Source organism: Microbacterium album, assembly GCF_014643695.1.
GTDB classification, from domain to species: domain Bacteria; phylum Actinomycetota; class Actinomycetes; order Actinomycetales; family Microbacteriaceae; genus Microbacterium; species Microbacterium album.
This window is the reverse complement of sequence record NZ_BMJY01000008.1, coordinates 1-56343: the sequence shown is the minus strand read 5'-3', so window position 1 is coordinate 56343 and position 56343 is coordinate 1. Positions and strand designations below refer to the sequence as shown.

Sequence of the window (56343 nt, the reverse complement as noted above, 5' to 3'; positions counted from 1 at the left end):
TCGAGCACGCGGGCCGGCAGATACGAGCATCGCCGGAACGCCTCGGTCCAGGTCCACAGCCCGTGCTCGCGCACCATCACGCGCACGGAGCGGGCGAACGTGCCGGCCGTGCGCGGATGCGTCTGGCCACCCGGCGGAAGGGGCCACTCCCGCGTGTCGACCGCCCCGCCCGGCCACTCGACGTGCATCGCGTCGGATGCCACGATGCCGTCGGGGAAGGCCAGCGAGCGGCGCAGCAGTTCGGCGTCGCGCGGGTCGCTCTCGTCGAGGAACTCGACGATCACGAGCGCCCCGGGGTCGGTCGCGCGCACGTGCCGGAGGTGGGCCTCGTCGCGGATGCGCTCCTGCGTCGCGACGAGCACCAGGTTCTCGGGCCGGAGCTCCCACGCGGACAGCGCCTCCGGAGCGAGGAACGCCGCGCCGATGCCGGTCGTGCCCGCACCGTACGGATACGCCTCGACCGTCACGGCGGCGCCGCCCTGGCGGGCGCGCTCGATCGTCGCGAGGGTGCGGTCGACGTGACGGCGGGACGTGCTGTTGACGTGGCAGTGATGCGCCGCTCCTCCGAAGTCCATCGCCGCCTGCGCCACCTCGAGGGTGCCGTCGATCGGGGTGCTCGGGTCCGACTCGACGATCTCGCGCACGTGCGTGAACGTCGGCGCCCCGGCCTGCGCCGCCAGGCGCGCGACCGCGCGGAACTCCGCGGGATCCGTGCGGGGCGCGTAGCCCATGAGCACGCCGATGCCGAGCGCACCGAGCGACAGGTCGCGCTCCAGCAGCCCCAGCCACTCGCGCAGCTGCGCGGGTGACGAGTCGCCGAGCCACGCGCGATCGCTCAGGATGTCGAGATCGCCGAACGGATCAGCGTCGGACGTCCGGCCCGACAGCACCGCCGCGCGCGCCATCATCCACGAGGCCGAGAAGCCGTAGTTCAGGGGACGCCCCTCCGCGGCCGCGCGCTGATAGGCGCGCTCGACGGGCATGAGCCCCATCTCCAGGTCCAGCGCCGTCGTGACGCCGTCCATCGCCTGCAGGCGCTGCCCCGCGATCGAGTGCACGTGGCTGTGCAGGTCGATGAAGCCGGGCCCGACGATCCGTCCGGTCACGTCGACGACCGTGGCGTCCACCGGAGCGGTGCCGCCCGCATCGCGGATCTCGACGACGGATCCGTCGCGGACGAGCACGTCGGCGATGCGGTCGGTCGCGGTGGCCGGGTCGATCACCCGGCCGCCCGCGAGCAGGACGGCCGTCACGCGGTCTGTCCGGCCGGCTCCGCCTTCTTGGGCGTCGCGCGGGCACCGAGGTGCACGTACCGCTCGCCCGTGGGCAGCGCGTAGAACGTCACGGCCATCCAGGTCTCGGTGCCCGGCGCACGGGTCGCCCACAGGTGGTCGCCCTCGATCGGGTGCAGCTCGTAGTCGGTGCCCGGGTCGTCCTCCAGCTCCGCCAGCAGGCCGAGCGGCGTCATCCGCAGCACCGGCAGGCCGCCGTCCTCGGCCGCCGGCTTGACCTCGATGCGCACGGAGGCGCGCTCGTACGTGCCGACGTGCGGGGTGATGTCGCCCTCGGCGCCGTCGACCGGCGCGAGCGGCGATGCCATCTCGACGCCCGCCAGCTCGGCGAAGATCGCGCGGTACAGGTCCATGTGCAGGTCACGGGTGTGCCCGCCGTTGGTGAGCAGACCGACCGCGAGGCCCTGCTCGGGCAGCATGCGCAGGAACGCCGCCTGCCCGATCGTGTTGCCGTCGTGGCCGATCAGGCGGTGACCGTCCCAGTCGAAGCGGATCCAGCCGATCCCCCAGGAATCCCCGAGCGTGTACGGGTCGGGCAGCTCGGCCTGCTTGGTCGCCATCTCGGCGACCGCCGCCTCCGACAGCACCCGCGTGCCGTCGGCCGCGACGCCTCCGGCCAGGTGCATCCGCGCGAACGCGAGCAGGTCGCTCACGGGGCAGGCGATGAGGCCGGCCGGGCCGAGCGGGCGCGGGAGACTCCAGACCGGGACGACCGTCGCGGTGCCGTCCTCGGCCACGTTGTGTCCCACCGCGACGGGGTGCAGGATGGCCTCCTCCGGCAGCGTCCCCGTGGCCTTCAGGCCCAGCGGCACGTAGAGGCGCTCACGCATCGCGGTGTCCCACGTCTTGCCCGTGAGCACCTCGATCACGCGCCCGGCGAGCGAGAAGCCCGCGTTGCAGTACGACCAGGTCGCCCCGATCGGGTGATTCTGCGTCTGCTCCTTCAGCAGCGCGACGTACTTCTCCAGGTTGTCGTCGCCGCGTCCCGTGTCGGTGAAGACGTCGCCGTCGATGCCGCTGGTGTGGGCGAGCAGGTGGCGCAGCGTGACCTGGCGGGCGACGTCCATGTCCGCCAGCTCGAAGTCGGGCAGCACCTCCACGATCGGGGTGTCCAGCGTGACCAGCCCCTCGTCCACGAGCTGCATCACCACCGTCGCGGTCCACACCTTCGAGATGGATCCGATCTGGAACACGGCGTCGTCCGACACGGGGATCTGGGCGGGCACGTGGAGATAGCCGTGCGAGACCGTCACCTCCTGGTCCGGCGCACCGTCCGCGCCGAGGCGGAAGATGCCCAGCTGCGCGCCGGGCACGCCGTGCTTGGCGGCGAGCTCGGCCAGGCGCGCCTTCCAGTGCGCGGCATCGATGGTCGCGGCGGGTGACGAGGTCGTGGTGTCGGTCATGACGCGCTCCTGAGGGGTTCGGGGACCGCGGCGAGCAGCTCGCGGGTGTACGGGTGTTCGGGGGACTCGAGGATCTGTGCCGTGTCGCCGTGCTCGACGATCCGCCCATCGCGCATGACCGCGACGGACGAGGCGACGTAGCGCACGACGGCGAGGTTGTGAGAGATGAAGAGCATCGACAGGCCGAGCTCGCGCTGAAGCTCGCGCACGAGGTTCAGCACCGCACCCTGCACGGACACGTCGAGGGCCGACGTGATCTCGTCGGCGACGATGACGTCGGGGCGCGAGGCGAGCGCCCGGGCGATCGCCACGCGCTGCCGCTGACCGCCCGACAGCTCGCCCGGGCGGGCGTCGGCGCGCTGGGGATCGAGGTGGACCAGCTCGAGCAGCCGCTCGATCTCGGCACGGCGCCGCGCGCGGGGCACGTCGGGCGGCAGCGCCTCGGCGATCGAGCTGCCGATGCTCATGCGCGGATCCAACGACGACTGCGGATCCTGGAACACCATCTGCACGGGGCGGCTCCGCGGGGACCGCCCCGTGTCGCTGCGCCGGGGCTTCCCGGAGCGCCGGCCGCGCGACAGCTCGACGCCGTCGATCAGGATGCGCCCGCTCGTGACCGGGGCGAGCCCGACCACGGCGCGCGCGATGGTCGACTTGCCCGATCCCGACTCGCCGACCAGTCCCACGATCTCGCCGGGCGGGACGGTGAGGCTGACGCCGTCGACCGCCACGTGGGCGTGCGCGCCGTGACCGTAGCGCACGACGAGATCCTCGATGGCGAGTTCGCTCATGCCTCTCCCTCCCGGGCGGCCGCGACGACGGGCAGCGCCGACGTCGGAACCGGAGACTCGATACGGGCCACGCGATCCGGCGTGGTCACGGGGTTCCAGCAGGCGACCCGCTGTGCGCTCTCCGCGTCGCCCACGGGAGCCAGCACCGGGTCCTCCTCGAGGCAGCGGGCCGTCGCGAAGGGGCAGCGCGCCGCGAACGCGCAACCCGCCGGCACGCGCGCCGGATCCACCGGACGGCCCGGGATGGTCGCGAGCGGCCTGTCCCGATCCGTGTTCATGTCGGGCACGGCGGCGATCAGCGCGCGCGTGTACGGGTGCTGGGCGTCCTCGGCGAGGCGGTCCGAGGCGATCTCCTCGACGATCCGACCGGCGTACATGACGACGATCCGGTCGCACACCTCCCGCACCACCGCCACGTCGTGGCTGATGAGCAGGATGGCCGCGCCGTTCTCGCGGCGCACGCGTCCGAGCAGCTCGAGCACGTGCTTCTGCACCGTGACGTCGAGGGCCGTCGTCGGCTCGTCGGCGATGACCAGCCGCGGCGTCGCCATCACGCCCATCGCGATCATGGCGCGCTGCCGCATACCGCCCGAGAACTCGTGCGGGTACTGGCGCGCGCGTCGCTCGGGATCCGTGATGCTCACCGCACCGAGCCGCTGCGTCGCGTGGGCGAGCGCCTGCTTCCACGTCATGCGCCGGCCCTCCGAGACGCCGTGGAACCGCGACACCTCGGCGAGCTGCAGGCCCATCTTCATCGTCGGGTTGAACGACGTCATCGGGTCCTGGAACACCATCGCCAGCGAGGTGCCCAGCAGGTGACGGCGCTCCGCGATCGCGGAGGGCGAGCGCGGGACCTCGGTCAGGTCGGCGCCGGCGAACCGCAGCCGGTCGGCCTCGACGCGCAGCGGGGCCTCCACGAGCTGAGCGATCGCGAGGGCCGTGAGCGACTTGCCCGAGCCCGACTCTCCGACGATGCCGACGGCCTCCTGCGCACCGACGCGCAGGTCGATCCCGCGCACGGGCGCCACCTCTCCCTGCGCGGTGGGCAGCGCCACGCGCAGGCCCCGCACGTCGAGCACGGGTTCGGCGTCCGCGGCGGCGTCGGCCGGCGCGCGTTCCGTGCGGGGCGCGAGGCTGCGGGCGCGCCGCGCGCCGACCGAGAACATCGTGGCGGGCATGGTCGACACCGAGTACACCTTCGCCAGGGCCTCGCCGGTCAGGTTGAAGGCGAGACCGGCGAGCACGACCGCGATGCCCGGCGCCAGCGCCGCGAGGGGGTTCAGGTAGATGCGGCTGAGCCCCTCCATCATCAGGCGGCCCCAGTCGTACGCTGGCGCCTGCACACCCAGCCCGAGGAAGGACAGTCCCGCGAAGGCCAGCAGCGAACCGCCGGCGGCGATCGTGCCGTTGACGATGAGCGGCTCGGCGATGTTGGGCAGCACGTGGCGCAGCAGGATGCGGAATCGGCCGAGCCCCGCGATCCGCGCCGCGGCGATGTAGTCGCGATCCATCACGCCCGCGATGAGCGTCTGGCAGAACCGCGCGAACGACGGGGCGCCCGCCAGGCCGATCGCCCACATGGCGGCGTACTCCCCCACGCCCAGCACGGTCGCGAGGAACAGCGCGAGCAGGATGCCGGGGAATGCGACGGCAATGTTGACCGCGGTCACCACGACGCGGCCGAGCGTGCGCCCCAGCAGCAACGGGGCCGCGCCGAGGATCACGCCGATGACCAGGGCGATCGCGGTCGAGCCCAGCGCGAGGATGATGGTCAGCCTCGTCGCGACGAGCGTGCGCAGCAGGAGGTCGCGCCCCAGCGCGTCGGTGCCGATCGGGTGCTCCGCCGAGGGAGCGGCGTTGATGTCGGACGTGTCCGTGATGTCCGCCGCCTCGCCCCACAGCAGCGGGGCGAGGATCGCGACGGCGAGCACCGCCGCGAGCATGAGCGCAGCCGCCAGCCCCAGCGGGGTCCGCAGGATCCTGAGCGCGCGCATCAGCGGCCTCCGCCGGTCTCGTCGAGGATCGTGGACCGGGGATCCAGGATCGCGAGGATCACGTCCACGATCGTGTTGGCGAGCAGCACGCCCACCCCGTACACCAGCACGATGCCCTGCACGAGCTGGTAGTCCTTGCCGAGGATCGAGCCGGCCACCGTCGAACCGATGCCCGGCCAGGCGAACACGTTCTCGACGAGGACGGTGCCGGCCACCATGGATCCGAGCAGCAGGCCTCCGAGCGTGAGCGAGGCCGTGACGGCGTTGGGAAGCGCGTGGCGCAGCACGACGCGCGCGTGCGTGAGGCGCTTCGACCGCGCTGTGCGCACGTAGTCGGCTTCGAGGGCCGCCAGCAGCTCGACCCGGACGATGCGGGACAGGATCGCCGCGGGCCCCACGGCGAGCGCGAGCACCGGCAGCACATAGGAGTCCGGTCCGCCGGCGCCCGCGACGGGGAACAGTCGCAGGGTCACGCCGAAGATCCACACGAGCGCGACGCCGAGCAGGAAGTCGGGGATGGTCCCGAGCACGACGCTCGACGACGCGAAGCCGAGCTCGAGGCCGCGCCGCCGACCGCGCCGCGTGGCCACGGCGATGAGCGCGCCGACGGGGATCGCGATCAGCACGGCGGCCACGAAACCCGCGACGCCCAGCGCGAGCGTCGCCGGCAGCCGGTCGCCGATGACGTCCGCCACCGGCAGCCGGAACTGGATGGAGGTGCCCAGCTCGCCCGTGAAGATGCCGGCCAGGAAGCGCAGGTACTGCTCCCACAGCGGCGCATCCAGCCCCAGGTTCCTCCGGGTCTGCTCGATGAGCTCGGGCGTCGCGGTGGGACCGAGCGCGGCGCGGATCGGGTCGCCCGGGACGAGGTGGATCATCAGGAAGGCGGCGGTCACCAGCACCCACAGCGACAGCAGCAGGCGACCGCCGCGGCGCACCGCGAAGCGGACCCAGCGGTTCTGCAGCAGGCCGTGGGCGCGACGCGCGGGCGGCGCCTCCGGCCCGGGGGCCGTGGCGCCGGCGGTCTGGATGATCGTCGTCACGGTGTCTTTCCGTCGCTTCCGTTCTCGCGTGCGGAGGGAACGTCCCGGGCGCTCCCGTTCAGGTCGGGAGCGCCCGGGACGGACGTCACTTGACGAGGCGGATGCTCGTCGGGTTGATCGTGTCGGCCCCGGTGAACTCGGCTCCGGAAGCGTAGACCGGCAGGACGCTGTTCGCGAAGGGCAGCACGTCGAGGTTCTCGACGAGCGCCGCCTCGGCCTCGAACCAGGCGTCGCAGCTGTCGGTGCCGACGAGCGTCATCGCCTCCTCGACCGCGGCCTCGTAGTCGGGGTTCGCGATCGACGCGAAGTTCACGCCGCCCTCGGCCGGGCCGGGGCCCGTCAGGAAGCCCACGAGCTGGTCCGGGGTGTTGACGTTCAGCGGCTCCCAGATGACATCCCAGTCCCCGCCGCCGAACATCACGCCCGACAGCTCGTCGGTGGGCATGGTGCTGACATCGACCTGCACGCCCAGCTCGTTCCAGGCGGCGACCACGAGCTCCGCCGCGGCGGCGCCTCCCGCGCCCAGCGCGGAGTCGTGGATGAAGGTCACCGCGAGGGGCGCGCCGTCCTTCTCCCAGCCGTCGGCGCCCTGGGTCCAACCGGCCCCCTCGAGCGTGGCGGCCGCGTTCTCGGCGCCCGCGTCGGGCAGCGCCGAGGTGAAGTCGCCGCCCTGGCAGGCCGCGGGAGCCGCGACCGCGAGCTGCGTCGCGCGCTTGCCGGTGCCGGACGTGATGACGTTCGCCAGCTCGTCGAGGTCGAGCGCCTGCGAGAGGGCCGTGCGGACGGCCAGATCCGCGGTCACGCGTCCCTCGGCCTGGTTGAACCAGGTCTCGCCCGTGACGGCCTCGCTCTCGACCTGCTCCATGCCGCCGAGGCGCGCCGCGTCGGGGCCGATGATGCGCGCGGCGCTGACCTCCCCGGACAGCAGCAGGTTGGCCGCAGTGGTCTCGTTGGGGATGACGCGGAACTCGACCGTCGCCGGGACGCCGGGCTCGGCCGTCGTGGCGCCGTCCGGGCCCCACGCGTAGTCCTCCCGCACCTGGTACGTGTAGCGGTCGTTCGAGGCGATCTCCGCCACCGTGTACGGTCCTGTGCCCACGGTGCCGTCGACGAGCGAGTCACGGTCGGCGAGGCCCGCGTCGCACACCAGGCCGATCTGCGCGAGCCCCTCGAGCACGAAGGGCGACGGGGTCGCCAGCGTCAGCACGAGCGTGCCGGCGTCGTCGTCCGCCTCGGCGGTGACGCCGGCGGGCACGAACGTGCCCAGGAACGGGCTCGCGTTCGCGGGATCCGCGATCCAGTCGAGGTTCGCCTTGGCGGTCGACGCGGTGAACGCCGATCCGTCCGAGCACGTGACGTCGTCGCGCAGCGTGAACGTGACGGTCGTGCCGTCGACGTCCCACTCCTGCGCCAGGCCCGAGACGATGCCGCCGTCCGCGTCGACGTTCACGAGCGGGTCGTAGGCGAACCGCGCTGCCTGGAACGCCGCGCTCGCTGCGCCCAGGTGCGGGTCGAGCGAGCCGATGTCGGTGCTGATCGCCAGGACGAACGTGCCGTCCTCGACGAGCTCGGACGCGCCCGAGCCGTTCCCGGACGGCCCGCCGGAGCAGGCCGCGAGGGCGAGCGCGCTCGCCAGCGAGATGCCGGCGAGCGCGGCGCCGCGCGCGCGGGTCGTGGGGATGATCTTCATGCTGTGTCCTCCGGGGTGGGATCCGCGGGGCCTGCGATGGTGGGGGCTCGCAGACCCCGCGGTGCGTGGGGGTCGGGTGGGGTGGGGCTTCAGGCGGAACGCGGCAGCGCCCGGCTGGTGTGGATGAACCTGTAGCGGCCGTCGTCGCCGGGGTCGAGGAAGGCGTAGACGACGTGCACGCCTCCGGTGCCCTCGACCTGGATGAGGCCGTGCTCGCCGTACGGAGCGACGCGCTCCGCGGGCTGAGCGGGCGCGAGGGCCGCGAGCTCGCCCTTGATCGACGGCTGGAGCCACAGCGCGCCGTCATCGTCCTGCGTGACCACGACGTCCATGACCGACGCCGAGTACGTGCCGACGAAGCGGGCGGCGGTCTCGGCGTCCGGATCCGGGCCGGCGTCGGCCGGGTCCGGCGCCGGCGCGAGCACGCGCGTGCCCGTCAGCCGGTCGAACACGGCGTCGAACAGTGCGCGGGAGAGCGCGTACACGTCTCCGCCGTTCGTGAGCAGCGTCACGGCGACGCCGAGCTCGGGGATGACCCGCAGGAACGCGTTCTGCCCGATCGTGCTTCCGTCGTGCGACACCATGCGGCCGACGGGCGTCTCGTCGATCTCCCAGCCGAGCCCCCACGCCTCGCCGAGCAGCCCGATGTACGGCACCTCGACCGCCGGCTCCTGCATGGCGGCGACCGACTCCCGAGACAGCACGCGCCCGCCGTCGGCCGCCGCGCCGCCCTCGACGTGCATGCGCGCGAAGGCGAGCAGGTCGGCCGCTCGCATCGCGAGACTCGAGCCCGCGGGGGCGTTCGACCGGGCCAGTGCCCAGACGGGCGCGGCGACGAGCGCGCCGTCCTCCCCCGTGGCGATGTGGCCCTGGGCCACCCTGTGCAGGATCGCCTCGTACGGGCCCGGCGCTGTGTGCGTCAGACCGAGGGGCTGGATGAGGTGCTCGGTGAGTGCCTGATCGTACGGCTTGCCGCGCAGCACCTCGACGAGGCGCCCGAGCAGGACGTAGCCCGCGTTGTTGTAGGAGAACTGCCCGCCCGGCTCGAACAGCTGGGGCATGCCCGCGAGGCCGGAGACGAACTTCTCGACGCAGTCGTCGCCACGGCCCGTGTCGGTGAACAGGTCGCCCTCGAAGCCGGCGCGGTGCGACAGCAGTTGGCGGGTCGTGATGGCGGCGGCGGCGCTCTCGTCGGCGACCCGGAAGTCCGGCAGGTACTCGCGGACGGGCGCGTCGAGGTCGAGCAGGCCCTCGTCGACGAGCTGCGTGACGAGCGTGGCCGTCCACACCTTCGTGATGGATCCGATCTGGAACAGCGAGTCGGTGTCCGCCTCCACCCGAGTGGAGAGGTTCAGCACCCCGGCGGCGACGTCGACGATCTCGCCGCCGACCAGGACGCCGGCCGCCGCGCCCGGCACGCCGTGCGCCTCGATCAGGCGCGGCAGTTCGTCCGCCAGCCAGGAGCGCAGCTCGCCGGGCAGGACGGCGGGGGTGTCGGTCTGCGTGTTCGCCATGGCACGACGCTACGAGGCGCGGGATATCGGCCGTTCATCCGTTCGCACAACGTTGCCGTGCCGCGTTCGTCCGATCCGACACACCACCGCCGCACCCCGATGGTGATGCTGGAGGCCATGGAGACCAGCGGCCCCTTCGCGCCCCCTGCAGCGGTCCCTCCCGCGCGCGACCTCTCGGACGCCGCGCTCTGGGAGGTGCTCGAGCGCCTGCGGGCGAAGCACGGCGTCGTCGGCGCTCAGGTCGCGATCGATCGCGCCGGCACGGTGTCGGACGCCGCGTCGGGGCTGCTCAACGTCGAAATGGGTTCGACCGCCACGACCGACGCCCTCTTCCAGATCGGCTCGATCACGAAGGTGTGGACGGCGACCCTCGTGATGCAGCTGGTCGACGAGGGGGTGCTCGACCTCGACGCACCGGTCGTGACGTACCTGCCGGACCTCCCGTCCGCGGAGCCGCAGCGGATGGCGCGCGTGACGGTGCGCCACCTCCTGACCCACTCGAGCGGGATCGAGGGCGACGTCTTCACCGACACGGGGCGGGGGGACGACTGCCTCGCGCGTTACGTCGACGGACTCGGCGGCATCGGGTTCGTCCACGCGCCGGGTGCGCTCACGTCGTACTCGAACACGTCGTACGTCATCGCCGGCCGCCTGATCGAGGCGGTGACGGGTCGCGTCTGGGACGACGTGCTGCGCGAGCGCCTCGTCGAGCCCCTCGGCCTCACGCACACCGAGACCCTGCCCGAGCGCCTGCCCCGCTACGCGGTCGCCCACGGCCACGCTGCGGACGCCGAGGGGCGCATGGCCCTCGTGCCCCGCTGGAGCATCCCGCGCTCGAGCGGGCCGGCGGGCATCATCGCGGCCCGCGCGAGGGACGTCGCGGCCTTCGCGCGCATGCATCTCGCCGACGGCGTCGCGCCCGGGGGGCACCGCATCCTCTCGGCGGCGTCCGTCGCCGAGATGCGCCGCGAGCAGAGCGCCGCCCCCGAGCTGGCGCGCCGCGGGATCGGATGGGGCTTCGAGGACTGGTCCGACACGACCCACGGGCACGACGGCGCGACGTACGGCCAGCTCGCCTTCCTGCGCGTCGTCCCCGAACACGACCTCGTGGTGGTCCTGCTGACCAACGGCGGGGACGGCATCACGATGTTCGCCGAGCTCGCCGCCGAGGCCCTGGGCATCGAGGTGCCGCCGCCGCCCCGCCCCCCGGTCCCCCTGCCCGATGTCGATTTGGCCCGCTTCGCGGGGACGTTCCGCCGCCACGGCACGGTGTTCCGGCTGACCCCCGACGGCGACGGGATCGCGGCGGAGATCACGCAGGAGGCGGCGGCGTCCGACTCCCAGGAGGAGACGACGATCCCGCTGCGCTTCGTCGCCACGGCGGAGGACACCATCATGACGCAGTTCCACGGCAGCAGCTGGTTCACGGGACACCTCGTGGAGGTGGACGGCGTGGAGTTCCTGCACTTCGGCGGCCGCGCCAACCGGCGGGTGGACTGACGTGGCGGCGGACCGGAGGACGGCCCCGTGAGCGCGCCGATCACCACGACCGGCCCGACGGGTGCGGTTACGGCCGAGGCACGCAGGATGGCGGACGCGGCGTGCGCCGCCGCGGGCATCCGGGTGGAGCACGCCCACGACGCCGACTCGTGCCGGCGCGTGGCCGAGGTGCTCAGCACCATCTGGCGGCGCGACGGCTCCCCCATGATCGATCCCGCTCTGCTCGTCGCGATGGCGCACGCCGGCAACCTCGTCACGCTCGCGATCGGCGAGGACGGGCCGGTCGGTGCGGCCGTCGGCTTCTGCGGCCCTCCGGGCGCGCCCTTCCACTCCCACGTGGTCGGGCTCCTCCCGGGGGTCGTGGGTCGCGGGCTCGGGCGCGCGGTCAAGCTCGCGCAGCGCGCCTGGTGCCTGGAGCGGGGCATCGACGCGATGACGTGGACGTACGATCCGCTCGTCGCCCGCAACGCGTTCTTCAACATCCGCCGCCTGGGCGCGCACGCCGCCGAGTACCTGCCCGACTTCTACGGCGAGATGAAGGACTCCGTCAACGCGGGACAGGGCTCGGACCGCGTGCTCGTGCGCTGGGACCTGACCCTGACGCCGCCCGAGCCCGGCGCCACGCGCGACGCGGGGCCCCCGGCGGGCGCCCAAGCGGTCGTCGTGGACGCCGACGGAGCCCCCTCGCCCTTCGTCCCGCCCCTGGACCGCACGCTGCCCGCGACCGTCGCGGTGCCGCGCGACATCGAGGCGCTGCGCCGCACGGACCCCGAGCTCGCTCGGCGCTGGCGCGCGCAGACGCGCGCCGCCCTGACCGAGCTCATGGGCGCGGGCTGGTCCGTGACCGACTTCACCCGCGCGGGGCAGTACGTGCTCCGCGCACCCCTGCGAGAGGACCCCGCCCGATGAAGCTGCTGAGCCTGCGCCTGCACCACCTCGAGATGCCGCTGGTGGCCCCGTTCACGACCTCCTTCGGAACGCAGACGGTCAAGCGCTGCTTCCTCGTGGAGGCACGGCTGGAGACGGCGGACGGCCAGGTCGTGACCGGATGGGGCGAGAACGTCGCGCTGGACCGGCCGGTGTACTCCCCGGAGTACCTCGACGGCGCGGCCGACGTCGTGCGGCGCTGGCTCGCGCCGCTGCTGTTCGCCGCCGACGACCTCACGGCCGAGACCGTGGGCCACCGGCTGCACAGGATCGTGGGCAACCAGATGGCGAAGGCCTCGGTCGAGATGGCCGTGCTCGACGCCCAGCTGCGCGCGGAGGGCCGCTCGTTCGCCTCCTACCTCGGCGCCGTCTCCGCGACCGTGCCCTCGGGGGTCTCGGTGGGCATCCAGGACTCCGTGGAGGCGACGGTCGGCGTCATCGGCGGCTACCTCGACGAGGGCTACGCGCGTATCAAGCTCAAGATCCAGCCCGGCGCCGACATCGCGCACGTCGCCGCGGTGCGCCGGGAGTTCGGCGACGATCTGCCGTTCCAGGTCGACGCCAACGCGGCGTACACCCTCGTCGACGCCGCTCACCTGCGCCGGCTCGACGAGTTCGGCCTGCTGCTGATCGAACAGCCCCTCGGCGAGGCGGACATCCGGCAGCACGCCGAGCTCGCGAAGCTCATGCACACCCCGATCTGCCTCGACGAGTCGGTCGTGTCGGCCGAGGCGGCCGCCGACGCCATCTCGCTCGGGGCCGCGGCCGTGATCAACATCAAGCCCGGCCGCGTGGGCGGATATCTCGAGGCGCGTCGGATCCACGACCTCGCGCGGGCGCACGGCATCGCCGTCTGGTGCGGCGGCATGCTCGAGACGGGCATCGGCCGTGCCGCCAACGCTGCCCTTGCGGCGCTGCCGGGCTTCACCCTGCCCGGTGACATCTCCGGCTCGGACCGGTTCTACGCCGAGGACATCATCACCGAGCCCATCCGCATGCACGACGGCGTCGTGGACGTCCCCACGGGCCCGGGCTTCGGTGTCGAGATCGATCCCGAGCGGCTCGAGCGCTTCCGCACCTCCGTCGTCGACCTCACCCCCTGACCCCCTGCGCCACGCGCGGAGATCTGCACGACTTCGGACCGGATCCGCAGGATCGGCTCCGAGGATCTGCAGATCTCCGCGCGGCGTGCAGGCTCGCGCCGCGGCGCGCCGTTCGTCCACAGGCTTGCGGGGGCGCGAGGTGTGCCCACCGGAGGGGCACTCGGCGGCCGCGCGCGCCTCGCGTCGGCAGGCTGGGCGCGTGGATCCCGTCGCACTCACCGAACGCCTCGGCGGCGTCGCCCGCTATCGCACGCTGATCGCCCTCGGAGCGAGCAGGCACCGACTCCAGCGGGCAGTCGCGGAGGAGCGTCTCCAGCGACTGGGATCCGGAGTGTTCGCCGTGCCCCGCGCCGACGCGGCGCTTCGCGCGGCCGCTGAGCTCGGAGTCGTGCTCAGCTGTGTCACATTGGCGGCTCGGCGCGGTCTGTGGACGCTCCCGGTCGAGCGCGCGCATGTCGCGCTCGCCCCGAAGGGCCACCTGCGGCGCGCCACGAACGCCCACGTGCATTGGGCGACGCCGCTCCTGCCCCGGGACCCGGACGCGTTCGAGGACTCCCTCGTCAACGCGCTCGTCCTCGTGGCCGCCTGCCAGCCCTACGAGCACGCGCTCGCGGTCTGGGAGTCCGCCCTGAACAAGGGCCTGCTCGACCGGGACGTCCTCCGCGGCCTCCCGCTCGGTCCGGACGCACGCCGGCTGCTGACCGACGCGCGCCCGTGGGCCGACTCGGGGCTGGAGAGCTTCTTCGTGCCGCGTCTGCGGTGGCTCCGGCTTCCCCTGCGGCCGCAGGTGTTCATCGCGGGTCATCGTGTCGATCTGCTCATCGGCGACCGGCTCGTGGTGCAGGTCGACGGCGGCCACCACGTCGACCTGCAGCGCCTGCAGGACAACGAGCACGATGCGCGTCTGCGGCTCATGGGCTACCACGTCATCCGCGTCGGCTACTGGCAGGTGATCGACGACTGGCCCACGGTCCAGGAGCTCATCGTGACCGCCGTCGCGCAGGGGCTGCATCGCGTCCGCGAGTGATGCGCCTGCACCAGGCGCGGAGATCTGCACGACTTCGGACCGGATCCGCAGGATCGGCTCCGAGGATCTGCAGATCTCCGCGCGGCGTGCAGGCGCGGCGTGCAGGCGTCGCGGCGGGCTCAGCCGCGCCGGCGCACGAGCTCCGGGATGATGCGCAGCTGCAGCTGAGCCGCGAAGCGGGCCTCGGGGTCGGACAGGTCCATCTCCCCGACCTCTGCCAGGCGGCGCAACCGGTAGCGGAACGTGTTGGGGTGGATGTGCAGCGCCTCGGCCGCGGAAGACACGTCGCCCAGGTGATCGAGCCACGCGCGCAGCGTCTCGACGAACTGCGTGTCGTTGGCGCGGTCGTGCTCGAGCAGCCGCGCGACAGCGCCGGTCGCCTGTTCCTCCCCCGCCGCCACGCGGTCGCGCAGTTCGAGCAGCAGCGACTCGACGTGCACGTCGCGGAACAGCGCCACCTGGGAGGTGCGGCGTCCCGAGGCGGACGCGCCGTGCTCGAGGCGCACGCGCAGCGCCCGCTCCGCCGCCTCGCGCGAGCGCACGACGCCGCGGGGGCCGCTCGCGACCCGGCCGATCCCGATCAGCACGGGCGTGCGGGCGCCGATACGTGCGAGGAAGTCGTTCGCGAGCCGCGCGACCTGGGCCTCGCCGGTCTCGGGCGAGGCGACGGGCAGCAGGCCGTAGATCGTACCGCCCAGCAGTGCCGCGCAGGCCTTCGGATGGACGGCGGCGAGGTGCATCGCGACGGCATCCGCGATCCGCTGCCGCTGCGCCTGCCGATCGCCGGCCCCGTGCAGTCCCTCGGGATCGTCGTCGGCGATCTCCGCGGCGAGCACCGTCACGGGCGATCCGTCGAGACCGAGCCGTTCCAGCGCGTACGCGGCATCGCTGCCGCCCTCCAGCGCCGTGCTCAGCAGGTCCGCGCGCAGCCGTCGTTCCGCATCGGCACCGGCGCGCAACCGCAGCAGGTGCAGCGCGACGAGCTTCGCCGAGTCCCGCAGGGCGGCCGTCCGCTCGCTGCTGAGCTCTTCGGGCACGGCGGCCCAGATCGAACCGAGGATCTCGCCGCCGGCCCGCACGGCGATGGCGCAGCGCGGCTTCACCTCGACGCCGTCGGACGTGAGCCGGATGTACACCGGATCCTCACTCGAGTAGAGCTTCTTGAAGAACCCCGCCTCGGTCAGCAGCCGCGCGTAGCGCTCCGGCACCTGGCGCTCGAGGATCGTCTCGATGCGCGAGGCGTCCGCGCCGTCCTGCTTGCTGGAGAACGCCAGCACACGGGAGTTGCGGTCCTCGATCGTGATGGGTGCATCGAGCAGCGCCGCGATCGCGTTGGCGATCGCGAACAGGTCACCGGTGGGCACCCCGCCGATGACGTCCTGCGTCCGGTCCGGCTCCGGCTCCGTCAGCAGCGCGGCCACCATCGCGCTCAGCTGGGTCCAGGATGCTCCGCGCGTGAGCCCGAGGAGCGCGATGCCGTGCTCGCGCGCGACCACGGCGGTCGCCTCGTCGAGCACGACCGGCTCCCGCAGCACGACGGCGCCCGCGCCCTGCGCGCCCAGGCGAGCGACCAGCGCGCGCAGCTCCGGGCCGGCGGACAGGCCGACGCCCAGCACGACGGCGCCCTCCGAGACCGCCTGCTCGTCGAGCGGATCGAAGACGACGACACCGCCCACGCGGCGATCCGGATCGGGCACGGGCGCGAGCGGGGCCAGGAAGGTCGACCCGAGCTCCTCCAGCACGCGCTGCAGTCGCGGCAGCGTGCGCGGGGCGGTGTCGCGACGTCCGGGCGCGAGCGCGCCGGGGACCGCGGTGTCGCGGCGCGGCGGGGCGGGGAACGAGCCGAGCATGCGTCCCACCGTAATCCCGGCCGCGTGCGCGCCGCCTCTCGGCGGGCATCTCTTCATCGGATCGAAACACGCGCGACGCGCCCGGAGGGCACGACGGCGTTCCGTCAGCTCGTGGCAGCGCGGGCCAGCAGCAGGTCGAGCGCCTCCGCGACGCCGCCCTCCTGGACCGTGCCCGTGATGTCCGTCGACACCTCGACGACCTCGGGCGGCGCCTGGCCCATCGCGAACGCCCGCCCGCCGTGCGAGGCCGCCCACTGGAACATCCCGATGTCGTTGCGGCCGTCGCCGATCACGACGACGTCGGCGGGGTCGATGCCCTGCCACTGCCGCACCTGCTCGAGAGCGGTGCCCTTGTCGACGCCCTTGGGGGCGATGTCGAGCCAGGCCGTCCAGCCCACCGCGTAGGAGACCTGCTGCAGGCCGATCTGGTCGACCAGCTCCAGGAAGTCCCCCTCGGAGTGCTCGGGCGAGACGACGACGATGCGCGCCACCTCGATCCCCATCATCTCCTCGAGCTCGACCTGGCGCGCGGTCTCGCGCTCGAGCCCCCAGTCGTCCACGTACTGCGTGTACAGACGGGTGCCGTCCGCCAGCTCCGCCAGGTAGTTGGCGTCGGGCAGCTGCTCGCGCAGCAGCGTGAGCACGGCCGTCGCGTCGAACGTCTCGGTCGTGTGCCGGGCGTAGCCCGTCTGCTGGTTCGGGTCGCGCGACAGGATCGCCGCGCCGTTCGAGCAGACGACGTACTCGGGCAGGATCGCCAGCCTGTGCAGGATGTACGACGTCGCCTCCCAGCTGCGCCCCGTCGCGATCGTGACGATGTGTCCGGCCTCGACCGTGCGGCGCACCGCGGCCTCGACGCCGGGGCTGAAGCTCTCGTCCTCGAGCACGACCGTGCCGTCGAGGTCCAGTGCGACGAGCATGCGTCCGGTCACGCGATCGGCTCCAGGATCTCGAGTCCCCCGAGGTAGGGGCGCAGCGGCTCGGGCACGAGGACCGAGCCGTCCGGCCGCTGGTGCGTCTCGAGGATCGCGACGATCCAGCGCGTGGTCGCGAGCGTGCCGTTGAGCGTCGCGACGTGCTGGGTCTTGCCACCCACCGCGTCGGAGGACGGGCGGTGCCGGATGTCGAGCCGGCGGGCCTGGTACGTCGTGCAGTTCGACGTCGATGTGAGCTCGCGGTAGGCGTTCTGCGTCGGCACCCACGCCTCGGTGTCGAACTTGCGCGCGGCGCTGGACCCCAGGTCGCCCGCCGCGACGTCGATCACGCGGTACGCGAGACCGAGTGACTGCAGCATCTCCTCCTCGAGGGCGAGCAGGCGCTCGTGCTCCGCCTCCGCGTCCTCCGGCGCGGCGTAGACGAACATCTCGAGCTTGTTGAACTGGTGCACCCGGATGATGCCGCGGGTGTCCTTGCCGTGCGAGCCGGCCTCGCGGCGGTAGCAGGTCGACCAGCCGGCGTAGCGGAGCGGCCCGTCCTGCAGGTCGATGATCTCGTCCTTGTGGTATCCGGCGAGCGCGACCTCGCTCGTGCCGACGAGGTAGAGGTCGTCAGCCTCGAGGCGGTAGATCTCATCGGCGTGCGCGCCGAGGAAGCCGGTGCCCGCCATGATGTCGGGACGCACGAGCGTGGGCGTCACCATGGGGACGAAGCCCGCGTCGAGGGCCTTGGCGAGCGCGTAGTTCATGAGCGCGATCTCGAGCCGCGCGCCCACCCCCTTGAGGAAGTAGAACCGCGCGCCGGAGACCTTGGCGCCGCGCTCCATGTCGATCGCGCCGAGCTTCTCCCCCAGCGCGAGGTGATCGAGCGGGCCCTCGGGGAACTCGGCCGGGTCGAACGAGGGCACCTCGCCGACCTCGCGCAGCACGACGAAGTCGTCCTCTCCGCCTGCGGGGACGGCGTCGAGCACGATGTTCTCGATGCGCCCGGCGGCGGCCGCATACGCCTCCTCGGCCGCGGTGACCGCCTGCTGCGCCTCCTTGACCCGGTTGGCGAGATCCTTCGCCTGCGCGACGAGCCCGGCCTTCTCGTCCTTAGGCGCCTGCGCCACCCGCTTGCCGAACGCGTTCTGCTCGGCGCGCAGCTCCTCGAACGCGGTGATGGCGGCGCGCCGGGCCCTGTCGGCCTCGATCGCGGCGGTGACGGTCTCGGGCGAGTGCCCGCGCGCCACCTGCGAACGGATGACGCGGTCGGGGTCGTCGCGAAGCAGAGCGGGATCGATCACCACGCCAGTCTAGGCGCGCGCTGACGCGATCGCCCCGCCCCGCGGGGCGCGCTCCGCTCCCCGACCGCGGCCCTGCGCTCCACGGGATTCCGCGCGGGCCGCTCTAGGCTGACCGCATGCGCTCCAGCACCTCCGCCGCCCGCCGCGCGGCGCTCGTGTTCAACCCGGTCAAGGTCGACGGACCCGCGCTGCGCGCTCTGGTCGAGCAGCACTCCGCGGAGGCCGGATGGGCGCCGCCCCTGCTGCTCGAGACGAGTGTCGAGGATCCGGGGCAGCAGACGACCCGGCAGGCGCTCGAGGAGGGCGTGGACGCGCTGCTCGTCGCCGGCGGCGACGGCACGGTGCGAGCCGTGTCGGAGGCCGTGCGCGGGTCGGGCGTGCCGCTCGCGATCGTGCCGAGCGGCACCGGCAACCTGCTGGCCCGAAACCTGCTGCTGCCGCTCGACGGACCCGAGCAGATGGTGGAGGCGGCCTTCGACGGGGACACGGTGGACGTCGACATCTGCGTCGCGGTGCTGAGCCGTCCCGACGAGACGACCGAAGAGCACGCCTTCGTCGTCATGGCGGGGATGGGCCTGGACGCCGCCATGATCGCCAACACCCGCCCGGAGCTGAAGAAGTCGGTCGGCTGGGTCGCCTACGTCGACGGCGCAGCGCGCTCGCTCGCGCGCGCCGAGCCGTTCCGCGTCATGTACGAGATCGACCGGGCGCGCGCCCGGCCGATCGGCCCCGTGCGCACGCTGACCTCCGCGCGCCTGCACTCCGCGCGGGTGCAGAGCATCCTGTTCGCCAACTGCGGCGAGCTGCCCGGCGGCATCTCCCTCATCCCCGACGGCTCGGTCGTCGACGGGCAGCTGGATGTCGCGCTCGTGCAGCCGACGGGTCCGCTGGGCTGGCTCGGCGTCTGGCGCAAGGTGTGGTGGGACAACTCGGTGCTCCGGCGCACGCGCGCCGGACGCGCGCTGGTCGAGCGCCGCGGCCGCGACACGTCCGTGCGCTACCTGCGCGGGGTCGCCGCCGAGGCGGCCACGCCCCGGCCCCAGCCGGTGGAGCTGGACGGCGACGAGTTCGGCGAGGCGATCCGGGTGGCGTGCCGCGTCGAGAAGGGCGGGCTCACGGTCGCGGTGCCGAAGGGGCACGACGTGCGCCGCGAGCAACCGCAGGCGCAGGAGCGCCGGGCGGCGCGGGAACGCCGGGCGGCGCGGCGCGCGAAGAAGCGCGGCGCCGACGCGTAGCGCGGCTCACTGCAGCGCGGACGTGAGCCGCGCGAGGTTGTCGAGCACCGTCGAGCGCAGGGGCTGCTTCAGCCACTCCTCGAGGGTGAGCTCGCGGCTGAGCTCCCGGTACTCGGCCTCCACGTCCCGCATCTGCTGCACGAACTCCTCGCCGCGCACGAGCAGCGAGATCTCGAGGTTGAGGCCGAACGATCGCATGTCCATGTTGCTGGACCCGATCACGGCGACCTCCTCGTCGATCGTGAGGCCCTTGGTGTGCAGGATGTACGGGCGGGGGTACATCCAGATCTTCACGCCGGCCCGCAGCAGCGCCTCGTAGTAGCTGCGCTGCGCGTGGTAGACGACGGCCTGGTCGCCCACCTCGGACACGAACAGCTCCACCTGCACGCCGCGCTTCGTCGCGGCCGTGATCGCCAGCAGCAGCGCCTCGTCCGGCACGAAGTACGGACTGATCATGATGATCTTCCGGTGCGCCGCGTAGAGCAGGCCGAGGAAGAGGCGCAGGTTGTTCTCCACCTCGAACCCCGGCCCGGAGGGCACGACCTGGCAGTCCAGGTCGCCCGTGCCGGCCTCCATGTGCTCGAGGTCGATGCCCTCGGGCACCGAGTCCGCCTCGCTGTACCAGTCGGACAGGAACACGGCGTTGACGCTCGACACGATCGGGCCGTCGAGCCGCACCATCAGGTCGACCCACTGCAGGCCGCGTCGGATGTTGGCGCGGACGTTGTAGCTCGGGTGCGTGATGTTCTGGGAGCCGAGGAACGCCACGTCGCCGTCCACGACGAGGAGCTTGCGGTGGTTGCGCAGGTCGGGCCGCTGCCATTTGCCGCGCAGCGGCTGGATGGGCAGGGCGAACCGCCACTCGGCCCCCATGGCCTCGAGACGCCGGATCGTGCGCCGGTGGTGCGGCTTGACGAGGTTCGCCCAGTGGTCGAACAGCACGCGCACGGGGATGCCGCGCGCGCACGCCTCCTCCATCGCGCGGAAGAAATCGTCGGTCGCGTCGTCGGACTTGAGGATGTAGAACTCGACGTGCACGTAGGACCGCGCCGCCCGGATGGCGGCGGCCATCTCGGCCAGGCTCTCGTGATAGTCGCGGATGAGCCGGGCGCCGTTGTCGCCCGCGAGGGGGAACGCGCCGAGCTCGCGGTTCATGTGGACGAGCGACGTGAACCAGCTGGGCTCGTTGGGCCGCAGCCGGCCGCGCTCGAGGTGCTCGCGCGCGCCGCGGATGTACTCGTTGGTCTGCTCCTGCCGGCGCCGGCGGTCGCGCGGCAGCCGGGGGTTGCCGATCAGCAGGAACAGCAGCAGCCCCGGGATCGGCATGAAGTAGATCGCGAGCAGCCAGGCCATGGCGGAGGTCGGCCGGCGATTGCGGGGGATGACGATGATCGCCGCGATGCGGATCGTCAGGTCGACGATCGTGAGGACGATGATCCACCACGATGTGCCGATGAGAACGTCCACCTACGCCGCCTCTCCTGCTCGGGACCAGCGTAGTGGCTCGGCACGGCGCACCCTGGCGCGGCCGGGCCGGTGATCAGTCGGCGGCGGCGCGGGGTGCGGGGTCGGCGCCGTCGTCGGCGCGCGCCGGCAGGCCGCGCTTCGCGCGTTCCTCGGCCTCAATGCGCGCGTAGACGCGTCGCTCGGTCCGGTCGAAGCGGAGGATGCTGCGCAGGACGAACCAGAAGACCACGCAGATCGCCGCCGTCGGAAGCAGCGACCATACGACAGCGGCCCAGTAGTTGTCCACGGCGTCCATCGTACGCGCGGATGCTGGGAGACCTCCGCCCGCGGACTCCTCGCTCACAGGACGGACTCGGTCGGCGGTCTCTCGCATCGGGCCGGATCGGCGCCCGCGGCCGGACACCGGGCGCGACGATCGCCTGCATGACCATCGTGATCTCGTGCGAGGACTCCGCACGCTTCCTGTCCCTCGTCCCCCACGTCACCCGCTGCACGCCGCGCGACAGCCTGGTCCTGGTCCCGTTCGCGGATCGCCGCACGGTCGGCGCGATGCGCGTCGATCTGCCCGGCCCTCTCCACGCGGAGCATCCGGGGTACGCCGAGTTCGCCGCGACCGTCGTGGGGAACGTGTGCCAGGTGACCGTCGCGAACCGCGTCGCCGTCGTCGTCTACACGGACGACCCCTACCGCGACGCGACGGGCCGGATCGCCCGTGCCGCTCTCGTCGATTCCGTGCTGCGCCGCCTGGAAGGCTGCGACCTCGAGATCGTCGAGGCGCTGTGCGTCGCGGCCGACGGATGGGGTTCCTACCTCGAACCGGACGGCCCGTACGCCGGCCACCCGCTCGACCGGATCCGCCCCGAGGACATCCCGGTCGGCGACGGCGAGCCCCCGCTCGGGGATCAGGCGGCGGGGTCCGAGCTGCCCGCGAGCGACCTCGCCGAGCGCGAGCGTGTCGGCCGCGCGCTCGCGGGGGCGGCGGTCGGCCTCGACGACGGACGCCTGACGGAGCGGATCGAGGACGCGCTGGCGTGGGACCCGGCGGCCCTGCACCCGCAGGACGCCGCCGAGTTGATCCTCGTGCTGGATCGCCCCGCGACCCGCGACGTCGCCCTCACGCAGTGGTGCGGAGGCCTCGCCGAGGGACGCGCCGCGCAGCGGTGGCAGCTCGCCTGGTCACGGGGCGAGGCGCCCGCGCTCGACGGCCCGCTGCGGCTCGCGGGCGAGGGGCCCCGGCCCGACCCGGAGCGCCTGCAGCGCGCCCTCGATCTGGCGCGCCGGCTCGCCGCGTGCGCCCCGCGCCCGCGCCGCGCCGGGCCGCTGGCAGCGGCCGCGTGGCTGGCATGGGCCCTGGGCAACTCCACGCACGCGGCGCACTACGTGGATCTCGTACGGGAGCTCGATCCGGACCACGGGCTCGCGGACATCATCGCGACGATGATCACGGCGGCCTACCTGCCCGCGTGGGCGTACGACCGTCCCATCCCCGGCCCGCCCCCGAAGAACCGCGCGGAGCGCCGCCGGTGGGCGAAGTCCCGCCGGGACGAGGCGCGCCGCGGGCGGCCTACTTGACCAGCGGGAAGAGGATGGTCTCGCGGATGCCCAGGCCCGTGATCGCCATGAGCAGCCGGTCGATGCCCATGCCCATACCCCCGGTCGGGGGCATGCCGTGCTCGAGCGCGCGCAGGAACTCCTCGTCGATGCGCATCGCCTCGTCGTCACCGCGAGCGGCGAGCGCCGCCTGCTCGACGAAGCGCTCGCGCTGGATCACCGGGTCGACCAGCTCGGAGTACCCGGTCGCGAGCTCGAAGCCCCGCACGTACAGGTCCCACTTCTCCACGACACCCGGCACCGAGCGGTGCTCGCGCACGAGCGGGCTGGTGTCGACGGGGAAGTCCATGACGAACGTGGGACGCTCCAGGCCGCCCTTGACGAAGTGCTCCCAGAGCTCCTCGACGAGCTTGCCGTGCGTGGCGTGCGGCGGGACGTCGACGCCGCTGGCCTCGGCGAGCGCCAGCAGCTCGTCCATCCCCGTGGCGGGCGTGATCTCGACGCCCGCGGCGGCGGAGAGCGACGGGTACATCGAGACCCGGTCCCAGTCCCCGCCCAGGTCGAACTCCGTGCCGTCCGCCCACGTCACCGTGGTGGAGCCGGCGACCGCGATCGCCGCGTTCTGGACCAGCTCCTGCGTGAGGTCGGCGATGCCGTGGTAGTCGGAGTAGGCCTGATACGCCTCGAGCATGGCGAACTCGGGGCTGTGCGTCGAGTCGGCGCCCTCGTTGCGGAAGTTCCGATTGATCTCGAACACACGGTCGATGCCGCCCACGACGGCCCGCTTGAGATACAGCTCGGGCGCGATCCGGAGGTACAGCTCGGTGTCGAACGCGTTCGAGTGGGTGACGAACGGGCGCGCCGTGGCGCCGCCCGGCTGCACCTGCAGCATGGGCGTCTCGACCTCGGTGAAGTCGTGCGCGGCGAACGTCGTGCGCAGGCTCTGATTGACCGTGGCGCGGGCCCTGACCGTGTGGCGGGCCTGCTCGCGCACGATGAGGTCGAGGTAGCGACTGCGGACGCGGCTCTCCTCGTTCAGCTCGGTGTACATGTTGGGCAGCGGGAGGATGGCCTTCGCGGCGATCTCCCACTCCGCGACCATGATCGACAGCTCGCCGCGACGGCTCGAGACCACCTCGCCCGACACGGCGACGTGGTCGCCGAGGTCGACGAGCTCCTTCCATCGCTGCAGCGACTCGTCGCCCACGTTCGCCAGCGACACCATCGCCTGGATGCGCGACCCGTCGCCCGCCTGCAGGGTCGCGAAGCAGAGCTTGCCCGTGTTGCGGCTGAACACGACGCGCCCGGCCACCGCCGCGGTCTCGCCCGTCTCGGCGCCCGCCTCCAGGCCGGAGTACTTCTCGCGCAGGGCCGGGATGGCGTGCGTCACGCGCACCGCGACGGGGTACGCGCCGCCGGCCGCGCTCTCCCGCTCGGCGATCAGACGCTCGCGCTTGGCGAGACGCACGGCCTTCTGCTCGAAGATGTCCTCGTCGTCTGCGGCCGCGTCGGCGGCGCCCGGTGCGGGCGTTTCAGTCATGGGGGTGCTCCTTGAAGTCTGCCGTCCAGTCTACGGAGCCCCGCGCGCGCCGCCCGCCGCGCGGCTGCCGCGTACCCCCGCGATGCGCGCGCGGCGGTCAGGCGACGGGAGCGGCCGCGCGCCGGGGCGACGCCTCGGCGAGCGCCGCGAGCAGGCTGCGGCGCCGGGTCTCGTCGTCACGGTGCCGGCCGGAGGTCCAGGGCCGCGGAGCGGCCGACCGCTCGCCGCCGAGCTCCAGCTCCGCGTTGTCGACGAAGCGATGGCCGCCGACCTCGATCGCCGCGAGCGCCAGACCCGGTCCGCAGTGGTCGGGCGCGACGGGGAGGAACGTCCGCGGGTCCACCACCGCGAGGTACTCCGTCGAGATGCGGCCGTCGCCCGACAGCACCTGCTGGGCCGCCGCAAGGCACGACTCGACGCCGTGCTCGGCGCTCGCGAGAGCGGCGTCGAGCGCCTGCGGCAGCTTCGCCGCCGCGTCGCGGTCGGCCGCGTCGAGCAGGCCGACGCGCGTCGAGATCGGGAGGTCGTCGAGGCTGCGCACGGTCTCGACGGCGTCCACCGACACCCGCAGGCCGAGCCGCGCGACCAGCCGCCGCACCAGGAACACCCGCTGCGCGTCGCGCATCCCGTACACCGCGACATCCGGCTCCACGGCGCGTAGGAGCGCGGCCTCGACGCGCAGCACGCCGTCGAGGTGCTCGGCGCGCGCGAAGTGCGCGTGCTCGCCGCCCAGCTCGGCGACGGTCGTCCCTGCGTCCTCCGCGGCCGCGAGCAGCTCGTCCCCCTCCGGCACGAACACGGCGTCGACGCCGAGCTGGTCGAGCAGCTCGAGGTCCTCGTCGAGGCGGCGGGGGTAGGTCTCGTACTCCGCGGCCGTGCGAAAGCGCAGCGGGTTGACGTAGATCGAGACGACGACGGCATCGGCCCGGCGGCGGGCGTGGCGGATGAGCTCGGCGTGGCCATCGTGCAGCGAGCCGGAGGTGGACACCAGGGCGACCGTTCGCCTGGCGCCGTTCCTCAGCTCGTCGACGCGGGTCCGCAGCTCGGGTACGGAGCGGATCACGCGTAGAGCGTACTCGCCTCCGCGGGCGCCGGATGCATCGGCCCCCGATTCGTCACCCGACCGTTGGCATCCCATCACCCGGAGGCGCGCCGTCCGCGAGCGCGTGGTCGACCGTCGAGCGCACCAGCGCCGACAGGTAGCCGCCCGGGTTCTCCACGCCGATGCCGCGCAGCATGCCCGTCGCCTGCCGCACGATCTGACGCGAGAACTCGGAGGCCGTCTCGATCGCCTCCCCGTACGCGGGGCGATCCTCCTCCGCCACCACGACCGGTTCGCAGCCCAGCTCGACCGCGAGCGCCTGCGCGATGGGCAGCACCGCGGACGGAGCGGTCACGGCCGCGTAGGCCGCGGCGAGCTGCCGCAGATCGATGCTCGTGCCGGTGAACGCGATCGCCGGGTGCACGGCCAGGGGGATCGCGCCGCGCTCGGCGGCCGGCCGCAGCACCTCGGTGCCGTGCGCCGCATCCGTGTGCATCACGAGCTGGCCGATCTGCCACGCCCCCAGGTCCGCAAGCCCCGCCACGAGGCCCGGGAGCTCGTCCCGCGGCACGGCGACCACCACGAGCTCGCTGCGGCGCACGACCTCGAGCGCGTCGAGCACCGGCACCCCGGGCAGGATCGCCTGCACGCGCTCGTCGTCGGACCCGTGCGTGATGCCCGTCAGCGCGTGCCCGGCCCCGGCGAGCGCGGCCCCCACGACGGGGCCGACCCGACCGGCGCCGATGATGCCGACCCCCAGGCGTCCGTCCCGCCGCACGTCACCCGTCCCCGGGCACAGGGCCGGGCCCGCCCCCGGGCCCGTCGGGAGCGTGGTCGCCGAACGTGGCGACGTGCTCGGCCCAACGGTGCGTGCGGTCGGCGGAGGCCGCGGCGACCGCGCCGCGGCGCACCTCGTCGAACATCGCGAGGGCGTCTGCCCGGTCGAGGCCGACGACCTGGCCCGAGACCGGGCCGGCCACGGTGTGCGCCTGCCCCCAGGCCACGCCCTGCAGCCTGTCCACGGGCCCCTGAGCCACGCTGACGCCCTGCAGGCGTGCGAGGGGGAAGATCGCGAGCTTGCGCCACATCCTGCCGCGACGCAGCAGCAGCGCGTAAGGAGTGACGGCGTAGCCGTGGCGCCGCCACGAGAACGGCCGGCGCCACCGCGCGCGGCGCGGCATGGTCCGGTAGGGGTCCCCGCTCACGGGCCCGAGGATCCCGTGCTCCCACACGAGGGGCAGATCCGTCACCGGCGCGTCGGGAACCACGAGCGCCAGCACGCGCTGCACGTCCTCGCGCGTGCCGACCGGCAGCACCACGCTGAACTGCTGCGCGCTTCCCGACTGCTGCTGCATGGCGCTCTTTCCGGACATGCGGTTGACCTTGACGGTCCACCAGCCGAACGGGCGCCACAGCAGCGACTGCGAGACCTCTACGGCGAACACGCGCCCCGGCGGCAGGGTCTCGGTGACGGTCGTGAACAGGCCGTACGTGATGCGCACGCCGTCGGGCGTCGGGGCGATCGCGTAGCGCAGCGAGCGCGAGATCTGGGCCCACGTGATCGCGACGACGGCGATCACGAGCGGGATGCCCGTGCCGAGCGCCGCCCCGAGCAGCACGAGCCACCCGCCGTCGTCGGCGTTCGCGATGGCGATGGGCACCATGAAGGCCATCACGACGGCGAAGATCAGCAGGAAGAACCCCAGCCAGATGACCCCGCTGATCGCCTGCGAGCCGATGAGACGCCCCGTCGGGATCTTCACGACGCTCTCGGGAGCGACGTCCGCCAGGTCGACGCCCTCGATCAGGCCGCTGACGCCCTCGTTGAGCGTGCCGACCAGCTGACCACGGGCTCCCTGCGGCGCCTGGCCGCCCTCACGCGCGGTCTGGCGCGCGGCGCGCAGGCCGGACGCGAGCCGGAGGATGTCGGCGCGCACCGCCTCGGCGCGAGTCGTGGCGAGGTACTCGAGGTCGACGTTGGCGTCCGTGCCGGCACCCACCACCTCGAGCTTGGCCATCCCGATCAGCCGCGCCGGGAAGGGGCGCGTGAGGTTCACGCCCTGCACGCGGTCGAGCGGGGCGCGGCGGTGCGAGCGGAACACGATGCCCTTGCGCACCTCGACGTGCTCGCCCGTGACCCGGAACTGCTGGAACCGCCACACGAGCCAGAACGCCAGGACCAGCACGACGAGGACGCCGAACGTGATGAGCAGCGCGAGCAGCACGAGGTTGTTCGCGAGCACCCAGTCGAGCGCATCCCCGCCGCCGTAGTCGTCGACGTGGACCTCGTCGGGCGTGAAGAGCGCGACGAACCAGAAGATCAGCCGGTCGCGCATGTTCGACAGCACGATGCCCGCGACGATCAGCAGCACGAGCCCGCCCTTGAACAGCGGCGTCAGCGGGTGCAGGCGGTGCCACTCGCCGTCGGCGAGCGCCGAGCGGCCGCCACCGGGGAGGACGGCCGCTCCGGGCGCGGCAGCGGTCGCTCGGGGCGCGGCAGCGGTCGGCACGCCGGCGGGACCGTCAGCCGGGAACGCGTCGCCTCCCTCGCGGGGCGGTTGCGGCGGAAGGCTCACAGCCCGGTCCGGCGGGTCTCGGCGACCTCGATCAGGGTGTCGCGCAGCGTCTCGGCGGCCTGCTGGGACAGACCGGGGATCTCGACGCCGGTCGTGGCCGCCGCGGTCACGAGCTTGAGCTTCGCGATGCCGAAGGCGCGATCCATCGGGCCGTGCGTGATGTCGACGAGCTGCATGCGCCCGTACGGGACGGCGACGATCCGCTGCCACAGGATGCCCCGGCGGAAGACGATGTCGTCATCGCGCAGCATGTAGCCGATCGAGCGGGCCTGGCGCGGCAGCACCAGCTGCGTCGCGACCGTGAGGAGGATCATCGCCGCCGCCGGGATCCACACCCAGTTCTGGTTCAGCACGAGCGCCACGAACAGCGCGACACCTACGACGCCCACGACGAAGATGCCGTTCTGCAGCGTCTGCGATGCGACGTACTTCGGCGAGATCTGGTGCCACGTCCCGTCGAGCGTGAGGCGCCCGGCGCCCCGGGGCTCGTGCAGCGAGGTGTACGTGCCAGCGTCGAGCGTCTCCGGGGCAGGGCGGGCCTGCGCATCCGCGGCGGCCGGCACGGCGGGCACGGCCGGCGTGGCAGGCGTCGCCCCGGGGGTGGCGGCGGGCGTGCCGTCGGGCGCGGCGGCCCGCTCCGGCTCAGGCGTCGTCGGGCTCTCTGTCATCGGGATCGTGTGACCTTCCAGTGTCCGGGGAGCCTGCGCCCGCGGACCCCTCGTCCCCGGTGCCGGGACCCTTCGGCAACGTGCAGAAATGCTCGGCGACGAGCGCCGCCACCACGAGCAGAGCACCCGCCGCCGCGGTGGCGAAGAGCGTCGTCATCGAGCCTAGCGCCGGGACGACGGGACGGGTGGCGACGAACAGCAGCATGCCCACCGCAGCACCCCCGACCCCGGCACCGACGAGGCTGGACGCCTTCGCCAGCACCACGACCGTGAGAGCGCGGAAGGGGTCGACGCGCGGCGCCGCGGGCCGGCCGGGCGCGGCGGGACGCGTCGAGCGACGGACCGGCCAGGCCACCGCGAGGCACAGCGCCCCGAGCGCGACGAGCAGCACGGGCAGGCCGATCACGGGGGTGAAGGTGGGCCGGCCCGCCGAGGTCAGGACCTGGTCGATGAGGAACCCGGCGCCGCCGCCGAGCACGGCGGCGACCAGGAGCGCGAGCGCGGACGTGCGTCTCACGCGCCGCCTCCCGCCCCGGCGCGCAGGGCGGCGAGCAGTTCCGACACCCTGCCGCGTCCCGGCAGCACGGCGTCGGGCTGCACCTCGAGCCACGGCGCGAGCACGAAGTCGCGCTCGGCGGCGCGGGGATGCGGCAGCAGCAGCCGGGGGTCGTCGGACACGACGTCGCCGTAGGAGACGAGGTCGAGGTCGAGCGTGCGCGCACCCCACCGCTCGCGGCGCTCGCGACCGTGGCGCGCCTCGATCGCGTGGAGCTGCGCGAGCAGCACGCTGGGCGCGAGTCGCGTGCGTACGAGTGCCACCGCGTTGAGATACGACGGCTCCGACTCGTCCGGGCCCGCGAGCGTCACCGCGACCGAGTCGATCGGCTCCGAGGCGACGACCTCGTCCACGAGCGGCAGCCGCCGCAGCTCCTCGACCGCCTCGGCCAGCGTGGCGGCGCGGTCGCCGAGGTTCGCGCCGAGCGCGACGACCGCCGTCACGGGTTCGCGCGGCGGCACGGCCGGCGGGTTCCCCAGCGGCTGCGCCAGGAGCTTGCTCATCCGCTCATCCTCTCGTCCGTCCCGCTACGTCGATCCCGCATGTCCCACTTCCCGACGCTATCCGCCCGTATTCCGACCGCAAGGGGGACATGCTCGGCGTCAGGCGGTGTCGTCCGGCTCCCGGGAGGCCCGGACCGTGACCGAAACGTCCTCGAACGTCGCCGGAATGGGCGCCTGGGGCTTGTGCACCGTGACGGCGGCGGCCTGCACCCGCCGGTCCGCCATGACGGCCCCGGCGATCCGGTGGGCGAGCGTCTCGATGAGATTGACCGGCTCGCCCTGGACGATCGCGACGACCCGCTCGGCGAGCTCGCCGTAGTGCACCGTGTCGGCCACGTCGTCGCTGGCGGCCGCGCGCCGCATCGTCTCGGCGGCGAGGTGCAGCTCGACGTCGATCACGAACTCCTGGCCGTTCTCCCGCTCGAAGTCGAACACGCCGTGATAGCCGTAGGCGCGCAGCCCGCGCAGCCGGATCAGGTCGCTCATGCCCGCTCCTCCTCGACGGTGCCGTCCCACGCCGCCGCGACGGCGAGCGCGTCGCGCGTCGCCCGCACGTCGTGCACCCTGACGCCGTAGGCGCCCTGACGGGCGGCGAGCACGCTCGTCACGGCGGTCGCGAGGTCGCGGCGCTCGTTCGTCGCGTCGTCCCCCAGGGCCGTCGCGAGGAACCGCTTGCGCGACGTGCCGACGAGCACCGGGAGCCCCAGCGCGCGGACGTGGTCGAGCCGGCGCAGCAGCGCCCAGTTCTGCTCCCCCGCCTTCGCGAAGCCGATGCCCGGATCGACGATGATCCGCTCCCGCGCGATCCCCGCCGAAACGGCCGCGTCGACGCGCTCCCGCAGCTCCGCGGCGACCTCGCGCGCGACGTCCGCGTACTCGGCCCTGGCGTACATGTCGGCGGACGGACCGCGCCAGTGCCCCAGTGCGATCGTAGCGCCGGCGGCTGCGACGGTGCGCAGGATCTCGGGGTCGGCGAGCCCCCCGGAGACGTCGTTGACGATGCGGGCGCCCGCTGCGAGCGCGACGCAGGCCGTCTCGGACCGGTACGTGTCGACGCTGACGACGGCGCCGTCGCCCGCGAGCGCCTCGATCACGGGAAGCACGCGCCGGATCTCCTCCTCGGCGCCCACGGGCGTGGCTCCCGGTCGGGTGGACTCGCCGCCCACGTCGAGGACCGTGGCTCCCTGCGCGCGCAGCTCGCGGCCGTGGGAGATCGCCCTGTCGCCGTCGAAGAAGGCGCCCCCGTCGCTGAACGAGTCGGGCGTGACGTTGACGATTCCCCAGATCTGCACGCGCGAGCTCGCAGCTTCCGGACCCGCGCCGGTCACGACGCCGCCTCGCCCGCGCTCGCCGCGCCGACCAGGGCCATCACCTCGGCCCGCTGCACGGGATCGGCCAGGGCCCCGCGAGCGGACACGGTGACCGTCGACGTGTCCGACTGCCTCCCGCCCCGCATCGTGACGCACTGATGGACCGCGTCGAGCACGACCAGCACACCCCGCGCGTCGAGCGAGCCCGCGATCGTGTCGGCGATCTGCTCGCCGAGACGCTCCTGCACCTGCGGTCGCGCCGCCAGCACGTCCACGACCTTGGGCAGCGCGCCCAGACCGACGACCTGCTCGCCGGGGAGGTAGGCGATGTGCGCCCGGCCCGCGAACGGCAGCAGGTGATGCTCGCAGACGGAGCGGAAGCGGATGTCGCGCAGCATGACCACGCCCGACGGCAGCGTGTCCGGGGCGGGCCCGTGCGCCACGCTGATCGTGTGGGACAGCGGCTCGGCCGCGTCCACTCCCACGCCGGAGAAGAACTCCGCATACGCGTCGGCGACGCGCTGGGGGGTCTGGCGAAGCCCCGGTCGATCCGGGTCCTCGCCGACGGCGAGCAGCAGCTCCCGAGTCAGCGCAGCGATGCGCTCCCTGTCCACGGCCATCCGGCCATCCTAGGCTGTGTCGGTCATCGTCGCGTCGTCGGGGCGCTACGCGGTCGCCGGTCGCGCCTGGCCCGTGGCCGGCCGGTGCGCGGGGGCGGCGCTCGCCTGCTGCGCGGAGGTGGCCGCGGCGATGCCGTCGGTCTGGACCCGACGCGGCACCTGCACGGGCGGCAGCGGCGAGACCGGGCGCTCGCTGCTGGAGAGCCACTGCGGGCGCGGCGGCAGCTTCTTCACGTCGCGGAAGATCTCCTCGAGCTGGGTGTGGTCGAGCGTCTCGTGCTCGAGCAGCGCGAGCGCCAGCTTGTCGAGGATCTCCCGGTTGGCGTTGAGCACCTGGTACGCCTCGTTGTGCGCCTGCTCGATGAGCGCGCGCACCTGCGCGTCGATGCGCTCGGCGATGCGCTCGGAGTAGTCGCGGCCGTGGCCCATGTCCTTGCCCATGAACACCTCGCCGCTCGAGGAGGCGAGCTTGACGGGGCCGACCTCGGTGGTCATCCCGTACTCGGTGACCATCTTGCGCGCGATGCCGGTCGCCTTCTCGATGTCGTTCGACGCGCCCGTCGTGGGATCGTGGAACACGATCTCCTCGGCGACGCGTCCGCCCATCGCGTAGGTCAGCTGATCCTGCAGCTCGTTGCGGGTGACCGAGTACTTGTCCTCGAGCGGCAGCACCATCGTGTAGCCGAGGGCCTTGCCGCGCGGCAGGATCGTGATCTTCGTCACGGGGTCGGTGTGGTTCATCGCCGCCGCCGCGAGCGCGTGACCGCCCTCGTGGTAGGCCGTGATGAGCTTCTCCTTGTCGTTCATCACGCGCGTGCGCCGCTGCGGGCCCGCGATCACGCGGTCGATCGCCTCGTCCAGAGCCCGGTTGTCGATCAGCTGCGCGTTGGAGCGCGCGGTCAGCAGCGCGGCCTCGTTGAGCACGTTCGCGAGGTCGGCGCCCGTGAATCCGGGGGTCTTGCGCGCGACCACGTCGAGGTCGACGCTGTCGGCGAGCGGCTTGCCCCGGCCGTGCACGTCGAGGATGCGCCGCCGTCCGGCCAGGTCGGGCGCGTCGACGCCGATCTGGCGGTCGAAGCGGCCGGGGCGCAGCAGAGCCGGATCCAGGATGTCGGGACGGTTGGTGGCCGCGATCACGATGACGTTGGCCTTCGGGTCGAAGCCGTCCATCTCGACGAGCATCTGGTTGAGCGTCTGCTCGCGCTCGTCGTGGCCGCCGCCCATACCGGCACCACGGTGGCGGCCGACGGCGTCGATCTCGTCGATGAAGATGATCGCGGGCGCGTTCTCCTTCGCCTGATTGAACAGGTCGCGCACACGGCTGGCGCCCACGCCGACGAACATCTCGACGAAGTCCGATCCGGAGATGGAGTAGAACGGCACGCCCGCCTCGCCCGCCACGGCGCGCGCGAGCAGCGTCTTGCCGGTGCCGGGAGGGCCGTACAGCAGCACGCCCTTCGGGATGCGCGCGCCGAGCGCCTGGAACTTGGCGGGGTCCTTGAGGAAGTCCTTGATCTCCTGCAGCTCCTCGATCGCCTCGTCCGCCCCCGCGACGTCCGCGAACGTGACGTCCGGGTGCTCCTTGTTGGCGAGCTTGGCGCGGGACTTGCCGAACTGCATCACCTTGCCACCGCCGCCCTGCGCGCTCGAGAGCAGGAACCAGAACAGCACGCCGAGCAGGAGGATCGGCAGCATGAGCGAGAGCATGCCGTCGAGCCAGGTCGCGCGCGGGACGGCGTCGTCGTACCCGTCGGCGGGAGCGGCCTCGTCGACGGCCGCGACGACCTCGTCGGCTCGGGCGCTGACGTAGTAGAACTGCACGTCGCTCGCGCCGTCGTGCGGCTCCGACAGGCGCAGGTCGACGCGCTGGTCGCCGTCGGTGATCAGCACCTCCTCGACCGTGCCGCCGCGGAGGAGCTCGAGCCCCTCCTGCGTCGTCACCTGACGCGTCGCGGTGAGGCTCGAGATCAGCGAGAACCCGACGAGGAGGAGCACGCCGACCAGCAGCACATAGATCAGCGGATTGCGGGTGAGCTTCTTGAAGTCCATGGTGTGGGGGTGATTCCCCGACCCCTCCTGTCGGTGCGCGCTGTCGCTCCCGCGACATTCCCTCAGGCTACCTCGCGGTATCTATGCCTCGTCTGGGATTCGCCCACGGCGTACGATTCGCCCCCGGGCCGGCGATCCGTGCGGCACCGGGCCCTCAGGCGTACACGTGGGGTGCGAGGATCGCGACGTCCCGGAGGTTGCGATACCGCTCGGCGTAGTCGAGGCCGTAGCCGACGACGAACTCGTTGGGGATGTCGAAGCCGAGGTACCGGCAGTCGATCTCGACCTTGGCCGCCTCGGGCTTGCGCAGCAGGGCGAGGACCTCGATCGACTCCGCGCCGCGGGAGGCGAAGTTCTCCAGCAGCCAGCTGAGCGTCAGGCCCGAGTCGATGATGTCCTCGACGATCAGCACGTGCCAGCCGTGCAGGTCGGTGTCGAGGTCCTTGCGGATCTGGACGACGCCGCTCGACTTCGTGCCGCTGCCGTAGCTGGACACGGCCATCCAGTCCATCGCGACGTCCCGCGTGAGGTGGCGGGCGAAGTCCGCCATGACCATCACGGCACCCTTGAGCACACCCACGAGCAGCAGGTTCTTGCCCTCGTAGTCCGACTCGACCTGCGCCGCGAGCTGTCCGAGCTTCTCGTGGATCTGCTCCTCGGTGACGAGGACGGTCGTGAGGTCGGATGCGATGTCGGCGGCGCGCATAGCGGCGAGTCTAATCGGCGGGCCCGAGGGATCCGCTCAGACCAGCTGCACGCCCTCGTCGGGCACGTCGACCGCTCCTCCGGCCGCGACCTCCGGCACCCGCTCGGCCGCGACGGGCTGGCCCGTCGGGTCCCCGGTGCGGGCGGCGCGGATCGCCTCCACGGGCTCGGGGCGTCCGAAGAGGAAGCCCTGCGCCTCCTCGCAGCCCGCGCTGCGCAGGACTGCGAGCTGCTCCGGAGTCTCGACGCCCTCCGCGAGCGCGCTCATCCCGAAAATCCGGCCCATCGACATGATCGCCTGCACGAAGGCGAGCGTCTCCTGCTCGGTGCCGGGGCTGGCGATGACGGAGCGGTCGATCTTGATCCGGTCGAAGGGGAACGACCGCAGCACCTCGAGCGACGAGTATCCGGATCCGAAGTCGTCGAGCGCGATGCCGACGCCCATCGCCTTGATCGCGCGCAGCGTCTCCTGCGCCCGCTCCTTGTCGGCGAACACGGCGGATTCGGTCAGCTCGAGCTCGAGGCGCGCGGGTGCGAGGCCGGTCTCGTCGAGCACGTCCCGCACGACGCCGGCGAGGTCCTGCTCGGTGAGCTGCACGGCGGAGACGTTGACGGCGATGCGGTAGGGCGGATCCCACGTCGCGGCCTCGGCGCACGCGGTGCGCAGCACCCATTCGCCGATGGGGACGATCAGTCCGCTCTCCTCGGCGAGGGGGATGAAGGACCCGGGCGGGACGGTGCCCAGCCGCGGATGCTCCCAGCGGATCAGCGCCTCGTATCCGCGAGGCGCGCCCGTCTGCAGCGACGTCTGCACCTGGTAGTGCAGGATCAGCTCGCCGCGCGCCACGGCCTGGCGCAGGTCCGCACCCAGGCCCCGGCGCAGACGGGTGCGCTCGTCGAGCTCGGCGTCATAGAAGCACACGCCGTGCTGCAGACCCGCCTTCGCCCGGTACATCGCGAGGTCCGCGTTCGCCGTGAGCACCGCGCCGTCGGTGGCGTCGTCCGGGAACATCGCCACACCGATGCTCGCACGGGGCACGATCTCGTCCCGCTCCGCCTGGATCCAGATGGGCGCGGACAGCGCCTCCTCCAGCCGGGTCAGGAAGGCGCCCGGCTCGGCGTCGCTGAGCACGCGCACGAGCGCCGTGAACTCGTCGCCGCCGACGCGAGCGACGAACTCCCCCTCGCGCCCGGCGGTGAGGGCGCCGAGCCGCGCGCCGATGACGCGCAGGACCTCGTCGCCGGCGGCGTGGCCGCGCAGGTCGTTGACGTCCTTGAAGTCGTTGATGTCGATGACGACGAGCGCGAGACGCTCTCCCTCGGCACGCGCCCACTCGATGTCGGTGTTCAGTCGCTCGTTGAAGCTCGCGCGGTTCGGAAGCCCCGTGAGCGCGTCGTGCATGGCAAGACGCTGCAGCCGCGCGACCGTGTCGGCGCGGCCCCGGGAGTCGATCAGGTATCCCGCGACGCCGGCGCTGATCACCACGAGCGACAGGAAGACGATCGTCATGCCGAGCACGCGCAGCGACTCGGGGTCGATTCCCTCCCCCGCCGATGCGGCCGGGACCACGTGGAAGGCGGCCATCCCCGTGAAGTGCAGGAGCAGCACCGACAGCACGAGCAGCGCCCACATGCCGTCGCGCGACCGGCGCCCCGCACGTCGTCCCACGTACAGCGCGGCTGCCGACACGCCGATCGAGAACGCGACCGACAGCGCCACGAGTGGCACATCCCAGGTCACCGTGCCGTGCACGCGGTACGCGACCATGCCCATGTAGTGCATGACCGCGATCGACAGTCCCACGACGGCACCGCCGATCGCCGGCCGCACGCGGGCGTTCCGCCCCGTACCGGCGATCGCGATCCCGAGCGAGCCGCCCCCGACGGCGACGACGAGGGACAGCATCGTGAGGAACCGGTCGAAGGTCACCGCGGTGCCCGCCTGGTAGGCGAGCATCGCGACGAAGTGCGTGCACCAGATGGACACGCCCGTCGACAGGGCCGTGAGGAAGATCCAGCCGATGCGCTGATTGCCGCTGGAGTCGACCAGACGCGGGAAGAAGCGGGACGTGGCCCACGCGCCGGCGATGCAGAGCAGGAGCGCGAGGAGCAGCAGCGCCGGGTCATGGCTGTGCAGCAGATGGTGAACCGGGGTCATCTCCGGGGCCTCGCCTCTCTCCTCCACCTCTGGAGTCCGCGGAGGGCGGTCGGCGCTCCTCCTCCCGAGAGGCGCGCTGATTCTAGCAATCTCCCGTGTCGCAACCGGGTTGTGTGACGGCCCGACCCGCCGGACGGTCGCGAGCGCGGCGAGCGGGACTCACGCGCGTGCGGTGAACACGATCAGCGCGCCGCGGCGCGCTGCCGTGCAGCCGGGCAGATCGATGGGCCCCTGCCCCGACCAGTCCGTGACCAGCCGCGCGACCTCGAGGGTCTGCGCGCGCGTGAGCGCGACGCCGAACTCGCTGTCAACGACGTAGCGGATGACACGGTGACGCAGCGCGACGGGATTGGCGGCGAGCGCGGCCACCGAGACGGCGATCCCCGCCTCCGCAGGCTCCACGATGTCCTCGATCGTCTCGTCGATCATCTCGGCGAAGGCCTCCGCGTCCTCGCGCAGCTGCTCCGCCGTCCGGGCGAGGGCCTCGGCGATGCCGGGGCCGAGCTCCGCTTCCAGCACGGGCAGGACGCGCTCGCGCACGCGGACGCGCGAGAAGCGGTCTTCGGCGTTGTGGGGGTCATGCCAGGGCTCGAGCCCCTGCGCGGCGCACGCGGCGTGAGTGACGGCGCGGCGCACGCCCAGCAGCGGGCGCGCCCAGGCGACACCGCCGTCGTCGCGCGACGGCGGCATGCCCGCCAGGCTCGTGCCCCCGGCGCCGCGCGCGAGGCCGAGCAGCACCGTCTCGGCCTGATCGTCGAGGGTGTGCCCGAGCAGCACGGCCGCGGCGCCGCGCGCCGCCGCCGCAGCGCGCAGCGCCGCGTACCGGGCGTCGCGGGCGGCTGCTTCGGGGCCTCCCGCCCCCGTCACCTCCACGCGGACGACCTCGGCGTCGTCGATGCCCAGCGCCCGCGCCTGATCCGCCGCACGGGCGGCGACGGCGGCGGATCCGGTCTGCAGACCGTGGTCCACCGTGACGCTCGCGACGCGGATGCCGCGCTTGCGGGCCTCGAACGCGGTCGCGGCGGCGAGAGCGAGGGAATCGGCGCCCCCCGAGAGCGCGACGAGCGCCGTCCCGCCCTCCGCGACGCGGCTCAGCGCGACACGGACGGCGCGGCGGACGGCGGCGACGGAGGGATCGAGCACGCGACAACGCTAGGGCACGCGCGCTCCGCGGGAGTGCAGGGTGGGCCGCGGCCTGCGCCGGAAAGCCGCGCGGCCGGGACGCTCTAGGCTTGTCGCGGTACATTTCCGGGGCCCGAGGCCGCCGGAGCTTTTCGGGCCACCGACTTCCAAGGAGCAATGGGCATGGGCGCGTACGACGCAGTCATCGAGATCCCGCGGGGCAGCCGCGTGAAGTACGAGGTGGACCACGGCACGGGCCGTGTGTTCCTCGACCGCGTGCTGTACACGACGTTCGGCTACCCCACCGACTACGGGTTCTTCGAGAACACGCTCGGCGAGGATGGCGACCCGCTCGACGTGCTCGTCGTCATGGACCACACCGTCTACCCGGGCGTGGGCGTCAAGGTGCGCCCCGTCGCCGTGCTGAAGATGAAGGACGAGGCCGGCGGCGACGACAAGGTGATCGCCGTGCTCGCGAAGGACCCGCGCTGGGACCACATCCAGGACCTGGGCGACCTGCCCGAGTACACGAAGAAGGAGATCGCGCACTTCTTCGAGCACTACAAGGACCTCGAGCCGAACAAGTGGGTCAAGGTGGACCAGTGGGGCGACGCGGCCGAGGCCGAGCGCCTGGTGTCCGAGGCGTACGAGCGCTTCGAGGAGCACGAGGGCCAGACCCGCACGCAGGGTGAGGGCGAGGCGCCGAACAGCCGCGCCTGACCTCGTCAGGCTTCAGGGGCTCGCCTTCCGGCGGGCCCCTTCTGCGTTCTCGGGAAGCGTCCGGCGAGCGAGCCGGACCGGGCCTGCGATCGCGCGGGGTCAGACCGAGATGCCGCGCGCGGCCAGGAAGTCGATCGGGTTGACCGTCGGGCCGCCGACGTAGACCTCGAAGTGCAGGTGGCAGCCGAAGGAGTTGCCCGTGTTGCCCTCGTACGCGATGACCTGCCCCGCGTTGACCCACTGGCCGTAACCGACCAGGATGCCGCCGTTGACGATGTGGGCGTATCCCGTGCCGACGCCGCCGCCGTGGTCGATGCGAATGTAGTTGCCGTAGCCGCCGTTGTACCCGGCGAACGTGACCGTGCCGCTGCTGGCCGCGTAGATGGGGCTGCCGCATCCGGCCGCCAGGTCCACGCCCGCGTGGAACGAGCTCGAGCAGTAGCTCGGCCCGCACTGGGACGTGCGCCAGCCGTAGCCGGAGGTCCGCCATCCGCTGCTGGGACGCGCCCAGCCACTGCCCTGGGGAACGCCGCCGTTGCCCGCCGGGGCCTGGGCGGGAGGAGGCGCACTGCCTCCACCACCACCACCGCCGCCGCCACCGCCGCCGCCGCGCGCAGCGGCCTCTGCGGCCTCACGGGCGCGACGCTCGGCCTCCTCCGCCGCGCGGCGAGCGCGTTCCGCCTCGAGGCGGCGCTGCTCCTCCTCGTACGCGCGCTTGGCGGCGACGCCCTTCTCGTAGTCGGCGACGGTCTTGCTCGTGGTGTCCTTGAGGGCCGCCAGCTGACCCTCGAGGGTCACCATGTGCGCCTCCTGGTCGGCGAGCGCCTGCTCGGCAGCGGCCTGAGCCTGCTGCGCGGCGACCATCTTCTCCTCGGCGATCTTCTGCAGGCGGTCGCGCTCGGCGCGCGCCACCTCTGCCTGGTCCGAGAGCGACTGCGCCGAGTCGCGCGCCGCGACGGCCTCGGCGTAGATCTTCTCGCTACCGGCGATGAGCTTGTCCATCTGGCCGAGCTTGGTCAGCAGCTCGTCCGCGCTCGCGGCGGACCCGGCGAAGAGCACCTCGAGCGACGTCCCGTCGCCTCCCGTGCGGGACAGCTGCGCCGCGACGCGCGCGGCGTTGGTCGCCGCGGTCTGGGCCAGCTCGGCCTGCTCGTCGGCCTGCTTCTGCAGCTCCTCCGCGCGGTAGGCGGCGGTGAGGAAGTCCTGCTGCGCGGTGTAGTACTCGTCCGCGGCCAGCTGCGCCGCCGCGCGCGTCTCCTGCACGCGGCGCGTGAGCTGCGCGATCATCTCCTCGAGACGACGGATCTCGGCGGCCTTGCGGGCCTCGTTGCCCTTGGCGGCCTGCACGTCCTCCCACGACGGGTAGTCGTCCGGGTTGTACGTGACCGCATAGGCCCGCGGGGCGACCGAGGCGCCCACGCCGATCGCGGCGGCGCCGATACCGGCGAGAGCGAGCGCGCTGCGGCGGCTCAGAGGCCCCCACATCCGGCGTCGCTCCTCAGCGGTGGGCGCGCAATCGCACTCCTCCGTCGACGTCGAGGCGTCCATCGGGTCGGTCACCGCCTGTTTCACATCCGCAACAGTAACAACATCTTGCACACTTACACCACGTCGACCTGCTCCGCATCGCAGCGACACACCGCGGGCGCGCCCCTCATCCTCACCCGCGAAACGCCCGGGATCCCGCGCGACGCGCCCCGAATTGGCAAAACCGGACGGATCGCCTTATGCTTGATCGTCGGCAAGCGTGAGCCCCGGCGGTTCACCCCGGCCCCATCGTTTAGCGGCCTAGGACGCCGCCCTTTCACGGCGGTAGCACGGGTTCGAATCCCGTTGGGGTCACACTGGCTGATACAATTTCATAGTTTGGCCCTGTAGCGCAGTTGGTTAGCGTGCCGCCCTGTCACGGCGGAGGTCGCGGGTTCAAGTCCCGTCAGGGTCGCTCCGAGCGATGGGCCTTCTTTCGAGGAGGCCTTTCGTCTAGGACGTGGCACAGCCCTGAGCAGTGCCACGAGGCTCTGTAGCTCAGTTGGTAGAGCGCACGACTGAAAATCGTGAGGTCACGGGATCGACGCCCGTCGGAGCCACCACAGCCCCGGATTTCTGCGGAAGTTCGGGGCTTCTTCGTTTCTAACAGTCACGCACCCCGCGAAAACCCCGCACATTCAGCGGAGACGCTCAAGGTGCTCCTGCATCAGGTCCGCCGCCCGACGGCTGCCGCTCTGCTTCGACATGTACACGTCCATGGTGAGGCTCGGGTTCTGGTGACCGAGGTACTCGGCGATGTCCCGCGGGCTCAGCCCAGCCGCGTCGAGCGCCGTCGCCACGGTCTTGCGGAAGCTGTGCGTCGTCAGCTCCGGATAGCCAAGGGCCTCGCGCCGCTCGCGAAGCTCGCGCTGAGCGTTTGACGGGTCGCGCTGACGCAGCAGGGGCGTGGGGAAAACGAGCGGCGTCAACTCCCCCACCCGTTCCTTCCGCGCCTTGAGCATCCGAAGCGTGTCCGCCGGCAACGGTGTCGTGCGCCACGCGGTACTTGTCTTGCCGAACGGCTGGCGCACCACGCCCTGCTTCGGCACCCGGACGGCGATGGCTTCCATCCGCGCAACACCCTTCTCCAGATCCACCGACGGCCACTCGAGCGCACACGCCTCCGCAATGCGCCAGCCGACAGCGAGCATGAACTCGACGAGCTCAACCATGTCGCGCTCGACCAGGACTTCGTCGGCTCGAACCTTCGCGATGAAGGCAGGCAGCTCATCGAGCGGGATCGCCTCCGACCCTCTCTTCCCAGCGCGGGTGATGAGGTCGAGCTCCTTCACGGGATTCCGAGGGATCGCCCCGTTTCGGACCGCCATGCCGAGCATCCCGGAGAGCACCGAGCGGCAGTTCTTCGCCGCACCATGCCCGTGCTGCTTGTGCACGGCACTGAGGAACGCCTGCAGTTGTGCCGGCGTCGCCTCCGCAGCGGACAGGTCACCAAGCTTCGGGATGATGTGCATCTTCACTGCCGAACGGTACGTGGTGAGCGTGCCCGTCGACCTCCCAGCGCCCTCCTTCTCCTCGAGGAACCGATTAGCCAGCAGTTTGAGCGGCGTGCTGGGCTTCAGCTCGCTCCCCCGCCCCTCCTCGACGCCCTTGAGCGCCTCTCGGAGCTTCGCCTTCGCCTTCGCCTCAGACACGTCGAACCGCTCAACCTGGCGGGACTTGCCGTCCGAGAAGCGATAGCGAGTACGAGCCCGCCACTTGCTGCCTACCTGCGCCGTGTGGATCTCGCCGTAGCTACCGATCGGCGTCCGCGGCCGTGCCACCCTCCACTCCTTCCGCTTGCTGGGAGGCGTAGTACTCGACCAGCGCCTTGGAATAGTGCAGGAGTCCGTCCTCCGTCAAGAGCTCCGGTCTATGCGCGAGACACCATGCGATCAGCGGATCATGCCGGTCGAAGCTGATGCCGCTCCGCTCGAGCGATCGCAACGCCTCACGGCACGACTTCATCAGGCTGCGCACCTGTTCAAGCAAGACACCACGCGTAGCGAGAACCTGGATGGACCCTCCCGGCTCCGTGTCGGAGTAGAAGAAGGAGATGATCTGACTCCGCAGGTCGCTCAGGTCAGAAACGAACTCGGCCAGCTCGTGCAACTCGTAGTAGACCAGCTTGGCTTCGTCCTCAGCCGCGGTCATTCCGTATCCGGTGAGGCGCTGCCACATCATCTGAGCACTCTCCATCGAGCCACTCGGCAGCGGCATTCCTCGATTACCGCCCATAGGGATGAGCAAGGCAAGGATCGGCACGTGCAGCGCTTCAGCGAACACAAAGAGCTCTGTGGCCGTCACACCCTTCCGCTTGCCGGAGAACAACGCCTGCAGGGTGTTCGGCTTGAAGCGCCCATCAACCCCCACGACCTCGTCACACCGCCTCGCGAACGCCTCGATCGTCAGGCCTTGAGCCTCACGTAGCGCCGCCAGGTTGCGCGCGACCGCGCGCGTGAAGTCGTTCTCCCAGTCTCCGTCCACCATAAAAACTCACCCTATACGAGATCAGGATGAGTTTTCCGCTTGCGTTGGAGCGCATCCCGTGTCAACATGAGAAAACCGCCAGGATGCAGGCGTTAACGAGAGGATTTCACAGGAGGATGGCATGGTTCGGTCCATAGACGATCTGCCCGAGCTCGCTAAGCGCGTCGAGATCGCGGAGTTCACCGGTACGAGCGTTCCAACCCTCGCGCGCTGGGCAATGGAAGGCACAGGCCCGAAGGTGACGCGCCTCGGAGGAAGCGTGCGCTACCGCAAGGGGGACGTGCTCTCCTGGCTCGACTCCCTTGGCGCTGCCTGCGAAACGACCGATGCGCGTCGGCGCTGAGGCCAGCACAGCTCGCTCGCCAGCACCAGCTGGGACGAGAAGAGCCCCCGACCACATGAGCGGCAACTCGGTCGAGGGCGAAGACCAGAACACCAACCAGGAAGAAGGAGAACCGATCATGACCATTCTGGCAGAACAGCTGGGATTCATCGACCGTCTGCGCATCATGCGCGCGGAGCTGGGCAAGCCGATCACGTCAGTGACTGACTCCCGCATTGACGAACTCGTGGATCGGAACGTGGTGCGGCTCACTGAGGAGCAGATCCTTGCCCACCTCCCGGAGCACGGAGCCTACCTCGGCACGCTCTACTTCCAAGTCATGGTCAGCGAGATCAAGGACCTCCCCTTTCCCACGCCCGCTTGGGCCGACGAAGTGCAGGTGTATGCCGACGACTGGCCGAACGTGAGCATCTGGTTCAGGAAAACGATCCTCAATGCCGCTTTCACCAACGTCGGCTTCGAGCAGATGATAAGCGTGACGGTAGAGGACGATATCTCCCCTGACGGGGACGACGATATGCCGGCTGGGACTGTCAGCACCTGCCCGCCTAAGTTCTGCGTGTACGGGCGGGATGGAGCCGCGGAGCTTGAGGCCTCACCGCTCGCGCTGAGCAGGCTCGGGGAATCGCTACGAGAGATCGCTGACGTCCTGTCCGCTGAGGTGACTCGTCAGGCGGTGACCCGATGAGACCCGTGAACCACCACGTCATGCCCGCGTTCGACATCACGCTCGCCATGATCGAGGGAACGAAAGTGCAGACGTACTGCGGTCGGAGTTTCGTCCCGACTGTCCAGGTCGGCACATCCGGCCGCCCGGACCTGCCCGGGGCTCCCGACTGTCGCAAGTGCACCGAGCTGCGCGAGCTGACAGTCAAGTGGAATCGGCTGCGGCTCGAGAAGAACCGCCTCATGCGCGAGATGAGAGCGGTCGAGAAGCAGTACAGGCACGCAGTCGAAGACGAGTCGACGCGGCAGGCTCAGCCGACGCCCGACGAGGTCTCGCAGGAGGTGACCGCATGACCGACGCTCAGCGGGCCGTCGCAGAGGCCTCGGAGATCGTCGTGAACGTCGTCGACGCGAATGGCGCAATAGCCGAGGTCGGGATTCTGGGTGTGAACGGGCAAGTCACGCCGCTGGATAAGGGGCTAGCGCTTGCCGTAGCGGACAGGCTCGCCACGCTCGCGGCGGACCTTCCGAACCCGCCCCGCTTCCTCAAGCGCGACGCCGGCGTCGATGAGCGGCTCCGAGGACTTGACGACTGATCGCCGGACGGCCCCTGGGACTCCCCCAGGGGCCGTCTCCACAACTGAAAACCGAAAGGAGGGGGTCGCGGGTGACTGACACAGACGGTTGGATCAGACTGCCGAACACGGTCATCGAACACAGCGCCCTCAACGCCCATGAACTGCTCGTCTACATCGTTCTGTTGAAGCACCGAAACCCAACCACGGGCAAGTGCTGGCCGGGGCTGTCGACCATCGCTGACGAATCGCGACTGTCGCGCCGCAGCGTCATCCGAGCGATTAGCGGCCTCGAGGAACACAGCGCGATCAAAGTCACCCGTCAGCGCAACGTCGGCGAGAAGAACCGCCCGAACGTGTACGAGGTCGCGGTGCTCAGCGAGAGCCAGGGCGATTGGTGGCACGTGTCCGCGAAGGGCCGGCGGAAGCCCCAGCGCAACTTGTCGCCGGAATCACGTGCACGGCTCGCGAATGCCGCACGCACTGCACGTAGTGACTCCGAGTCACTACGTCGGGCCGTCGACTCTTCGGGTAGTGCCTCCGAGGCACTAGGTAGTGACTCCGAGTCACCAGGGGTAGTGACTCCGAGGCACCCGAATAAGCCCAATGAGAACAAGACCAATGAAGAAACTTTCAGGTCCGCTCTTCCGAGCGCACACGACAGTGTCACAACCTTCGAGCCCGCAACCAGCACCGACAAGCAGCGCGCTTACCTGCACGACCTCCACATCCACCTCACCGGCCAAATCCCGAACGCCCGCAGCAAGGACACATGGAAGACCCTCACCAAGTTGGAGGCTCAAGACCTCATCGACAGGTACCTCCGGCAGATCCCCCGGTACGACAGGTACGAGGGACCGGAGTACGGGACACCCGCCTACAACGCCCTAACGCCAGTTGGGCGGGAGTGGGCAGACCGCGGGTTCATCCCCGACATGCTGGAGGTGGCCTGACGATGAGCACCTACGAGCCCCGCTCCATGCGGATCCTCCCGGCCGGTGCGCTCATCCTCTCCCCGGACGACGCGAGGATGCTCTACCAAGCCGCTCGCATAAAGGAGCTCCGCAGCAGATACCGCGTGGGTGACAGCGCGATCTATGACCTTCTCCGCGCGATCACGATCTGCGCGTTCAGTACCGCTCCCGGCAACGAACCGCGGCAAGAAACGGCATCAGAGGAACGTAGTCACTGGACGGTCAACCAGATCGCCCAAGCCACCAGGCGGGCACCACGAACCGTCCGACTCGACATCGAACGAAAGACCCTGCCCGCCGTCAAACACGGCAACACATGGGTCATCACCAACGACGACGCAAAGACGTACATCACCGGTCACAGTCCCAGACAGACAAGGAACCACTCATGAGTAACAGCACAACCATCAGTCAGGTGCTCGCTCTCCGAGATGAAGCCGCAACGATCCGCGCCAATCTCGCCAAGACCATCGCGCAGATCCGGGCTGACGCCTACGCCAGCGACCTCGCGAAGCGTGAGCGCACAGGTGAAGCCCACCGCGAAGCCCGCGCTTCCATCGACGCCCTGCGAGCACGTGAAGAGCAGCTCCTGCATACCCGCGCACGCGACCTCGGAAAGCGACTCACGGGAGCCGTCGGCGACGACCCCAGCCAGCTCGTAGCCCTGCGCGACGCACAGGACCGAGCCGACCGCATCGAAGACGAGAGAGAGGCCGAACGCCTCATGGAGCGGGCCACGCTCAGCGGCGACCGCACCCTTGCCCTCGCTCTCGCCCAGCGAGCCACGCAGAAGGGATGGGTGGAGACATATGAGTCGTTCAAACGCGAGTACCCGAAGGACGCGCGGACTGCCACCGACCTCGCCGAGATCAATCACATGCAGACCAGTCGCGAGCACAAGCTCGCAGCCTCTGCCGCGTACTCCCTGCCTTCCACGCCCGCAGGGGTCTGGACACTCTGATGGCCGATCGCACCATGACGGACACGGAGGCGATGGACATCCTTCACGCCGTCTACCGGTCCCCGCGCATACACGGCCTCGGCACCTTCCTCCAAGAGCTTGAGTCCGTGCTCGAGCAAACCGGTCGAGACATCGACGACTGAGGGTGAACGCCGTGAAGCACGAATCGCGCCCCGCACCCTCACCGCGCCATCGCCGTGAGGGGGTTCCCCGGAAGGCATGGGGGGACACGTTCACACCCTCGAGACCACCTACCCGGGCGCTGCCACCCGCCGCCGAAGATCTGTCCACCATCAACCAGATGCAGACCAGCGCCCACCGGACGCGAGCCAGGTCCGCCGTCTACCCCGCGTCACAGGCCCCCGTCGGTGTGTGGGCGCTCACCATCCGGGCACCCAGGAGGCCCCGGCATGTGGCCCCGACTACCGGTGCCCGGACTACGAGCAGTCCCGACGGCCGGTCCTCGTCGAAACCGCTCGAAGACCACGAGGAGAGCCGAACGAATGTACGAAGGTTCGGAACCAAACCCGGGGGGTACCCCACCTCGGACGCCCCTCAGTCGGTCGCCTGGGAGGGGAATTCTTGGTCGATGCGTGCGGGACCTTCATTTTCGTACCGCTATTCGAGTAATTGGAGATGCGATGACTGCTGTACCGAAGGTGCTTAAACGCCGCGGCCGCGCCCTGTGGCGGGAGCTGGTCAAGAAGTACGAGTTTGACGAGCATGAGACGCCTGTGTTGCTCGAGGCGTGCCGTTCGCTGGACCGGATCGACGCGCTTGAGGACGTGATCGAGGCGGACGGGCTGATGATTACCGGTTCCACGGGGCAGCAGGTGTTGCATCCGGCGGTGGCGGAGTTGCGTCAACAGCAGGCGACGGTAGCCCGCCTGTTGACGCAGCTGAACCTTGAGGCTGCTGAGGGGGCGGTGGCGATGTCCCGTCAGATCTCGACGGCCGCTCAGGCCGCGGCGAAGGCCCGTTGGGAGCGTTCTAAGGCGGTTCGGGGTGCCTAGGCTGCGGCAACGTCCTGGGCAGGGGCCTGGTGAGGTGCCTGTAGAGCTTCTGCGGCGCGGGGAGCCGTTGTGGGACGACCCTGCCGCGTCGCGACGCTGGTTCGAAAGGCACGGGCTTACGCCGGGGCAGACGTTCGACGTGGGTCCGGCTTGTCGACGTAAAGAGGCGATCTGGGCGTGGCTGGTCGCGAACGGCTATGGGAATCCGACGTACCCGAAGTTCCCGGACTGGCACCGGGTTAACCAGCTGTCGATCGAGGGCAGCTGGAGCGCGGATGCGACGCGGGAGCGTCTTTCGAAGGTGAAGGGGCAGTGAGATGGCGAACAGAGTTGTAAAGGTGACTCTCTCCGCGCAGGTTGCGGAGTATCAGAAGGCGATGCAGGATGCCGCCCGGTCTACCCGGGAGACGGGTTCTGAGGCGGAGAAGCTCGCGCAGAAGCGTCAGGCGTTTGATCTGTTGGGACGGACTGCGCTTGGTGTTGGTACGGCGATGACGGCGATGACCGCGCTGTCAGTTAAGGCGGCGATGGGGTGGGAGTCGGCGTGGGCTGGTGTCACGAAGACGGTTGATGGCACTCCGGAGCAGTTGGCGGCTGTTGAGGAGGGTTTGCGGGGGTTGACGTCGGTTTTGCCGGCGTCGCATGACGAGATCGCGGCGGTTGCTGAGGCGGCAGGTCAGCTCGGCATCCGCACGGAGAACGTCGTCGAGTTCACGCGGACGATGATCGATCTCGGTGAGACGACGAACCTGTCCGCGAATGACGCGGCTACGGCGTTGGCGCGGTTCACGAACATCATGGGCACCTCGCAGGAACAGGTGTCGAACCTGGGTTCGGCGCTGGTGGGGCTGGGCAACAACTACGCCACGACGGAGTCCGAGATCCTCGAAATGTCGATGCGTCTCGCTGGTGCGGGCCGTCAGATCGGTCTCTCCGAGGGTGACGTGCTGGGTCTCGCGACGGCGCTGTCCTCGGTGGGTATCGAGGCTGAGGCCGGCGGTTCGGCGATGTCGAAGGTGATGATCGACATTGCCGCGTCGGTTGAGGAGGGCGGCGACCGTGTCGCGATGTTCGCGAAGACGGCGGGCATGTCCGCGGAGGAGTTCTCGAAGCAGTGGCGTACGGCCCCGTCTGAGGCGCTTGCGGCGTTCGTGAAGGGCCTGGCGAACGCGGAGGCGCAGGGCTCGTCCACGCTTGGTGTGCTCGCGGAGTTGGGCATCACTGAGGTTCGTATGCGCGACGCGCTGCTGCGCTCATCCTCGGCTGCGGACATGTTCACCGAGGCGATGGCGACTGGTAACAGGGAGTTCGAGGCGAACAACGCTCTGACGGAGGAGGCCGCGAAGCGGTACGAGACTGTTGAGGCTCGCGTCGCGATCGCCGCGAACGCCATCCGGGACGCGGCGATCGATTTCGGAGAGGTGTTCCTCCCGGTCGTCGCGGAAACGTCGGGGCGCGTGGCCGAGTTCGCTCAGGCCCTCGGGGACCTGCCCGACCCTGTGCAGGGAATCATCGGGATCGCTACGGGGCTGGGCGGTGCTGTTGCTCTGGCGTCCGGGGCGATGCTGATGGGCGTCCCGAAGATCGTCGAGTACCGACTGGCGCTGGAGACCCTCGGTCCCACCGCGCAACGCGCCGCCCGCATCACCACGGTCGCGTTCAAGGCGATGGCAGCGACGGCAGTGCTCAGCGCCGCTGTGGCCGGTTTGGAAGCCTTCGGAGACGCGTTGAAGGGAACCGAGGCCAGCGTCACGGACCTGTCCAACGCGATCAGCAAGGGCAGCCTCGATGAGGCCCTCGCGAAGGCGGTCCAGGGCACCGCGTTCCCCTGGGAGGTGGAGCGCGTGAAGGAGACGATCCAGGACCTCGGCGGGGTGCTTGACCAGATCCAGCGGGGCCGCCCTTCTAGCAACAGCTCCGACCCGATCGATATCTGGTTCGACCAACTGAAAGCCAGCGTTGAGAACGCTGCGGACGCCCTCGCTCAGCTCAGCGTCGATGACGCGGTCGCGACGATGGGCGCGTTGCGGGACGAGTTCGAGCTGACAGACGCGAACATCCTGACCCTGATCCACTCGTCCGACACGTTGCGGGACAACCTCATCAGAGTCGCTGACGAAATGGGGCTCACCGCGGATGACGCCACCCTGCTGAAGATTGCCCTCGGGGAGGTGAAGCCACCGGTCTCGGACGCGGAGGCGGCTTTCATGGCACTCCACGGGGAGGTCGAGGCCGGTGAGGAGACGCTGGACACCTACCGGAAGGCGTTGGCAGACCTCGGTCGCGCGGCGATGGACATGGGGGACGCGCAGGACTCCGCCCAGTCCGCGATCAACTCGATGACGGAAGCAGCCAAGGCATCAGGCGTCACCCTGGACGGCACGAACGACGCGTCGATCCGGCTCCGTGACTCCCTCCGCCAGGTGGAGGAACGTCACCGTGCCGCCGCCGAAGCGATGATCGACAACGGCAAGTCCGCCGACGAGGTCACCGACGCATACACGCGTGGCCGGGACGCGATCATCCGACAACTCGAAGCGATGGGACTGTCCCGAGAGGAAGCCGTCCGATGGGCGGACGAGAACCTCGGACGCGCGGAAGACGTCGAGCACGGGTTGCGCGACGTCGCCCGAGCGGCGAACGAGATCCCCACACACCGCAACATCGACATCAGCCTCTCAGGGTCCGGTGCCGCGATCGATCACATCAGGGAACTCAACCGCCAACTGGCCGCCACCCCATCCACGAAGCACATCAGCATCGACGCCAGCGGTGGAGTGCGGGGACTCGCCTCGCCGCCGAAGCCGAATGCAGACGGCAACCTGTACGACTACGCGAAAGCGTTCAGGGACGGCGGGTTCGCCGGCCCCGGCATCTATCAGGGGCGTCCGGAGGCGATTCATAAGTTCGCTGAGCCGGAGACGCTGTGGGAGGCGTACATCTCCGGGAAGCCGGACCAGAAGGAGCGCAACGTCGGTGTGTGGGTTGAGTCGGGGGTCCGTCTCGGTGTCCTTGGCGGCGCGCAGTCGGCACCTACGATGCCTGACACGTTGATCGTGAAGGACGTGGACGGTGCGATCGTCGCCCGGATGAGGGTTGAAGCGGATCAGCGGATCCATGCGAGTGAGGCGCGTCGTGCGCAGACGGTGACGAGAGGGAGGCAAATCCGATGAACGGCAGCGGGATGTTCGCCATCGACCCGGAACGAGCGAACGAAGAAGCCCTACAGGTCTTCGCACTCCTTATGTCCGGCTCTGACTCACCGTCCGCCAGGACCGAGATCATCCGCATCGCGCACGAGACGCAACCCGGCTACGCCCGACTCATCGCCGAACACGTGGCCCTGCTCGTGACCAGGCACACCCTCAGGGAAGCCCCCGTCGCCGCGGTCCCGCTGATCACGAAACGACTCGGGGACTTCATGTTCACAGCACGCCGCGTGATCCTCGATATCCACCCGCGCCCACCCCAGCAGGAGGTGCCGGGTGCCGATTGAACTGATCCCATGGCCGAGCTCAGCGCGCAGGGCATGAGCACCCGAGCAATCGCACCCATCGTCGGAGTGAGCGTCGGCACGGTTCATGCAGATCGCGAGGCGTCGCAGGTGTTCAGTTCTGAACACCTGAACGATCCTGAGCCGATCCCGGCCGGGGAGGTCGCGCCCGTCGAGTTCGAGCCGATGACAGGCGTTGAGCGCGATGCGGTTCTCGCTCGCATCGAGCGTCAGCAGGCGGAGTTCCCGACCCCGCCGCCGATCACCGGCATGGACGGGAAGCAGTACACCCGACCTGAGCCGCGGAAGCCGCAGCCCCCTCCTCGTCGAGGGATCAGCACCTACGATGGATGTATGGGCATACGGGACCGCGTCGTAAATTACCGACGCTAACCCCCCGAAGAGGGCTCAGGAGCCCCTTAGACTCCGCCGCCATGACAACACCAGTTCAGCGGCAAGGGGAGTTCCCAATGATCGAGATCCGCGTCTCGTGGACTATCAAGCTCGACCTCACAGCGGTGATGACCGCCGTGCGAATCGCGCTACTGCATGTCATCTACGGTTGACACCGCACATGATGATCATCATGATGACGGTGGCTGGCTCCCCGGGAGGGGCGGTTCCGTGCGTTGTGCGGAGACTTGCGGGTGCAGTAGCGTTCCCGGCATGTCGCCCACCCCGGTCCTGTTCTGCGAGGAGCACGGCTTCGTTAATGACCAGAGCGGCATTTACTTCGAGAACGTGGTCAACCTGACCATCTCCGGATCCACGGGAACATGTCCGGCCTGCGGGAAATCTGCGAGCTACGTCGATGGCACATACAACGACATCAACGGGCGAACGACTGCAACTCTACGGCTCAGCCCGAGACAGCTGCACCGACTTAAGCAGAGCCTCGCGTGGGTTCAGCAGCAGGCGGACTCAGTCGATGACGAGAAGAAGGTCCGGGTACTTGAGCAGACTCTTGTCGAGAACATCCCTCAGGCGAAACCGTGGCTCGAGAAGTTCCGCGGCCCGACGAGCATGGCGGCAGCCGCCTGGGCATCCGTGCTCGTCGCGGTCATCAGCGCGATCGTCGCGCTGGTAGCTCTTAGCGGGAACCAGCTGAGCGAGGAGCAGTTCCAGCAGCTCCTCGAGGAGACCGTTCGCGCTGTGCAGAACGGGCAATCGCCAGCAGAGCCAGGAGGGACCATCCCATCAGCCCCGCCGCCGCAAAGCCAAGAACAAGCGCCACCGGCAACGGAGCTGCCGACGCCCAAGACACGCTGAAGCACGCGACGATGAGGACGCCGAGCCAAAACGCCGATTCCCTCATGCTCCCAGTGTCCCACCGCGGCTCTTTGCGATCTACCGCCGAAGCTGAGTGTCCGCACTTACGCCTATGCTCCACGCGTCGCCCGGCGCGGCATGACCCGAATCGCTCCCCTCTCGGGTGTGGGCATGGGTCACCTGGCCGCACAAACCCGCCGAGAAGCGGTCGTGTGGCGCAACGCCGTCACCATGCGTCAAGAGCCCTCGGCGTTGAGGTAGTCCCGCAGCTTCTCGACCAACTCATCAACGGTGGCAACGTCCGCGATCGCGAGCATGTCCCGCACCTCTGACGGGGTGAGCATGCCACGGAAATGAGCACGAACCTCGTTCGCCTGCTGTGGCGTCAGTTGCCACCGCGAATAGTGCTCGTGCTGGTCGCCGTACCGGGCACGCAGGAAATCGCGGACCATCTTGCCCGGACGCTGCTCCACGTGCCCGAGCTCGCGAGCTAGCTCGACGGGAGTGATGGGGTCATCCATGGTTGCGAGGATATCGGCATGCTCCCGGTCTCTGGGGGGCTCTACTTCCAGTGGCGGTCTAGCGAACGAGCAACACCATCCAGGCATGCAGGTGCCTCCCGCTCGTGAAAGGAGATCGTCGCCATGTCGATCACAGGGTCCACGAACTCGGGGCCCTTGAGCCCCATGGCCTCGGGCCTCTCCCGCACAGCAGTCACCCACTCGTCGACCGTCCGGCACACGTACACCGTGGCTTTCAACTCTTCATCTGCGATCTGGTCACCGGGGATGTCTGCCGCAGCTGCAACGCTCCTGAGCACTCGTCAGAAACCTCGACAGGACTCCAGACGTACTCCTCACCGCTCGCTGGAAGCGCGGCAGGTGACTCGGTTCCAGAGGTCGCAGGAACAGGCGCTGAAAGCTGGTCTGGGTGCGCCGGGTCCCGCGAACAGGCGCTTAGAAGCAGCAAGACAATGAGGGGCAGTACCGCGATACGGCGCATGCCGACGAGCGTACTGAATGAAACCCTCGGCGCCCATACGAGGTCGGGGCCGCTTCGCACGGTTCACATTTCGGGAGAGCTTAGCCCTAGTGACGCTCAGCGCGGACAAAGGCCAAGTAGTCATCTACTGAAGGGCCGCGAGCGCAATGTCTGTCCCTTGTGAGAGCATCGGCGTTATCCGCACGACGAAGGAGGGTGAAGCACATGGCTGGCGAGCACGAGTTGCGACAGATCTTGTCTGAACTGCAGAAGCAGACGAAGCTGCTCAAGGAGATCAAGGATGCAGTCGAGGGCGTTGAAGGTGCTGTCTATAACACGGCGCTTGAATCATGAGCGAGGGCTTCGTCTGGCGTGACGCGGAGGTCACGTACCCCGATTGGAAGGGCACCGCGCAACTCGACCAGAAGATGACGGGCCGTTCACCCGAGCGGACTGTTGGGCTGAATCCCGACGAGTGGCGGATCATCGGCTTTGACATCGGCGGGGGCGAGACAGGGCACGAGCTTCACGTCGTGGCGGTGCACCGTGAGCACATTCCGGAAGGTGGTGACGTCTATCCGCGCGTTGCCGAGGCAAACGGTGGCGAGATCCCCGCGACGGAGTTCCTCGTGCACGATGTCGACCCGTACGAGTTCCTGAGGGCAATCACTCACATGTTCGAGCTGAGGATGCGTGTACGGGGGACACGTGACCTGCCGATCCGAATCACGCGTCAATCGGATCTACCACCGCAGCAGTAGCGCTCACGCACAAGCAGCGGCCTTAGCTACTCGTCCACCGCGGCGATGACGCGCTCCCTGGAGGTCGACGAGAAGGGTACGCGGATTGTGCGTACCCTCGGTAAGACCACAGCCAAGCACCTCAAGGGAGTGGCGAATCACGGCCGCCTTGAGATGGCCGGTGGGGTGGTGTTTCGCCACCCCACACCGGACAGGCTCGGGCGGCTCAGGAGGCGCGGATCATGCCGGTCAGAAGTTCCGAGCCCAGAGCTCGTAGCCTTCTTGGATCTCGAGGTACTCATAGCCCTGTTTCGCGAATGCGCTCTTCGCTGGCCAGTTGTCCGGGTCGATACGCGCCATTGCCGTGTAGTTGCTCGTTATACGGTACGCCGTCATCACGTTGTGCACTCTCGCAAGTGCCTCGGCAGCCAGGCCGCGACCGCTGACACGTTGAGCAATCGCGACTGCGGCGATGAAGCAGAAGCGGTCGAACTCGCTGACCTTGATCTCGATGACCGCGGCCAGACCCTTATCGTCGTACCCAAGGAGCAGAAACTCTGGCGGATGCGCCGGCACATGCCTGCGGCGAACGTAGTCCTGGACCTCGTACTCCCACGGATAGTCGTGAGTCTCGAGGCCGCTGTCTTCGTCGTACGTCGAGTCCTCCGGCTGCGTGCACCGGAAAACGCTCAGGTGCGCTCGGTGTTGCGAACCGCTCGCGTTACGCCAGTCGAGTACCACGGTCCGCAAGAAGCGCGCGAACCCGATCCCGCTCTGCCCTGCTTGGCTGACGTGCACCGCGAGTACCGTAGTCTGCCCGGTCCACGACGTTGCGGCGGGCGCCTGAGCCGGACCCGCGGCGGAGCATGGTGATCATGGGCAGGGAAGCAGTCACGTCCCTCACGTTACCTGGCTTAATACATGTGGACAATCCCCAGCCGCATCTTCAGCAGTCCTACAGGCAGAGACCCGCCATAACCACAGCTTGACGACCCGACAGCATCGAGTCAGCAGCGCCCCCTGGCTCTACACTCGTCCTCCCCGACGATGAGTGGAGGGATGACCATGCCACGCTGCTCCGGAGATGCTTGCCGAACGTGAGGCCGCGATCGATGAAGAGAGGCCAGCTGGAGCAGTTCGTAGGGGGCTCCTAGATGGACCGATCCTTCTCTGTCGGCTCGTCTGCCCCTAACAGAGCAGCGCTCGGGGGTAGGGGACGGGCAACGAGCCTCTCGATCTCTTCTGCCAGCGCCTCCGAGATTCGCGCACGCGTCATCCTGATCCTCTCAGTAGCGTGCGGCATGAGCCGGACGAGATCCAGGTACATCTGACGAAGGGTCAGGAAGTCCTCTGCGAGTCCTGGCGTTTCGTCGTCGAGCAGCTGGCTCAGGTACTTCCGAGTCGTAGCATCCTGCTCATTCCACTGCCTCAGGCGCTGTGCCGTGGGGTCGTCGTCCCATGTTGGAGAGACCCACCAGGGGTCCCCATCCATCATCGTGCGCTTCGCTGACCGCAGGTCGTCCGCGCGAAGCGAAGCGAGGTGCTCGGAAGCAGGTTGAGGGTCTCGCGCTACCAGCCTCTTCACAACTAGCTCAGTCGTGGGCCACGGCGCGTAGGTCGCCCCATCCGTAAACGTGTCCTCGTGCTCAACCAGCGCCTCAGGTGGAAGGCCACACAGCCGCGCCAGTTCAGGTACATCATGGATCTCGATGATGCCGCTGGCTCCGTTGTAATAGATGCCAGCGACGCGCTCGTCCACGTACACAGCGAGCAACCTCGCGGCGAGATCCGACTTGGCGGCACCAGGGCGGTGACGCTCGGCACGCGCCCACATGGCAACAGTGGCTAGGTAGTCGTCGGCGACGGCCCAGGGCACCTTTGCCCGTCCGATTGGCACCCACTCAGACTTGCCCCGCATGTCTCGATCAAGGTGCTGAATCCGGATCTTCCGAGCCTGGTCGGGGACGACGTCGATCTCTACTCGGTGAGTCCGTTTCGTCGTCGGGTCGCGGTACAGCCAGTCACTGCCCTCATCGTCTGGCGTTGGCTTCCGCTCGTACGTAGCTTTGAAGTCCACGGAACCGAGGGTATGAGGCATGACGGCTCGCCGCGAAGAGCTCGCAGCATGGTTCGAAGGGGGTACGCACAATCTGCGTACCCTTGAACGCCTTAGCCTCCGGGCTTCCGGCTCCGAAGGACGACGAGCGGGGCTTCCATCACTATTGCTGACGGAACCCCGGGCCGTCCTCGCTGATCCGAACCCGGATGCCCTAAGCACTGCTGAGGTCATCGACCCGATGAATCGCAAGCAGTCCGCACGCATCGAATCTGGCTTCCAAGTCACGGGTGGACGTGCGCGAGTATGGCGTGAACTCCCTGTGGCGACGGTAGCCGTGGCGCTGAAGACTCGTAAGCATGCTTCATGAGTCAAGCCGCCGCGAGATCGAAGAAATCGTGAGACGTGTAGTCCGCGAGGAAGCTGACCGGATAGTGACGAGCTTGGTCGCCTCCGCTCCCCCTCAGTACCTCACGACCAGCCAAGCCGCGGAGTACATCGGCATGCCGCTCCAGACGCTCTACAACCAGATATCGCTGGGGGCGGGTCCCCGAATGCTCAAGCGCGGTAGCCGAAACGCGTTTCGCGCCCAGGACCTCGACGAGTGGATGGCCAGCAGGCTCGACCAGCCTAGGTGAACCGTGGGGCCGACGGTTGGCGACCCCGCATCTACTCCGCACATTCGCTGATCCGTTGCGATACTCCCCGATACGGCGTGACTAGTCGGCAGTAGGTGAGTCGAGCATGCCGATACCCCGCGATTACTGTTGATTCCGTCGGGCCGTTACTCGTGAGGTCACGGGATCGACGCCCGTCGGAGCCACCACCGAAACCCCCGGTTCGCCCGGGGGTTTCGCATTCCCCTGAGTCGGCTCGATGCCGCTCCGTCGAGACACGTGCCAGTGAATCACACGCGGCAGGTCGCGGCTCGTTCGCGTGCCGATGCGGTGCCGGGAGCCCGGCCGAGACTACCCACCATCAGACGCCACCAACGAGGACACTAGCTGTACTTCCCCGTGAGGTTGTGAACGCGGGAGGCTGGGGTCTGGCCGCCGAGGGCGGTGTGGGGTCGGTGGTGATT

Annotated in this window: 57 protein-coding genes and 3 tRNA genes (1 of these 60 only partly in view); 27 read left to right on the top strand and 33 right to left on the bottom strand. The window is 70.4% G+C overall.

Translation table 11 applies throughout. The annotated features are described in order from the left end of the window. The 7 genes from IEX37_RS10315 to IEX37_RS10285 all read right to left on the bottom strand — a co-directional run. Nucleotides 1–1253 carry the 5' portion of an amidohydrolase family protein gene (locus tag IEX37_RS10315; RefSeq protein WP_188756188.1) on the bottom strand. The gene continues 229 nt to the left of window position 1, outside the view, so only the first 1253 of its 1482 coding nucleotides appear in the window; it begins with the start codon at nt 1251–1253; the stop codon falls past the left edge of the window. Next, nucleotides 1250–2695: a serine hydrolase domain-containing protein gene (locus tag IEX37_RS10310; RefSeq protein WP_188756187.1), complete on the bottom strand. Its 1446-nt coding sequence runs from the start codon at nt 2693–2695 to the stop codon at nt 1250–1252. The genes IEX37_RS10315 and IEX37_RS10310 overlap by 4 nt, the downstream gene beginning before the upstream one ends. Then, on the bottom strand, nt 2692–3486 hold the full coding sequence (locus IEX37_RS10305) for an ABC transporter ATP-binding protein (RefSeq protein WP_188756186.1): 795 nt from the start codon (nt 3484–3486) through the stop codon (nt 2692–2694). Before IEX37_RS10305 ends, IEX37_RS10310 begins: the two co-directional genes overlap by 4 nt. Next, entirely contained in the window at nt 3483–5480 is a 1998-nt protein-coding gene (locus IEX37_RS10300; protein ID WP_188756185.1) for a dipeptide/oligopeptide/nickel ABC transporter permease/ATP-binding protein, read from the bottom strand. Before IEX37_RS10300 ends, IEX37_RS10305 begins: the two co-directional genes overlap by 4 nt. Next, a complete protein-coding gene (locus IEX37_RS10295; protein ID WP_229663202.1) occupies nt 5480–6523 on the bottom strand; it encodes an ABC transporter permease in 1044 nt (347 codons plus the stop codon). Before IEX37_RS10295 ends, IEX37_RS10300 begins: the two co-directional genes overlap by 1 nt. Nucleotides 6524–6608: 85 nt before the next feature. Next, a complete protein-coding gene (locus IEX37_RS10290; RefSeq protein WP_188756184.1) occupies nt 6609–8213 on the bottom strand; it encodes an ABC transporter substrate-binding protein in 1605 nt (534 codons plus the stop codon). 89 nt (nt 8214–8302) lie between these two features. Continuing rightward, entirely contained in the window at nt 8303–9727 is a 1425-nt protein-coding gene (locus tag IEX37_RS10285) for a serine hydrolase domain-containing protein (RefSeq protein WP_188756183.1), read from the bottom strand. 57 nt (nt 9728–9784) lie between these two features. On the opposite strand from IEX37_RS10285, the gene IEX37_RS10280 reads away from it, so the two are divergent. From IEX37_RS10280 to IEX37_RS10265, 4 genes are all read left to right on the top strand, one after another. Then, nucleotides 9785–11227 carry a serine hydrolase domain-containing protein gene (locus IEX37_RS10280; protein ID WP_188756182.1) on the top strand — a complete coding sequence of 481 codons (1443 nt, stop codon included), beginning with the start codon at nt 9785–9787 and terminating at the stop codon, nt 11225–11227. A 27-nt stretch (nt 11228–11254) separates the two neighbouring features. Then, nucleotides 11255–12136 (top strand): hypothetical protein, encoded by an 882-nt coding sequence (locus IEX37_RS10275; protein WP_188756181.1) that lies wholly within the window; start codon nt 11255–11257, stop codon nt 12134–12136. Then, on the top strand, nt 12133–13257 hold the full coding sequence (gene menC / locus IEX37_RS10270; protein WP_188756180.1) for an o-succinylbenzoate synthase: 1125 nt from the start codon (nt 12133–12135) through the stop codon (nt 13255–13257). Before IEX37_RS10275 ends, menC begins: the two co-directional genes overlap by 4 nt. A 199-nt stretch (nt 13258–13456) precedes the next feature. Continuing rightward, nucleotides 13457–14284: a type IV toxin-antitoxin system AbiEi family antitoxin domain-containing protein gene (locus IEX37_RS10265; protein WP_188756179.1), complete on the top strand. Its 828-nt coding sequence runs from the start codon at nt 13457–13459 to the stop codon at nt 14282–14284. A 119-nt stretch (nt 14285–14403) separates the two neighbouring features. Here IEX37_RS10265 and IEX37_RS10260 read toward each other — a convergent pair whose 3' ends face one another. The 3 genes from IEX37_RS10260 to serS form a co-directional block, all read right to left on the bottom strand. Beyond that, nucleotides 14404–16134 carry a PucR family transcriptional regulator gene (locus IEX37_RS10260; RefSeq protein ID WP_188756178.1) on the bottom strand — a complete coding sequence of 577 codons (1731 nt, stop codon included), beginning with the start codon at nt 16132–16134 and terminating at the stop codon, nt 14404–14406. Nucleotides 16135–16238: 104 nt separating this feature from the next. Further along, nucleotides 16239–17066 (bottom strand): HAD-IIB family hydrolase, encoded by an 828-nt coding sequence (locus IEX37_RS10255; RefSeq protein ID WP_229663201.1) that lies wholly within the window; start codon nt 17064–17066, stop codon nt 16239–16241. After that, a complete protein-coding gene (serS, locus tag IEX37_RS10250; RefSeq protein WP_188756177.1) occupies nt 17063–18355 on the bottom strand; it encodes a serine--tRNA ligase in 1293 nt (430 codons plus the stop codon). Before serS ends, IEX37_RS10255 begins: the two co-directional genes overlap by 4 nt. A 116-nt stretch (nt 18356–18471) precedes the next feature. On the opposite strand from serS, the gene IEX37_RS10245 reads away from it, so the two are divergent. Next, nucleotides 18472–19590, top strand: a complete 1119-nt coding sequence (locus IEX37_RS10245; protein WP_188756176.1) for a diacylglycerol/lipid kinase family protein — start codon at nt 18472–18474, stop codon at nt 19588–19590. A 6-nt stretch (nt 19591–19596) separates the two neighbouring features. On the opposite strand, the gene cls is transcribed toward IEX37_RS10245, so the two are convergent. Both cls and IEX37_RS10235 read right to left on the bottom strand, forming a co-directional pair. Continuing rightward, nucleotides 19597–21057, bottom strand: a complete 1461-nt coding sequence (gene cls, locus IEX37_RS10240) for a cardiolipin synthase (protein WP_188756175.1) — start codon at nt 21055–21057, stop codon at nt 19597–19599. A gap of 73 nt (nt 21058–21130) precedes the next feature. Then, nucleotides 21131–21343: a hypothetical protein gene (locus tag IEX37_RS10235; RefSeq protein ID WP_188756174.1), complete on the bottom strand. Its 213-nt coding sequence runs from the start codon at nt 21341–21343 to the stop codon at nt 21131–21133. 137 nt (nt 21344–21480) lie between these two features. On the opposite strand from IEX37_RS10235, the gene IEX37_RS10230 reads away from it, so the two are divergent. Continuing rightward, a complete protein-coding gene (locus IEX37_RS10230) occupies nt 21481–22629 on the top strand; it encodes a DUF4192 family protein (RefSeq protein WP_188756173.1) in 1149 nt (382 codons plus the stop codon). On the opposite strand, the gene lysS is transcribed toward IEX37_RS10230, so the two are convergent. From lysS to tilS, 14 genes are all read right to left on the bottom strand, one after another. After that, entirely contained in the window at nt 22622–24148 is a 1527-nt protein-coding gene (lysS, locus tag IEX37_RS10225; RefSeq protein WP_188756172.1) for a lysine--tRNA ligase, read from the bottom strand. The genes IEX37_RS10230 and lysS overlap by 8 nt on opposite strands. A gap of 97 nt (nt 24149–24245) precedes the next feature. Further along, nucleotides 24246–25211 carry a pantoate--beta-alanine ligase gene (locus IEX37_RS10220; RefSeq protein WP_188756171.1) on the bottom strand — a complete coding sequence of 322 codons (966 nt, stop codon included), beginning with the start codon at nt 25209–25211 and terminating at the stop codon, nt 24246–24248. A 52-nt stretch (nt 25212–25263) separates the two neighbouring features. Then, complete coding sequence (locus tag IEX37_RS10215; protein ID WP_188756170.1) at nt 25264–25968, bottom strand: DUF2520 domain-containing protein; 705 nt, start codon at nt 25966–25968, stop codon at nt 25264–25266. Nucleotide 25969: 1 nt separating this feature from the next. Then, entirely contained in the window at nt 25970–27700 is a 1731-nt protein-coding gene (locus IEX37_RS10210; protein ID WP_188756169.1) for a PH domain-containing protein, read from the bottom strand. Between the two features lie 62 nt (nt 27701–27762). Then, nucleotides 27763–28329 carry a PH domain-containing protein gene (locus IEX37_RS10205; RefSeq protein ID WP_373286264.1) on the bottom strand — a complete coding sequence of 189 codons (567 nt, stop codon included), beginning with the start codon at nt 28327–28329 and terminating at the stop codon, nt 27763–27765. 79 nt (nt 28330–28408) lie between these two features. Further along, nucleotides 28409–28951, bottom strand: a complete 543-nt coding sequence (locus IEX37_RS10200; RefSeq protein ID WP_188756167.1) for a DUF3180 family protein — start codon at nt 28949–28951, stop codon at nt 28409–28411. Beyond that, nucleotides 28948–29493 (bottom strand): 2-amino-4-hydroxy-6-hydroxymethyldihydropteridine diphosphokinase, encoded by a 546-nt coding sequence (folK, locus tag IEX37_RS10195; protein WP_188756166.1) that lies wholly within the window; start codon nt 29491–29493, stop codon nt 28948–28950. Before folK ends, IEX37_RS10200 begins: the two co-directional genes overlap by 4 nt. A gap of 99 nt (nt 29494–29592) precedes the next feature. Beyond that, nucleotides 29593–29979, bottom strand: coding sequence for a dihydroneopterin aldolase (gene folB / locus IEX37_RS10190; protein ID WP_188756165.1), 387 nt, complete (start codon nt 29977–29979; stop codon nt 29593–29595). Further along, entirely contained in the window at nt 29976–30821 is an 846-nt protein-coding gene (gene folP / locus IEX37_RS10185; RefSeq protein ID WP_229663200.1) for a dihydropteroate synthase, read from the bottom strand. The genes folB and folP overlap by 4 nt, the downstream gene beginning before the upstream one ends. Continuing rightward, entirely contained in the window at nt 30818–31423 is a 606-nt protein-coding gene (gene folE / locus IEX37_RS10180) for a GTP cyclohydrolase I (protein ID WP_188756164.1), read from the bottom strand. Before folE ends, folP begins: the two co-directional genes overlap by 4 nt. Nucleotides 31424–31468: 45 nt before the next feature. Continuing rightward, nucleotides 31469–33472, bottom strand: a complete 2004-nt coding sequence (gene ftsH, locus IEX37_RS10175) for an ATP-dependent zinc metalloprotease FtsH (RefSeq protein WP_188756163.1) — start codon at nt 33470–33472, stop codon at nt 31469–31471. A 154-nt stretch (nt 33473–33626) separates the two neighbouring features. Beyond that, on the bottom strand, nt 33627–34178 hold the full coding sequence (gene hpt, locus IEX37_RS10170; protein ID WP_188756162.1) for a hypoxanthine phosphoribosyltransferase: 552 nt from the start codon (nt 34176–34178) through the stop codon (nt 33627–33629). Nucleotides 34179–34214: 36 nt separating this feature from the next. After that, on the bottom strand, nt 34215–36335 hold the full coding sequence (locus tag IEX37_RS10165) for a putative bifunctional diguanylate cyclase/phosphodiesterase (RefSeq protein WP_188756161.1): 2121 nt from the start codon (nt 36333–36335) through the stop codon (nt 34215–34217). Nucleotides 36336–36494: 159 nt separating this feature from the next. Continuing rightward, the gene (gene tilS / locus IEX37_RS10160) at nt 36495–37478 is read right to left on the bottom strand and encodes a tRNA lysidine(34) synthetase TilS (protein ID WP_188756160.1); all 984 of its coding nucleotides are present in this window, start codon (nt 37476–37478) and stop codon (nt 36495–36497) included. A 162-nt stretch (nt 37479–37640) separates the two neighbouring features. On the opposite strand from tilS, the gene IEX37_RS10155 reads away from it, so the two are divergent. Beyond that, nucleotides 37641–38177, top strand: a complete 537-nt coding sequence (locus tag IEX37_RS10155; protein WP_188756159.1) for an inorganic diphosphatase — start codon at nt 37641–37643, stop codon at nt 38175–38177. 99 nt (nt 38178–38276) lie between these two features. Here IEX37_RS10155 and IEX37_RS10150 read toward each other — a convergent pair whose 3' ends face one another. Further along, nucleotides 38277–39725, bottom strand: a complete 1449-nt coding sequence (locus tag IEX37_RS10150) for a peptidoglycan DD-metalloendopeptidase family protein (RefSeq protein WP_188756246.1) — start codon at nt 39723–39725, stop codon at nt 38277–38279. A 221-nt stretch (nt 39726–39946) separates the two neighbouring features. On the opposite strand from IEX37_RS10150, the gene IEX37_RS10145 reads away from it, so the two are divergent. The 3 genes from IEX37_RS10145 to IEX37_RS10135 all read left to right on the top strand — a co-directional run bounded on the left by IEX37_RS10145 (nt 39947) and on the right by IEX37_RS10135 (nt 40267). After that, a tRNA-Glu gene (locus IEX37_RS10145) sits at nt 39947–40019 on the top strand. A gap of 26 nt (nt 40020–40045) precedes the next feature. Continuing rightward, nucleotides 40046–40119, top strand: a tRNA-Asp gene (locus IEX37_RS10140). Nucleotides 40120–40191: 72 nt separating this feature from the next. Then, nucleotides 40192–40267: transfer RNA gene (locus tag IEX37_RS10135), tRNA-Phe, on the top strand. A 75-nt stretch (nt 40268–40342) separates the two neighbouring features. Here the strand turns inward: IEX37_RS10135 and IEX37_RS10130 are convergent. Together IEX37_RS10130 and IEX37_RS10125 are read right to left on the bottom strand one after the other, a co-directional pair. After that, nucleotides 40343–41485, bottom strand: coding sequence for a tyrosine-type recombinase/integrase (locus IEX37_RS10130; protein WP_188756158.1), 1143 nt, complete (start codon nt 41483–41485; stop codon nt 40343–40345). Next, on the bottom strand, nt 41457–42191 hold the full coding sequence (locus tag IEX37_RS10125; protein ID WP_188756157.1) for a helix-turn-helix domain-containing protein: 735 nt from the start codon (nt 42189–42191) through the stop codon (nt 41457–41459). Before IEX37_RS10125 ends, IEX37_RS10130 begins: the two co-directional genes overlap by 29 nt. Nucleotides 42192–42312: 121 nt before the next feature. On the opposite strand from IEX37_RS10125, the gene IEX37_RS10120 reads away from it, so the two are divergent. The 14 genes from IEX37_RS10120 (at nt 42313) to IEX37_RS10060 (ending at nt 51485) form a co-directional block, all read left to right on the top strand. Next, nucleotides 42313–42534 (top strand): helix-turn-helix transcriptional regulator, encoded by a 222-nt coding sequence (locus IEX37_RS10120; RefSeq protein WP_188756156.1) that lies wholly within the window; start codon nt 42313–42315, stop codon nt 42532–42534. A gap of 55 nt (nt 42535–42589) precedes the next feature. Further along, complete coding sequence (locus tag IEX37_RS10115) at nt 42590–43222, top strand: hypothetical protein (RefSeq protein WP_188756155.1); 633 nt, start codon at nt 42590–42592, stop codon at nt 43220–43222. Nucleotides 43223–43227: 5 nt separating this feature from the next. Then, the gene (locus IEX37_RS10110) at nt 43228–43554 is read left to right on the top strand and encodes a hypothetical protein (protein ID WP_188756154.1); all 327 of its coding nucleotides are present in this window, start codon (nt 43228–43230) and stop codon (nt 43552–43554) included. Next, complete coding sequence (locus tag IEX37_RS10105) at nt 43551–43796, top strand: hypothetical protein (RefSeq protein WP_188756153.1); 246 nt, start codon at nt 43551–43553, stop codon at nt 43794–43796. Before IEX37_RS10110 ends, IEX37_RS10105 begins: the two co-directional genes overlap by 4 nt. 71 nt (nt 43797–43867) lie before the next feature. Continuing rightward, nucleotides 43868–44728 (top strand): helix-turn-helix domain-containing protein, encoded by an 861-nt coding sequence (locus IEX37_RS10100; RefSeq protein ID WP_188756152.1) that lies wholly within the window; start codon nt 43868–43870, stop codon nt 44726–44728. Nucleotides 44729–44730: 2 nt separating this feature from the next. Continuing rightward, nucleotides 44731–45141, top strand: coding sequence for a helix-turn-helix domain-containing protein (locus IEX37_RS10095; RefSeq protein ID WP_188756151.1), 411 nt, complete (start codon nt 44731–44733; stop codon nt 45139–45141). Further along, on the top strand, nt 45138–45710 hold the full coding sequence (locus tag IEX37_RS10090) for a hypothetical protein (RefSeq protein WP_188756150.1): 573 nt from the start codon (nt 45138–45140) through the stop codon (nt 45708–45710). Before IEX37_RS10095 ends, IEX37_RS10090 begins: the two co-directional genes overlap by 4 nt. Further along, complete coding sequence (locus tag IEX37_RS10085) at nt 45710–45853, top strand: hypothetical protein (RefSeq protein ID WP_188756149.1); 144 nt, start codon at nt 45710–45712, stop codon at nt 45851–45853. The genes IEX37_RS10090 and IEX37_RS10085 overlap by 1 nt, the downstream gene beginning before the upstream one ends. 498 nt (nt 45854–46351) lie before the next feature. Beyond that, nucleotides 46352–46723, top strand: coding sequence for a P27 family phage terminase small subunit (locus tag IEX37_RS10080; protein WP_188756148.1), 372 nt, complete (start codon nt 46352–46354; stop codon nt 46721–46723). Nucleotides 46724–47061: 338 nt separating this feature from the next. Further along, a complete protein-coding gene (locus IEX37_RS10075; RefSeq protein ID WP_188756147.1) occupies nt 47062–49896 on the top strand; it encodes a phage tail tape measure protein in 2835 nt (944 codons plus the stop codon). Continuing rightward, complete coding sequence (locus IEX37_RS10070) at nt 49893–50219, top strand: hypothetical protein (protein WP_188756146.1); 327 nt, start codon at nt 49893–49895, stop codon at nt 50217–50219. Before IEX37_RS10075 ends, IEX37_RS10070 begins: the two co-directional genes overlap by 4 nt. 9 nt (nt 50220–50228) lie before the next feature. Next, entirely contained in the window at nt 50229–50609 is a 381-nt protein-coding gene (locus tag IEX37_RS10065; RefSeq protein WP_188756145.1) for a hypothetical protein, read from the top strand. Between the two features lie 41 nt (nt 50610–50650). Beyond that, nucleotides 50651–50782 carry a hypothetical protein gene (locus IEX37_RS16075; protein ID WP_268236534.1) on the top strand — a complete coding sequence of 44 codons (132 nt, stop codon included), beginning with the start codon at nt 50651–50653 and terminating at the stop codon, nt 50780–50782. A 100-nt stretch (nt 50783–50882) separates the two neighbouring features. Next, complete coding sequence (locus IEX37_RS10060) at nt 50883–51485, top strand: hypothetical protein (protein ID WP_188756144.1); 603 nt, start codon at nt 50883–50885, stop codon at nt 51483–51485. Between the two features lie 236 nt (nt 51486–51721). Here the strand turns inward: IEX37_RS10060 and IEX37_RS10055 are convergent, their stop codons facing one another. Both IEX37_RS10055 and IEX37_RS10050 read right to left on the bottom strand, forming a co-directional pair. Further along, complete coding sequence (locus IEX37_RS10055; protein ID WP_188756143.1) at nt 51722–52006, bottom strand: hypothetical protein; 285 nt, start codon at nt 52004–52006, stop codon at nt 51722–51724. Between the two features lie 41 nt (nt 52007–52047). Next, nucleotides 52048–52305, bottom strand: coding sequence for a hypothetical protein (locus IEX37_RS10050; RefSeq protein WP_188756142.1), 258 nt, complete (start codon nt 52303–52305; stop codon nt 52048–52050). Nucleotides 52306–52691: 386 nt separating this feature from the next. Here IEX37_RS10050 and IEX37_RS16070 point away from each other — a divergent pair, with 386 nt between their 5' ends. Both IEX37_RS16070 and IEX37_RS10045 read left to right on the top strand, forming a co-directional pair. After that, on the top strand, nt 52692–52820 hold the full coding sequence (locus IEX37_RS16070) for a hypothetical protein (protein ID WP_268236533.1): 129 nt from the start codon (nt 52692–52694) through the stop codon (nt 52818–52820). Beyond that, a complete protein-coding gene (locus IEX37_RS10045; protein ID WP_188756141.1) occupies nt 52817–53227 on the top strand; it encodes a hypothetical protein in 411 nt (136 codons plus the stop codon). Before IEX37_RS16070 ends, IEX37_RS10045 begins: the two co-directional genes overlap by 4 nt. Nucleotides 53228–53455: 228 nt before the next feature. Here IEX37_RS10045 and IEX37_RS10040 read toward each other — a convergent pair whose 3' ends face one another. Both IEX37_RS10040 and IEX37_RS10035 read right to left on the bottom strand, forming a co-directional pair. Then, a complete protein-coding gene (locus IEX37_RS10040) occupies nt 53456–54004 on the bottom strand; it encodes a GNAT family N-acetyltransferase (RefSeq protein ID WP_188756140.1) in 549 nt (182 codons plus the stop codon). Between the two features lie 352 nt (nt 54005–54356). Beyond that, nucleotides 54357–55283, bottom strand: a complete 927-nt coding sequence (locus tag IEX37_RS10035; protein ID WP_188756139.1) for a hypothetical protein — start codon at nt 55281–55283, stop codon at nt 54357–54359. 338 nt (nt 55284–55621) lie between these two features. On the opposite strand from IEX37_RS10035, the gene IEX37_RS10030 reads away from it, so the two are divergent. Then, on the top strand, nt 55622–55900 hold the full coding sequence (locus tag IEX37_RS10030; protein WP_188756138.1) for a helix-turn-helix transcriptional regulator: 279 nt from the start codon (nt 55622–55624) through the stop codon (nt 55898–55900). Nucleotides 55901–56343: the final 443 nt, after the last annotated feature.

What these genes read in the sequence shown, in the direction of transcription:
- IEX37_RS10125 (WP_188756157.1), bottom strand. Translation starts at nt 42,191, where the DNA reads ATGGTGGACGGAGACTGGGAGAACGACTTCACGCGCGCGGTCGCGCGC.
- IEX37_RS10085 (WP_188756149.1), top strand. Translation starts at nt 45,710, where the DNA reads ATGGCCGATCGCACCATGACGGACACGGAGGCGATGGACATCCTTCAC.
- IEX37_RS10230 (WP_188756173.1), top strand. Translation starts at nt 21,481, where the DNA reads ATGACCATCGTGATCTCGTGCGAGGACTCCGCACGCTTCCTGTCCCTC.
- IEX37_RS10245 (WP_188756176.1), top strand. Translation starts at nt 18,472, where the DNA reads ATGCGCTCCAGCACCTCCGCCGCCCGCCGCGCGGCGCTCGTGTTCAAC.
- IEX37_RS10165 (WP_188756161.1), bottom strand. Translation starts at nt 36,335, where the DNA reads ATGACCCCGGTTCACCATCTGCTGCACAGCCATGACCCGGCGCTGCTG.
- folK (WP_188756166.1), bottom strand. Translation starts at nt 29,493, where the DNA reads ATGAGCAAGCTCCTGGCGCAGCCGCTGGGGAACCCGCCGGCCGTGCCG.
- folB (WP_188756165.1), bottom strand. Translation starts at nt 29,979, where the DNA reads ATGAGCGACCTGATCCGGCTGCGCGGGCTGCGCGCCTACGGCTATCAC.
- IEX37_RS10290 (WP_188756184.1), bottom strand. Translation starts at nt 8,213, where the DNA reads ATGAAGATCATCCCCACGACCCGCGCGCGCGGCGCCGCGCTCGCCGGC.
- ftsH (WP_188756163.1), bottom strand. Translation starts at nt 33,472, where the DNA reads ATGGACTTCAAGAAGCTCACCCGCAATCCGCTGATCTATGTGCTGCTG.
- IEX37_RS10115 (WP_188756155.1), top strand. Translation starts at nt 42,590, where the DNA reads ATGAGCGGCAACTCGGTCGAGGGCGAAGACCAGAACACCAACCAGGAA.
- folE (WP_188756164.1), bottom strand. Translation starts at nt 31,423, where the DNA reads ATGGCCGTGGACAGGGAGCGCATCGCTGCGCTGACTCGGGAGCTGCTG.
- IEX37_RS10105 (WP_188756153.1), top strand. Translation starts at nt 43,551, where the DNA reads ATGACCGACGCTCAGCGGGCCGTCGCAGAGGCCTCGGAGATCGTCGTG.
- IEX37_RS10120 (WP_188756156.1), top strand. Translation starts at nt 42,313, where the DNA reads ATGGTTCGGTCCATAGACGATCTGCCCGAGCTCGCTAAGCGCGTCGAG.
- IEX37_RS10080 (WP_188756148.1), top strand. Translation starts at nt 46,352, where the DNA reads ATGACTGCTGTACCGAAGGTGCTTAAACGCCGCGGCCGCGCCCTGTGG.
- IEX37_RS10305 (WP_188756186.1), bottom strand. Translation starts at nt 3,486, where the DNA reads ATGAGCGAACTCGCCATCGAGGATCTCGTCGTGCGCTACGGTCACGGC.
- IEX37_RS10310 (WP_188756187.1), bottom strand. Translation starts at nt 2,695, where the DNA reads ATGACCGACACCACGACCTCGTCACCCGCCGCGACCATCGATGCCGCG.
- hpt (WP_188756162.1), bottom strand. Translation starts at nt 34,178, where the DNA reads ATGCGCGCCGCCGACATCGCATCCGACCTCACGACCGTCCTCGTCACC.
- IEX37_RS10150 (WP_188756246.1), bottom strand. Translation starts at nt 39,725, where the DNA reads ATGGACGCCTCGACGTCGACGGAGGAGTGCGATTGCGCGCCCACCGCT.
- IEX37_RS10090 (WP_188756150.1), top strand. Translation starts at nt 45,138, where the DNA reads ATGAGTAACAGCACAACCATCAGTCAGGTGCTCGCTCTCCGAGATGAA.
- IEX37_RS10095 (WP_188756151.1), top strand. Translation starts at nt 44,731, where the DNA reads ATGAGCACCTACGAGCCCCGCTCCATGCGGATCCTCCCGGCCGGTGCG.
- IEX37_RS10045 (WP_188756141.1), top strand. Translation starts at nt 52,817, where the DNA reads ATGAGCGAGGGCTTCGTCTGGCGTGACGCGGAGGTCACGTACCCCGAT.
- IEX37_RS10155 (WP_188756159.1), top strand. Translation starts at nt 37,641, where the DNA reads ATGGGCGCGTACGACGCAGTCATCGAGATCCCGCGGGGCAGCCGCGTG.
- IEX37_RS10300 (WP_188756185.1), bottom strand. Translation starts at nt 5,480, where the DNA reads ATGCGCGCGCTCAGGATCCTGCGGACCCCGCTGGGGCTGGCGGCTGCG.
- IEX37_RS10285 (WP_188756183.1), bottom strand. Translation starts at nt 9,727, where the DNA reads ATGGCGAACACGCAGACCGACACCCCCGCCGTCCTGCCCGGCGAGCTG.
- IEX37_RS10260 (WP_188756178.1), bottom strand. Translation starts at nt 16,134, where the DNA reads ATGCTCGGCTCGTTCCCCGCCCCGCCGCGCCGCGACACCGCGGTCCCC.
- IEX37_RS16070 (WP_268236533.1), top strand. Translation starts at nt 52,692, where the DNA reads ATGGCTGGCGAGCACGAGTTGCGACAGATCTTGTCTGAACTGCAGAAG.
- IEX37_RS10060 (WP_188756144.1), top strand. Translation starts at nt 50,883, where the DNA reads ATGTCGCCCACCCCGGTCCTGTTCTGCGAGGAGCACGGCTTCGTTAAT.
- IEX37_RS10070 (WP_188756146.1), top strand. Translation starts at nt 49,893, where the DNA reads ATGAACGGCAGCGGGATGTTCGCCATCGACCCGGAACGAGCGAACGAA.
- menC (WP_188756180.1), top strand. Translation starts at nt 12,133, where the DNA reads ATGAAGCTGCTGAGCCTGCGCCTGCACCACCTCGAGATGCCGCTGGTG.
- IEX37_RS10065 (WP_188756145.1), top strand. Translation starts at nt 50,229, where the DNA reads ATGGCCGAGCTCAGCGCGCAGGGCATGAGCACCCGAGCAATCGCACCC.
- IEX37_RS10055 (WP_188756143.1), bottom strand. Translation starts at nt 52,006, where the DNA reads ATGGATGACCCCATCACTCCCGTCGAGCTAGCTCGCGAGCTCGGGCAC.
- lysS (WP_188756172.1), bottom strand. Translation starts at nt 24,148, where the DNA reads ATGACTGAAACGCCCGCACCGGGCGCCGCCGACGCGGCCGCAGACGAC.
- IEX37_RS10030 (WP_188756138.1), top strand. Translation starts at nt 55,622, where the DNA reads ATGCTTCATGAGTCAAGCCGCCGCGAGATCGAAGAAATCGTGAGACGT.
- IEX37_RS16075 (WP_268236534.1), top strand. Translation starts at nt 50,651, where the DNA reads ATGACAACACCAGTTCAGCGGCAAGGGGAGTTCCCAATGATCGAGATC.